The sequence below is a fragment of the Klebsiella sp. CB_Kp196 genome (genome assembly GCF_040061575.1).
In the GTDB taxonomy this organism is placed as follows: domain Bacteria; phylum Pseudomonadota; class Gammaproteobacteria; order Enterobacterales; family Enterobacteriaceae; genus Klebsiella; species Klebsiella michiganensis.
In genome coordinates this window covers 1-56,860 of sequence record NZ_JBEAFH010000033.1, presented here as the reverse complement: position 1 = coordinate 56,860, position 56,860 = coordinate 1, and the positions used below count along the sequence as shown (strand labels likewise).

General features: G+C 54.0%; 55 protein-coding genes and 2 tRNA genes (1 of these 57 cut by a window edge). 21 read left to right on the top strand and 36 right to left on the bottom strand.

Going from position 1 to position 56,860, the window contains the following annotated elements; all coding sequences use genetic code 11:
• From infB to ABLU87_RS07005, 4 genes are all read right to left on the bottom strand, one after another.
• Positions 1–2,237: the 5' portion of a translation initiation factor IF-2 gene (infB, locus tag ABLU87_RS07020; protein WP_025108147.1), read on the bottom strand. The gene continues 454 nt to the left of window position 1, outside the view; the window shows 2,237 of its 2,691 coding nt (coding positions 1–2,237); its start codon is at positions 2,235–2,237; its stop codon lies off the left edge, out of view.
• Between the two features lie 24 nt (positions 2,238–2,261).
• Positions 2,262–3,749 carry a transcription termination factor NusA gene (gene nusA, locus ABLU87_RS07015; protein ID WP_122116733.1) on the bottom strand — a complete coding sequence of 496 codons (1,488 nt, stop codon included), beginning with the start codon at positions 3,747–3,749 and terminating at the stop codon, positions 2,262–2,264.
• A 27-nt stretch (positions 3,750–3,776) separates the two neighbouring features.
• Complete coding sequence (rimP, locus tag ABLU87_RS07010; protein ID WP_004125659.1) at positions 3,777–4,229, bottom strand: ribosome maturation factor RimP; 453 nt, start codon at positions 4,227–4,229, stop codon at positions 3,777–3,779.
• Positions 4,230–4,435: 206 nt separating this feature from the next.
• Positions 4,436–4,512 (bottom strand) — tRNA-Met (locus tag ABLU87_RS07005).
• Positions 4,513–4,820: 308 nt separating this feature from the next.
• Between ABLU87_RS07005 and argG the strand changes: the two genes are divergently transcribed.
• The gene (argG, locus tag ABLU87_RS07000) at positions 4,821–6,164 is read left to right on the top strand and encodes an argininosuccinate synthase (protein WP_004106101.1); all 1,344 of its coding nucleotides are present in this window, start codon (positions 4,821–4,823) and stop codon (positions 6,162–6,164) included.
• Positions 6,165–6,318: 154 nt separating this feature from the next.
• Here argG and ABLU87_RS06995 read toward each other — a convergent pair.
• From ABLU87_RS06995 to rlmE, 6 genes are all read right to left on the bottom strand, one after another.
• A tRNA-Leu gene (locus ABLU87_RS06995) sits at positions 6,319–6,405 on the bottom strand.
• Between the two features lie 14 nt (positions 6,406–6,419).
• Positions 6,420–6,749: a preprotein translocase subunit SecG gene (gene secG / locus ABLU87_RS06990; RefSeq protein WP_004106103.1), complete on the bottom strand. Its 330-nt coding sequence runs from the start codon at positions 6,747–6,749 to the stop codon at positions 6,420–6,422.
• Positions 6,750–6,978: 229 nt separating this feature from the next.
• Positions 6,979–8,316, bottom strand: coding sequence for a phosphoglucosamine mutase (gene glmM, locus ABLU87_RS06985; protein ID WP_014226977.1), 1,338 nt, complete (start codon positions 8,314–8,316; stop codon positions 6,979–6,981).
• The gene (gene folP, locus ABLU87_RS06980; protein WP_014226978.1) at positions 8,309–9,157 is read right to left on the bottom strand and encodes a dihydropteroate synthase; all 849 of its coding nucleotides are present in this window, start codon (positions 9,155–9,157) and stop codon (positions 8,309–8,311) included. Before folP ends, glmM begins: the two co-directional genes overlap by 8 nt.
• Positions 9,158–9,255: 98 nt before the next feature.
• On the bottom strand, positions 9,256–11,190 hold the full coding sequence (gene ftsH, locus ABLU87_RS06975; protein WP_004854549.1) for an ATP-dependent zinc metalloprotease FtsH: 1,935 nt from the start codon (positions 11,188–11,190) through the stop codon (positions 9,256–9,258).
• 99 nt (positions 11,191–11,289) lie between these two features.
• Positions 11,290–11,919: a 23S rRNA (uridine(2552)-2'-O)-methyltransferase RlmE gene (gene rlmE / locus ABLU87_RS06970; protein WP_004106110.1), complete on the bottom strand. Its 630-nt coding sequence runs from the start codon at positions 11,917–11,919 to the stop codon at positions 11,290–11,292.
• A gap of 124 nt (positions 11,920–12,043) precedes the next feature.
• On the opposite strand from rlmE, the gene yhbY reads away from it, so the two are divergent.
• Positions 12,044–12,337 carry a ribosome assembly RNA-binding protein YhbY gene (gene yhbY / locus ABLU87_RS06965; protein ID WP_004139797.1) on the top strand — a complete coding sequence of 98 codons (294 nt, stop codon included), beginning with the start codon at positions 12,044–12,046 and terminating at the stop codon, positions 12,335–12,337.
• A gap of 152 nt (positions 12,338–12,489) precedes the next feature.
• Here yhbY and greA read toward each other — a convergent pair whose 3' ends face one another.
• Positions 12,490–12,966 (bottom strand): transcription elongation factor GreA, encoded by a 477-nt coding sequence (gene greA, locus ABLU87_RS06960; RefSeq protein WP_004854554.1) that lies wholly within the window; start codon positions 12,964–12,966, stop codon positions 12,490–12,492.
• Between the two features lie 234 nt (positions 12,967–13,200).
• Here greA and dacB point away from each other — a divergent pair, with 234 nt between their 5' ends.
• A complete protein-coding gene (gene dacB / locus ABLU87_RS06955; protein WP_122116734.1) occupies positions 13,201–14,634 on the top strand; it encodes a serine-type D-Ala-D-Ala carboxypeptidase in 1,434 nt (477 codons plus the stop codon).
• A 45-nt stretch (positions 14,635–14,679) separates the two neighbouring features.
• Here dacB and cgtA read toward each other — a convergent pair whose 3' ends face one another.
• From cgtA to rplU, 4 genes are all read right to left on the bottom strand, one after another.
• Positions 14,680–15,852, bottom strand: a complete 1,173-nt coding sequence (cgtA, locus tag ABLU87_RS06950) for an Obg family GTPase CgtA (RefSeq protein WP_004125676.1) — start codon at positions 15,850–15,852, stop codon at positions 14,680–14,682.
• A 15-nt stretch (positions 15,853–15,867) separates the two neighbouring features.
• Positions 15,868–16,833 carry a DMT family transporter gene (locus ABLU87_RS06945; protein WP_014226981.1) on the bottom strand — a complete coding sequence of 322 codons (966 nt, stop codon included), beginning with the start codon at positions 16,831–16,833 and terminating at the stop codon, positions 15,868–15,870.
• 95 nt (positions 16,834–16,928) lie between these two features.
• Complete coding sequence (gene rpmA, locus ABLU87_RS06940) at positions 16,929–17,186, bottom strand: 50S ribosomal protein L27 (RefSeq protein ID WP_003861831.1); 258 nt, start codon at positions 17,184–17,186, stop codon at positions 16,929–16,931.
• Between the two features lie 19 nt (positions 17,187–17,205).
• Positions 17,206–17,517 carry a 50S ribosomal protein L21 gene (gene rplU / locus ABLU87_RS06935; protein ID WP_004106123.1) on the bottom strand — a complete coding sequence of 104 codons (312 nt, stop codon included), beginning with the start codon at positions 17,515–17,517 and terminating at the stop codon, positions 17,206–17,208.
• A 260-nt stretch (positions 17,518–17,777) separates the two neighbouring features.
• On the opposite strand from rplU, the gene ispB reads away from it, so the two are divergent.
• Both ispB and sfsB read left to right on the top strand, forming a co-directional pair.
• The gene (gene ispB, locus ABLU87_RS06930) at positions 17,778–18,749 is read left to right on the top strand and encodes an octaprenyl diphosphate synthase (protein ID WP_004854564.1); all 972 of its coding nucleotides are present in this window, start codon (positions 17,778–17,780) and stop codon (positions 18,747–18,749) included.
• 197 nt (positions 18,750–18,946) lie between these two features.
• Positions 18,947–19,219: a DNA-binding transcriptional regulator SfsB gene (gene sfsB / locus ABLU87_RS06925; RefSeq protein ID WP_004854566.1), complete on the top strand. Its 273-nt coding sequence runs from the start codon at positions 18,947–18,949 to the stop codon at positions 19,217–19,219.
• Between the two features lie 55 nt (positions 19,220–19,274).
• On the opposite strand, the gene murA is transcribed toward sfsB, so the two are convergent.
• The 7 genes from murA to mlaF all read right to left on the bottom strand — a co-directional run bounded on the left by murA (position 19,275) and on the right by mlaF (position 24,081).
• The gene (gene murA / locus ABLU87_RS06920; protein ID WP_004854569.1) at positions 19,275–20,534 is read right to left on the bottom strand and encodes a UDP-N-acetylglucosamine 1-carboxyvinyltransferase; all 1,260 of its coding nucleotides are present in this window, start codon (positions 20,532–20,534) and stop codon (positions 19,275–19,277) included.
• Between the two features lie 54 nt (positions 20,535–20,588).
• Entirely contained in the window at positions 20,589–20,843 is a 255-nt protein-coding gene (ibaG, locus tag ABLU87_RS06915; protein ID WP_004106141.1) for a BolA family iron metabolism protein IbaG, read from the bottom strand.
• Positions 20,844–20,978: 135 nt separating this feature from the next.
• A complete protein-coding gene (gene mlaB, locus ABLU87_RS06910) occupies positions 20,979–21,269 on the bottom strand; it encodes a lipid asymmetry maintenance protein MlaB (protein ID WP_014839634.1) in 291 nt (96 codons plus the stop codon).
• Positions 21,269–21,904: a phospholipid-binding protein MlaC gene (gene mlaC / locus ABLU87_RS06905; protein WP_004125682.1), complete on the bottom strand. Its 636-nt coding sequence runs from the start codon at positions 21,902–21,904 to the stop codon at positions 21,269–21,271. Before mlaC ends, mlaB begins: the two co-directional genes overlap by 1 nt.
• Before the next feature lie 18 nt (positions 21,905–21,922).
• Entirely contained in the window at positions 21,923–22,474 is a 552-nt protein-coding gene (gene mlaD / locus ABLU87_RS06900; protein WP_014226983.1) for an outer membrane lipid asymmetry maintenance protein MlaD, read from the bottom strand.
• Positions 22,475–22,478: 4 nt separating this feature from the next.
• Positions 22,479–23,261, bottom strand: a complete 783-nt coding sequence (gene mlaE / locus ABLU87_RS06895; protein ID WP_004125690.1) for a lipid asymmetry maintenance ABC transporter permease subunit MlaE — start codon at positions 23,259–23,261, stop codon at positions 22,479–22,481.
• 7 nt (positions 23,262–23,268) lie between these two features.
• Positions 23,269–24,081, bottom strand: a complete 813-nt coding sequence (mlaF, locus tag ABLU87_RS06890) for a phospholipid ABC transporter ATP-binding protein MlaF (RefSeq protein ID WP_004125691.1) — start codon at positions 24,079–24,081, stop codon at positions 23,269–23,271.
• Between the two features lie 209 nt (positions 24,082–24,290).
• Between mlaF and ABLU87_RS06885 the strand changes: the two genes are divergently transcribed.
• The 11 genes from ABLU87_RS06885 to npr all read left to right on the top strand — a co-directional run bounded on the left by ABLU87_RS06885 (position 24,291) and on the right by npr (position 32,182).
• Complete coding sequence (locus ABLU87_RS06885) at positions 24,291–25,268, top strand: calcium/sodium antiporter (protein ID WP_004854581.1); 978 nt, start codon at positions 24,291–24,293, stop codon at positions 25,266–25,268.
• 14 nt (positions 25,269–25,282) lie between these two features.
• On the top strand, positions 25,283–26,269 hold the full coding sequence (gene kdsD / locus ABLU87_RS06880; RefSeq protein ID WP_004854583.1) for an arabinose-5-phosphate isomerase KdsD: 987 nt from the start codon (positions 25,283–25,285) through the stop codon (positions 26,267–26,269).
• Positions 26,270–26,283: 14 nt separating this feature from the next.
• Complete coding sequence (kdsC, locus tag ABLU87_RS06875) at positions 26,284–26,850, top strand: 3-deoxy-manno-octulosonate-8-phosphatase KdsC (RefSeq protein ID WP_122116736.1); 567 nt, start codon at positions 26,284–26,286, stop codon at positions 26,848–26,850.
• Complete coding sequence (gene lptC / locus ABLU87_RS06870) at positions 26,847–27,422, top strand: LPS export ABC transporter periplasmic protein LptC (RefSeq protein ID WP_004854587.1); 576 nt, start codon at positions 26,847–26,849, stop codon at positions 27,420–27,422. The genes kdsC and lptC overlap by 4 nt, the downstream gene beginning before the upstream one ends.
• Positions 27,391–27,936: a lipopolysaccharide ABC transporter substrate-binding protein LptA gene (gene lptA / locus ABLU87_RS06865; RefSeq protein ID WP_004125703.1), complete on the top strand. Its 546-nt coding sequence runs from the start codon at positions 27,391–27,393 to the stop codon at positions 27,934–27,936. Before lptC ends, lptA begins: the two co-directional genes overlap by 32 nt.
• Positions 27,937–27,942: 6 nt before the next feature.
• Positions 27,943–28,668, top strand: a complete 726-nt coding sequence (gene lptB, locus ABLU87_RS06860; protein ID WP_004125705.1) for an LPS export ABC transporter ATP-binding protein — start codon at positions 27,943–27,945, stop codon at positions 28,666–28,668.
• 47 nt (positions 28,669–28,715) lie between these two features.
• Positions 28,716–30,149: an RNA polymerase factor sigma-54 gene (rpoN, locus tag ABLU87_RS06855; protein WP_122116737.1), complete on the top strand. Its 1,434-nt coding sequence runs from the start codon at positions 28,716–28,718 to the stop codon at positions 30,147–30,149.
• 22 nt (positions 30,150–30,171) lie between these two features.
• Positions 30,172–30,459, top strand: a complete 288-nt coding sequence (gene hpf, locus ABLU87_RS06850; protein ID WP_004106167.1) for a ribosome hibernation promoting factor — start codon at positions 30,172–30,174, stop codon at positions 30,457–30,459.
• 65 nt (positions 30,460–30,524) lie between these two features.
• Positions 30,525–31,013, top strand: coding sequence for a PTS IIA-like nitrogen regulatory protein PtsN (gene ptsN, locus ABLU87_RS06845; RefSeq protein WP_004854593.1), 489 nt, complete (start codon positions 30,525–30,527; stop codon positions 31,011–31,013).
• 45 nt (positions 31,014–31,058) lie between these two features.
• Entirely contained in the window at positions 31,059–31,913 is an 855-nt protein-coding gene (gene rapZ, locus ABLU87_RS06840; RefSeq protein ID WP_004106169.1) for an RNase adapter RapZ, read from the top strand.
• Positions 31,910–32,182 carry a PTS phosphocarrier protein NPr gene (gene npr / locus ABLU87_RS06835; protein WP_004106170.1) on the top strand — a complete coding sequence of 91 codons (273 nt, stop codon included), beginning with the start codon at positions 31,910–31,912 and terminating at the stop codon, positions 32,180–32,182. The genes rapZ and npr overlap by 4 nt, the downstream gene beginning before the upstream one ends.
• Before the next feature lie 52 nt (positions 32,183–32,234).
• Here the strand turns inward: npr and mtgA are convergent, their stop codons facing one another.
• The 4 genes from mtgA to ABLU87_RS06815 all read right to left on the bottom strand — a co-directional run bounded on the left by mtgA (position 32,235) and on the right by ABLU87_RS06815 (position 37,251).
• Positions 32,235–32,960: a monofunctional biosynthetic peptidoglycan transglycosylase gene (gene mtgA, locus ABLU87_RS06830; protein WP_014226984.1), complete on the bottom strand. Its 726-nt coding sequence runs from the start codon at positions 32,958–32,960 to the stop codon at positions 32,235–32,237.
• Positions 32,957–33,610, bottom strand: coding sequence for an isoprenoid biosynthesis glyoxalase ElbB (gene elbB / locus ABLU87_RS06825; RefSeq protein WP_122116738.1), 654 nt, complete (start codon positions 33,608–33,610; stop codon positions 32,957–32,959). Before elbB ends, mtgA begins: the two co-directional genes overlap by 4 nt.
• Before the next feature lie 234 nt (positions 33,611–33,844).
• Positions 33,845–36,184, bottom strand: a complete 2,340-nt coding sequence (gene arcB, locus ABLU87_RS06820; protein WP_025108151.1) for an aerobic respiration two-component sensor histidine kinase ArcB — start codon at positions 36,182–36,184, stop codon at positions 33,845–33,847.
• A 131-nt stretch (positions 36,185–36,315) separates the two neighbouring features.
• The gene (locus tag ABLU87_RS06815; RefSeq protein WP_014226987.1) at positions 36,316–37,251 is read right to left on the bottom strand and encodes a TIGR01212 family radical SAM protein; all 936 of its coding nucleotides are present in this window, start codon (positions 37,249–37,251) and stop codon (positions 36,316–36,318) included.
• Between the two features lie 673 nt (positions 37,252–37,924).
• On the opposite strand from ABLU87_RS06815, the gene gltB reads away from it, so the two are divergent.
• Positions 37,925–42,385, top strand: a complete 4,461-nt coding sequence (gene gltB / locus ABLU87_RS06810; RefSeq protein WP_025108152.1) for a glutamate synthase large subunit — start codon at positions 37,925–37,927, stop codon at positions 42,383–42,385.
• 9 nt (positions 42,386–42,394) lie between these two features.
• Positions 42,395–43,813, top strand: coding sequence for a glutamate synthase subunit GltD (gltD, locus tag ABLU87_RS06805; protein ID WP_004854608.1), 1,419 nt, complete (start codon positions 42,395–42,397; stop codon positions 43,811–43,813).
• Positions 43,814–43,859: 46 nt separating this feature from the next.
• On the opposite strand, the gene ABLU87_RS06800 is transcribed toward gltD, so the two are convergent.
• The 9 genes from ABLU87_RS06800 to zapE form a co-directional block, all read right to left on the bottom strand.
• Positions 43,860–44,420, bottom strand: a complete 561-nt coding sequence (locus ABLU87_RS06800) for a hypothetical protein (protein ID WP_122116739.1) — start codon at positions 44,418–44,420, stop codon at positions 43,860–43,862.
• Complete coding sequence (locus tag ABLU87_RS06795; RefSeq protein WP_064378047.1) at positions 44,411–46,825, bottom strand: fimbrial biogenesis usher protein; 2,415 nt, start codon at positions 46,823–46,825, stop codon at positions 44,411–44,413. Before ABLU87_RS06795 ends, ABLU87_RS06800 begins: the two co-directional genes overlap by 10 nt.
• A 9-nt stretch (positions 46,826–46,834) precedes the next feature.
• Positions 46,835–47,515: a fimbria/pilus chaperone family protein gene (locus ABLU87_RS06790; protein ID WP_048260565.1), complete on the bottom strand. Its 681-nt coding sequence runs from the start codon at positions 47,513–47,515 to the stop codon at positions 46,835–46,837.
• Between the two features lie 136 nt (positions 47,516–47,651).
• Entirely contained in the window at positions 47,652–48,329 is a 678-nt protein-coding gene (locus ABLU87_RS06785) for a DUF1120 domain-containing protein (RefSeq protein WP_064358316.1), read from the bottom strand.
• A 751-nt stretch (positions 48,330–49,080) separates the two neighbouring features.
• Entirely contained in the window at positions 49,081–49,569 is a 489-nt protein-coding gene (gene sspB / locus ABLU87_RS06780) for a ClpXP protease specificity-enhancing factor (protein ID WP_014226996.1), read from the bottom strand.
• Positions 49,570–49,572: 3 nt separating this feature from the next.
• Entirely contained in the window at positions 49,573–50,211 is a 639-nt protein-coding gene (gene sspA / locus ABLU87_RS06775; RefSeq protein ID WP_014226997.1) for a stringent starvation protein SspA, read from the bottom strand.
• Between the two features lie 311 nt (positions 50,212–50,522).
• Complete coding sequence (gene rpsI, locus ABLU87_RS06770) at positions 50,523–50,915, bottom strand: 30S ribosomal protein S9 (protein ID WP_000829815.1); 393 nt, start codon at positions 50,913–50,915, stop codon at positions 50,523–50,525.
• A gap of 15 nt (positions 50,916–50,930) precedes the next feature.
• Complete coding sequence (gene rplM, locus ABLU87_RS06765; RefSeq protein WP_004106200.1) at positions 50,931–51,359, bottom strand: 50S ribosomal protein L13; 429 nt, start codon at positions 51,357–51,359, stop codon at positions 50,931–50,933.
• A 219-nt stretch (positions 51,360–51,578) separates the two neighbouring features.
• Positions 51,579–52,712, bottom strand: a complete 1,134-nt coding sequence (gene zapE, locus ABLU87_RS06760) for a cell division protein ZapE (protein ID WP_122117858.1) — start codon at positions 52,710–52,712, stop codon at positions 51,579–51,581.
• 190 nt (positions 52,713–52,902) lie between these two features.
• Here zapE and zapG point away from each other — a divergent pair, with 190 nt between their 5' ends.
• From zapG to degS, 3 genes are all read left to right on the top strand, one after another.
• Positions 52,903–53,301, top strand: a complete 399-nt coding sequence (zapG, locus tag ABLU87_RS06755) for a Z-ring associated protein ZapG (RefSeq protein WP_004854637.1) — start codon at positions 52,903–52,905, stop codon at positions 53,299–53,301.
• 172 nt (positions 53,302–53,473) lie between these two features.
• The gene (degQ, locus tag ABLU87_RS06750; protein ID WP_014226999.1) at positions 53,474–54,841 is read left to right on the top strand and encodes a serine endoprotease DegQ; all 1,368 of its coding nucleotides are present in this window, start codon (positions 53,474–53,476) and stop codon (positions 54,839–54,841) included.
• A gap of 86 nt (positions 54,842–54,927) precedes the next feature.
• Positions 54,928–55,989, top strand: a complete 1,062-nt coding sequence (gene degS, locus ABLU87_RS06745; RefSeq protein ID WP_009651894.1) for an outer membrane-stress sensor serine endopeptidase DegS — start codon at positions 54,928–54,930, stop codon at positions 55,987–55,989.
• A 27-nt stretch (positions 55,990–56,016) separates the two neighbouring features.
• Here the strand turns inward: degS and ABLU87_RS06740 are convergent, their stop codons facing one another.
• A complete protein-coding gene (locus ABLU87_RS06740) occupies positions 56,017–56,718 on the bottom strand; it encodes a membrane protein associated with oxaloacetate decarboxylase (protein ID WP_047722873.1) in 702 nt (233 codons plus the stop codon).
• Positions 56,719–56,860 lie beyond the last annotated feature (142 nt).

Below are 56,860 nucleotides of genomic sequence, written 5' to 3'. Positions count from 1 at the left end.
TTGGATGCGGCCGCCAGGGTCGCGTCGGTTTCGGTGATACCACCTACGCCGGAACCGATAATCTTCACTTTCACTTCGTCGGTAGACAGTTTCAGCAAGGAGTCGGAGATCGCTTCCACAGAGCCCTGCACGTCCGCTTTGAGGACGATGTTCACTTCGTGAACTTCGCCTTCGGTCATGTTGGCGAACATGTTCTCAAGCTTAGATTTCTGCTGACGAGCCAGTTTAACTTCACGGAATTTACCCTGACGATACAGCGCAACTTCACGTGCTTTTTTCTCGTCACGCACAACGGTCACTTCGTCACCGGCAGCCGGTACACCTGACAGGCCAAGGATTTCCACCGGAATGGACGGACCCGCTTCCAGCACTTCCTGACCCAGTTCATTACGCATCGCACGAACGCGACCGTATTCGAAACCGCACAGGACGATGTCGCCTTTATGCAGCGTACCTTCGCGTACCAGAACGGTGGCAACCGGACCACGACCTTTATCGAGGAAGGATTCGATAACCGCGCCGCTCGCCATACCGTTGCGAACCGCTTTCAGCTCCAGAACTTCAGCCTGCAGCAGGATAGCATTCAGCAGATCGTCAATACCGGTACCGGCTTTAGCGGATACAGGGATGAACTGCGCTTCGCCACCCCACTCTTCCGGCATAACGCCGTACTGAGAGAGCTCGTTTTTAACGCGATCCAGGTCCGCTTCCGGCTTATCGATTTTGTTCACCGCAACCACCAGAGGTACCTGCGCCGCTTTCGCGTGCTGGATAGCTTCGATAGTCTGCGGCATTACGCCGTCGTCTGCCGCCACAACCAGAACCACGATATCCGTCGCCTGCGCACCACGAGCACGCATAGATGTAAACGCGGCGTGACCCGGGGTATCCAGGAAGGTGATCATACCGTTATCGGTTTCGACGTGGTACGCACCGATGTGCTGGGTAATGCCGCCCGCTTCGCCAGAGGCCACTTTCGTTGAACGAATGTAGTCCAGCAGAGAGGTTTTACCGTGGTCAACGTGACCCATGATGGTCACAACCGGTGCGCGCGGTTCAGCCGCAGCGCCGGTGTCACGGTCGCTCATTACCGCTTCTTCCAGCTCGTTTTCACGACGCAGGATAACTTTGTGGCCCATCTCTTCGGCAACCAGCTGTGCGGTTTCCTGGTCGATGACCTGGTTAATCGTCGCCATGGCGCCCAGCTTCATCATCGCTTTGATGACCTGAGAACCTTTGACGGCCATCTTGTTGGCCAGATCGCCAACGGTGATGGTTTCGCCGATGATAACATCACGGTTAACCGCCTGAGCCGGCTTCTGGAAGCCTTGCTGCAGAGCAGAACCTTTACGATGCTTGCCACCTTTACCGCCGCGAACGGCCGCACGGGCTTCTTCACGATCGGCTTTCGATTCAGCGTGTTTGTTGCCTTTCTTAGCCGGACGCGCTGCTTTCGCATTACGTCCACGGCCGCGACCGCCTTCAACTTCACGATCGTTATCGTCTTCAGCCTGACGCGCATGCTGAGAAGTCGTTACGTGATAGTCAGTGGTCTCTTCAGGGGTTTCTGGCGCTTCAGTCCAGTTCTTTTCATTTTCTTGAGCCATACGGCGTGCTTCTTCCGCTACACGGCGCGCTTCTTCTTCAAGTTTGCGGCGTGCTTCTTCTTCCGATTTGCGCTTCAGCTCCGCAGCTTCGTTTTCGCGGCGTTGCTTTTCAGCCTGGGCGGTTTTGGTCATATCGTCGGTTTGTTGATTGCTCACTTTGTCTTTTTCCGCGGCTTCACGTTTCGCTTTATCGGCGAGTTCACGTTTCGCTTGTTCTGCGGCCTCACGTTCAGCTTTTAATTGCGCCTCGCGTTTGGCAGCTTCTTCTGCCTCACGACGGGCTTGCTCTTCCGCTTCACGCTGCGCCTGCTCTTCCGCGGCAAGGCGTTCGGCCTCTTGCGGATCGCGTTTCACAAAGGTGCGTTTCTTGCGGACTTCGATTTGTACCGACTTACTCTTTCCACCGGTACCCGGAATATTTAACGTGCTGCGCGTTTTGCGCTGCAGCGTCAGCTTGTCGGGCGCTGAGCCGTGTTCACGGTTCAGGTGCGTCAACAAGGTTTGCTTCTCTTGCGCGGTCACAGAATCATCAGCCGATTTGCGGATCCCTGCATCAGCAAATTGCTGTATCAGGCGATCCACAGAGGTCTGAATCTCTGAGGCCAGCGCTTTAATGGTCACATCTGTCATGCTGTTCCTTCCTGCTACAGTTTATTACGCTTCGTCGCCGAACCAACAAATATTACGAGCGGCCATGATAAGTTCTCCGGCTTTCTCGTCGGTCAAGCCTTCGATATCAGCCAGATCATCAATGCCCTGCTCGGCGAGATCTTCCAGCGTACAAACACCACGGGCGGCCAGGGTGAATGCCAGAGCGCGATCCAAACCTTCCAGATTCAACAGATCGTCGGCAGGTTTGCTGTCACCCAGGCTCTCTTCTTTGGCCAGCGCCAGCGTGGTCAGCGCGTTTTTCGCCCGCTCACGAAGTGCTTCAACGGTCGCTTCATCCAGACCGTCAATTTCCAGCAGTTCTTTCATTGGCACATAGGCCAGTTCTTCCAGAGTGGCGAAACCTTCTTCAACCAGCAGCGTGGCGAAATCTTCATCAACATCAAGATATTTAGTGAAGGTATCAATCGCTGCATGGGCTTCAGCCTGATGCTTAGCCTGGAGGTCATCAACGGTCATGACGTTGAGTTCCCAGCCGCTCAGCTGAGACGCCAGACGGACGTTCTGACCGTTACGGCCAATGGCCTGCGCCAGGTTGCCCGCTTCTACTGCGATATCCATGGTGTGCTTGTCTTCATCTACCACGATAGATGCGACGTCAGCCGGAGCCATGGCGTTAATCACGAACTGCGCCGGGTTATCGTCCCACAGCACGATATCGATACGCTCGCCGCCCAGTTCAGTCGAGACTGCCTGAACGCGCGCGCCGCGCATACCGACGCAGGCGCCAACCGGATCGATGCGCTTGTCGTTGGTTTTAACCGCGATTTTGGCACGAGAGCCAGGATCGCGAGCCGCCGCTTTAATTTCGAGAACTTCTTCACCGATTTCCGGAACTTCAATGCGGAACAGTTCAACCAGCATTTCCGGCTTGGAGCGAGTCACGAACAGCTGCGCGCCGCGCGCTTCCGGACGAACTGCGTACAGTACGCCGCGGATACGGTCACCCGGACGGAAGTTCTCACGCGGCAGCATATCTTCGCGCAGGATCACGGCTTCAGCGTTGTTGCCCAGATCCAGCGTAATATTGTCGCGGTTCACTTTCTTCACTACGCCCGTGATGATTTCACCTTCGTGCTCACGGAACTGATCGACGACCATTGCGCGTTCGGCTTCACGTACTTTTTGTACGATAACCTGCTTCGCGGTCTGCGTAGTGATACGGTCAAAGGTGACAGACTCAATCTGGTCTTCGACGTAATCGCCAGGATTCATGCTTTCATCTTCGAAACGCGCAGCTTCCAGCGTGATTTCGCGAGTCGGCTGGGTCACTTCTTCAACAACCAGCCAACGACGGAATGTGTCGAAATCACCGCTTTTACGATCGATTTCTACGCGAACGTCGATCTCTTGCTCATATTTTTTCTTGGTAGCCGTTGCTAGCGCACTTTCCAACGCTTCGAAAATTTTCTCACGCGGCAGCGCCTTTTCGTTGGAAACGGCTTCAACAACAGCCAAAATTTCTTTGTTCATCGGGGCCTTTCACCTCAATCCAGACTGTTAAAAGTGGGGAACCAGGTTCGCCTTCTGGATGTTACTCAGCGCGAACACTTCATCTTTGCCTTCGACGGTTACCGTGATCATCTCACCGTCTACCGCTTTGATAAGGCCCTGCCATTTGCGTCGGTTCTGTACCGCCATGCGCAAAACCAGCGAAACTTCTTCGCCGATGAAACGCTCATAGTGCTCGGCGGTAAACATAGGACGATCGAGACCTGGAGAAGAAACTTCCAGGTTATAAGCGACTGTAATCGGGTCTTCTACGTCCATAACAGCACTGACCTGGTGGCTCACATCAGCACAATCATCAACATTGATGCCATCTTCACTATCAATATAGATGCGCAGTGTGGACGTGCGACCGCGAATAAATTCGATGCCGACCAGCTCAAAGCCAAGCGCTTCAACTGGCGCTGTGAGCATCTCTGTTAATTTTTGCTCTAATGTGGACAAACCCACCCCCAAGACATAAAAAAAGGGCGTATAGCCCAGTTATTCTGAAGTCAGATAACAAAAAACCCCGATAAATCGGGGCTTTAGATAACTGAACCCTGAGATCGCAACTGCGATCTGGAACACTTTCCAGAAGAATTCTTTCAAATTCGTCTACGAAGGACCCGGTCCTCACAGTATATTTGAAAAAGTACTTAATGGGAAAGTGGTTGCGGGGGCCGGATTTGAACCGACGACCTTCGGGTTATGAGCCCGACGAGCTACCAGGCTGCTCCACCCCGCGCCTGAAACGTGGCATATTTTACTCGTTTTGAGTAAAAGACGCAAATACTGCTGGGATTTGGTACCGAGAGACGGGACATAAAATCGTAGTGAATTGTATTGATACTTCATATATTTTGTCAACATGAATTTCACATTGCCAGGTTTCGGTTCATGCTGGTATTTCTGGGTTTTTTGGCAAAAAGCGGCTCAGCCTCTTCCTGTCGCCAGCAAAAGATGATTAAATGAAAACTCACAATTAATGCATAAACATGCAATAAAGATTGTTGAGTCAAACTCACCACAGTCTATCTAGCAGGGTTTTATTTTATGACGACGATTCTCAAGCATCTCCCGGTTGGCCAACGTATTGGTATTGCTTTTTCTGGTGGGCTGGATACCAGCGCCGCGCTGCTGTGGATGCGTAAAAAGGGAGCAGTCCCTTATGCATATACCGCCAATCTGGGACAGCCAGACGAAGACGATTACGAGGCCATTCCTCGTCGTGCCAAAGAGTATGGTGCTGAAGGGGCTCGTCTGATCGACTGCCGTAAGCAGCTGGTTGCGGAAGGCATTGCCGCGATCCAGTGCGGCGCATTTCATAACACCACCGGCGGGTTGACCTACTTTAATACTACGCCGCTGGGCCGCGCAGTGACCGGTACCATGCTGGTCGCCGCAATGAAGGAAGACGGTGTTAACATCTGGGGCGACGGGAGTACCTATAAAGGCAACGATATCGAACGTTTCTATCGTTACGGCCTGCTGACCAACGCTGAGCTGAAAATTTACAAACCGTGGCTGGATAGCGACTTTATCGACGAGTTAGGCGGCCGCCAGGAGATGTCAGAGTTTATGATCTCCTGTGGGTTTGACTATAAAATGTCCGTTGAAAAAGCCTACTCAACCGACTCCAATATGCTGGGCGCGACGCACGAAGCTAAAGATCTTGAATTCCTGAACTCCAGCGTCAAGATTGTGAACCCGATTATGGGCGTCAAGTTCTGGGATGAAAGCGTCAAAATCCCTGCGGAAGAAGTCACCGTTCGCTTTGAACAGGGCCATCCTGTTGCGCTGAACGGGCAGACCTTTAGCGATGACGTTGAACTGATGCTGGAGGCTAACCGCATCGGCGGCCGTCATGGTCTGGGTATGAGCGATCAGATCGAAAACCGTATCATCGAAGCGAAGAGCCGCGGCATCTATGAAGCCCCGGGAATGGCGCTGCTGCATATTGCCTATGAGCGTCTGCTGACCGGTATTCATAACGAAGATACCATTGAGCAATACCACGCGCACGGTCGTCAGCTGGGTCGGCTGCTGTATCAAGGGCGCTGGTTCGATTCCCAGGCGCTGATGCTGCGCGACGGCCTGCAGCGCTGGGTAGCAAGCCAAATTACCGGCGAAGTGACGCTTGAACTGCGTCGCGGCAACGACTACTCCATCCTGAATACCGTCTCTGATAATCTGACCTATAAAGCAGAGCGTCTGACGATGGAAAAAGGTGACTCGATGTTCTCCGCTGAGGATCGTATCGGCCAGCTGACAATGCGCAACCTGGATATCACCGATACTCGCGATAAGCTGTTTGGCTACGCGCAGTCTGGACTGCTGACCGCGTCTTCCGCAACTGGCCTGCCGCAGGTGGAAAACCTCGAAAATAAAGCGAAGTAACGCTCCAGAGAAATTCGCAAAGGCCGCTAACGCGGCCTTTTTTATGCAGAAAAATCCCGAACCCAACCGGAGTGACATATCTGCCGCTAATGCTGCTGCTCAACTTTTTGGGGACGAAAAAAAAGACGCTTTTCAGCGTCTTTCTTCAGGAAATTGGTACCGAGGATGGGACTCGAACCCACAAGCCCGTTAGGGCACTACCACCTCAAGGTAGCGTGTCTACCAATTCCACCACCTCGGTACGGATACTGCTTATCAGTGCGGGATGTCGCTGCTCGGCTGCGCCGGCGCGGTCGGCTGAGTTTGCTCAGTTTTCGGCGCGCTCAGGTTATCCCACTCACTTCCTTTATTGGTCTTGTTGCTGTTGATATTGCCCAGCGCCAGACTGATGATGAAGAACAGCGCAGCCAGGATACCAGTCATACGGGTCATGAAGTTACCAGAACCGCTGGATCCAAACAGAGTGCCGGAAGCGCCTGCTCCGAAGGAGGCTCCCATATCAGCGCCTTTACCTTGCTGCAGCATAATCAGACCCACAAGGCCAATTGCCACAATAAGGAAAACAACTAAAAGAGCTTCGTACATAATCAACCTGTTCCTTGCGGATTTGCCGCATACCAAGTGCTTCGACCAATAAAGCGGGACGTTTTAACGTTTCCCACTGAAGCGGGTGTGAATACTAACCAAAGCGAATGACCTTCGCAAGGGCAATTTCAGCGCATTGTATCAAGTGCGGAAAAAAACAGCAAAAAGCGATTTTTTGTCGATTAAAAAGGCGGCAAGCGTCGCCTTTTTAATCACTTAGCAAGAGAGATTAAACGCTTTTTACGGCATCGGCGATACGGTGGGCAAATTCGTGCACCTGCTCTTCGTGCTCACCTTCCACCATAACGCGAATCAGCGGCTCTGTGCCTGATTTACGCAGCAGTACGCGCCCCCGATTACCCAGCGCCGCTTCTACTTCCGCGGTTACTGCTTTTACATGCTCATGTTCCAGCGGGTTGCCGCTACCTTCAGTAAAGCGAACGTTAACCAGAAGCTGCGGGAACATTTTCATTCCGCTGCACAGGTCGTGCAGGCTCATATGGTTACGCACCATCGCCGCCACCACCTGCAGGCTGGCGACAATTCCATCCCCCGTCGTGGTTTTATCCAGTAAGATCACATGACCGGAGTTTTCTGCGCCAATGCGCCAGCCTTTCTCCTGCAGCTTCTCCAGCACATAGCGGTCGCCCACCTTCGCGCGAACGAAAGGAATGCCCAGCTGTTTAAGCGCCAGTTCAAGGCCCATGTTGCTCATGAGAGTCCCGACGGCGCCGCCCCGCAGCTGCCCCTGGCGTAGCCCCTCACGGGCAATGATATAGAGGATCTGGTCACCGTCGACTTTGTTGCCTTCGTGGTCCACCATGATGACCCGATCGCCATCGCCATCGTAGGCAATACCCAGGTCGGCTTTCTCCGCCAGCACGCGCGCCTGCAGAGCACGAACGTCCGTCGCCCCGACCTCTTCATTGATGTTGAGGCCATCAGGCTCACAGCCCATCGCTATAACCTGAGCGCCCAGCTCGCGGAAAACATTCGGCGCAATATGATAAGTCGCCCCGTGAGCGCAATCGACTACCACCTTCAAAGCATTGAGGCTCAGCTCGTTCGGAAAGGTGCCTTTGCAAAACTCGATATAGCGACCGGCGGCGTCGACGATACGACTGGCTTTACCCAGCTCGGCGGAATCCACGCAGGTCAGCTCTTTTTCCATTTCGGCTTCAATGGCTTCTTCTACCTCATCCGGAAGCTTGGTACCTTCGATAGAGAAGAATTTGATGCCGTTGTCATAAAACGGATTATGTGAAGCGGAAATCACAATCCCGGCTTCCGCGCGGAAGGTGCGCGTCAGATAGGCAATTGCCGGCGTTGGCATCGGGCCGGTAAAAGAAGCGGATAATCCCGCGGCGGCCAGTCCAGCCTCCAGCGCGGACTCCAGCATATACCCTGAAATACGGGTATCTTTACCAATAATAATCTTCCGTGAACCGTGGCGTGCCAGCACCTTACCCGCCGCCCAGCCCAGCTTTAATACAAATTCTGGCGTTATTGGCGCATCGCCTACGCGGCCACGAATACCATCCGTACCAAAATATTTGCGGTTACTCATAACGTTTATTTTCCTTAGCGGCCAGGGTAGCTTCCACCACGCGCAGCGCTTCTACCGTTTCTTTGACATCATGGACGCGAATAATCTGCGCGCCCTGCATTGCAGCAATGACTGCGCAAGCCAGGCTGCCATTCAGGCGTTCCGTCGGCCCGACATTCAGCAACTGACCTACCATCGACTTACGCGACATGCCTACCAGCAGCGGAAGACCAAAATGATGGAACTCTCCAAGTCGGGCAAGCAGTTCATAATTATGAGAAAGATTTTTACCGAAACCAAATCCCGGGTCGAGCAACAATTTATCTTTTGCGATACCGGCCCGTTCGCAACGCACAATATGTTCGATAAAAAAGCGCTCAACGTCAGCAAACACGTCCGCGTACTTCGGGGCATCCTGCATTGTCTTCGGCTGACCCTGCATATGCATCAGGCACACCGGTAAGCCCGTTTCAGCCGCCGCCTCCAGCGCTCCCGGTTCGGTCAGCGAGCGGATATCATTGATGATATGCGCGCCAACACGCGCTGACTCGCGGATCACCTCCGGCTTTGAGGTATCAACGGAAATCCAGACTTCAAAGCGCTGGGCAATCGCTTCTACCGTCGGAATGACTCGCGCCAGCTCTTCCTCGACGCTGACATCTGCCGCCCCCGGACGCGTCGATTCCCCACCGATATCAATGATAGTCGCCCCGGCATTGATCATCAGATTGGCATGCTTCACGGCTTCGACCAGCGTGTTGTGGGTCCCGCCATCAGAGAACGAATCCGGGGTAACGTTAAGAATACCCATCACATGTGGGTGAGAGAGATCGAGGGTTGAGCCCTGGGCTACAAGTTTCATCGCTAAATCCCTGAGTCAGAGAAAGATTGAAAAAGAAAAACCCCGGAGCAAACGCTCAGGGGTTTTAGAAAAGTACAACAGCATCAATAACGGCTAACTTATTTGTCGCCCAGCTGTTCTGACATCGTATTACCCGGGTTTGGCGTACGCGGTTCATCGACCGGACGCGGCGCACGAGGCGTGCCATTGTTGTCAGAATTGTTGGACGAGCCCGGTTCTTCCCAGCCAGCTGGCGGGCGAACATCGCGGCGAGCCATCAGGTCATCAATCTGCGGGGCGTCGATGGTCTCATATTTCATGAGCGCGTCTTTCATCGCGTGCAGGATGTCCATATTATCGTTCAGAAGCTGGCGTGCACGATTGTAGTTACGCTCAATCAGTGACTTCACTTCCTGGTCGATGATACGCGCCGTTTCATCGGACATATGCTTCGCTTTCGCAACGCTGCGGCCAAGGAATACTTCACCTTCTTCTTCGGCATACAGCAGCGGGCCGAGTTTGTCAGAGAAGCCCCACTGGGTCACCATGTTACGCGCCAGGTTGGTCGCGACTTTAATGTCGTTCGACGCACCGGTAGAAACATGTTCTACGCCGTAGATAATCTCTTCCGCCAGACGACCGCCGTAAAGGGTAGAAATCTGGCTTTCCAGCTTCTGACGGCTGGCGCTGATCGCGTCGCCTTCAGGCAGGAAGAAGGTGACACCCAGCGCGCGACCGCGCGGAATAATCGTCACTTTGTGCACCGGATCGTGTTCCGGCACCAGGCGACCAATAATTGCGTGACCGGCTTCGTGATACGCGGTGGACTCTTTCTGCGCTTCCGTCATCACCATGGAGCGACGTTCCGCACCCATCATGATTTTGTCTTTCGCTTTCTCGAATTCAACCATCGATACAACGCGCTTGTTGCCACGAGCGGCAAACAGCGCAGCTTCGTTCACCAGGTTTGCCAGGTCAGCACCGGAGAAGCCAGGCGTACCGCGGGCGATAATTGCCGCGTCGATATCCGGCGCCAGCGGTACGCGACGCATATGCACTTTCAGAATCTGTTCGCGACCGCGGACATCCGGCAGACCGACCACAACCTGACGGTCAAAGCGGCCTGGACGCAGCAGCGCAGGGTCAAGAACGTCCGGACGGTTGGTTGCCGCGATAACGATGATACCTTCGTTACCCTCGAAGCCGTCCATCTCTACCAGCATCTGGTTCAGCGTCTGCTCACGTTCATCGTGACCACCGCCCAGGCCAGCACCACGCTGACGGCCGACGGCGTCGATTTCATCGATAAAGATGATGCACGGAGCCGCTTTCTTGGCTTGTTCAAACATGTCGCGCACGCGGGATGCACCCACACCGACGAACATTTCAACGAAGTCAGAACCGGAAATCGTAAAGAACGGTACCTTTGCTTCACCCGCGATGGCTTTTGCCAGCAAGGTTTTACCGGTACCCGGAGGGCCGACCATCAGGACGCCTTTCGGGATTTTACCGCCCAGCTTCTGGAAACGGCTCGGCTCGCGCAGGTATTCAACCAGTTCACCGACTTCTTCTTTCGCTTCGTCACAACCGGCGACGTCGGCAAAAGTGGTTTTGATCTGGTCTTCCGTTAGCATACGCGCCTTGCTCTTACCGAACGACATGGCGCCTTTGCCACCGCCGCCCTGCATCTGGCGCATAAAGAAGATCCAGACGCCGATAAGAAGCAGCATCGGGAACCAGGAGATGAAGATAGAAGCCAGCAGGCTCGGTTCTTCTGGCGGCTCACCTACCACCTTGACGTTTTTAGTCAGAAGGTTATCAAGCAGCTTAGGATCGTTCACCGGGATGTAGGTCGTGTAACGGTTACTATCTTTCTTGGTAACGTTTATCTCACGTCCGTTGATACGCGCTTCGCGAACCTGGTCCTGATTGACCTCCTGCAGGAAGGTAGAATAATCCACCTTGCGGCCATTCGACTCGCTGGGCCCAAAGCTCTGGAATACTGACATCAGCACAACGGCAATGACCAGCCAGAGTATTAGGTTTTTCGCCATGTCACTCAAGGGATTAACCTCATATTACAACTGTGTTAAAAACAGCGTCAGGATACTCTATATCCAGCGTCTTTCAAACTTTCGTTTGAAATCTGCCGGTTATGGTTTACGCCCGGTCGCTACAATATACACTTCACGCGAACGGGCGCGAGAAGAGTCCGGCTTACGAACTTTGACCTTCGTAAACAGGGAGCGAATCTCTCTTAGATACTCATCGAAGCCTTCGCCCTGGAACACCTTCACTACAAAACTACCACCTGGCGCTAATACATCACGAGCCATTCCAAGCGCCAGTTCCACCAGATACATGGCCCGGGGAATATCCACCGCCGGTGTTCCACACATATTTGGCGCCATATCGGACATGACAACTTGTACTTTACTGTCACCTACACGCTCAAGTAACGCTTTCAGGACTAATTCATCACGAAAGTCGCCCTGAAGGAAGTCCACACCAACGATTGGATCCATAGGTAAAAGATCGCAAGCAATGATGCGGCCGCTGTTACCGATCTGCGTAACCGCGTATTGCGACCAGCCACCGGGTGCAGCGCCGAGGTCAACTATCGTCATCCCCGGTTTAAAAATCTTGTCACTTTGCTGTATTTCATCAAGTTTAAACCAGGCACGGGAACGTAACCCCTTTTTCTGTGCCTGCTGAACATATTTATCGCTAAAGTGTTCCTGAAGCCAACGACTTGAGCTGGCAGAACGCTTTTTACCTGTCATTTAACATTCCCATTTCGGGTTCATCGTACTTCGCGACGTAAAAATCGACGCGGTAGTTTGGCGATATATGGGAGATGGCGGTAGAATGAACCGTTTTCAATCCCAACGTAAGCAAAAAAATACGATGAATCTGAGTACTAAACAAAAACAGCACCTGAAAGGTCTGGCACATCCGCTCAAGCCGGTAGTTATGCTTGGCAACAATGGTTTGACCGAAGGGGTACTGGCCGAGATTGAACAAGCGTTAGAGCACCATGAACTTATCAAGGTGAAGATCGCCTCGGAAGATCGCGAAACTAAAACCTTGATCGTGGAAGCTATCGTGCGCGAAACCGGCGCCTGTAATGTACAGGTCATCGGTAAAACGCTGGTTCTGTACCGCCCGACTAAAGAGCGTAAAATCTCGCTGCCACGCTAAGAATATCCTGGTTATCGACACAACTTTGTGTAAATCGAGGGTTTTCTGCGGGTAGACGAGCAAAATGCCATGCTCCGGACGCTGATAAAAGGCCGCTACGCGGCCTTTTTCCTTTCTTTACAATCCATCAACATCGTAGCGTTAAATTCGAATTAAAGGTACTCAACCTTAAGAATTTCGAATTCGACTTCCCCGCCCGGTGTACGGATAACCACCACATCGTCCTGCTCTTTACCGATTAAACCACGTGCAATCGGTGAGTTTACAGAAATCAGATTTTGCTTAAAATCGGCCTCGTCATCGCCAACGATACGATAAGTTTGCTCTTCATCCGTATCGAGATTCAGAACGCTGACCGTCGAACCAAAAATCACCCGGCCATTGTTGGGCATTTTGGTGATATCGATGACCTGCGCGTTCGACAGCTTCGCTTCGATATCCTTAATGCGACCTTCACAGAAGCCCTGCTGTTCACGGGCAGCATGATACTCAGCATTTTCTTTCAGATCGCCGTGCTCGCGGGCCTCAGCGATGGCCGCGATGATTTCAGGACGACGTACGGACTTCAGAAAATCCAGTTCTTCGCGCAGTTTTTCAGCGCCACGTAAGGTCATCGGAATAGCTTGCATTTGTTATACCTCTTTTTCATTCCTTCATGGAGCAGACAACGCCGCTCCGCAGCCGGTCAAGACTTGAGCAGGGCCGGAGCAAAAGAAAACCGACCCGGAAAGTCATCCCCAGGCCAGCAGCAATTTTCAATTTGATACGTATTTTACCCTGAAGTTCACTATGGGTCATCGTTTACTTTACAGGGCGATGCACCGTAGTATGACGGACTGGTTTCAGGTTGTTAGCGCGAGATTATGCGATTTTCCAGATTTATCATCGGATTGACTGCCGGTATAGCGCTTAGCGCTCAGGCGGCGAATATTGACGAGTACATCAATCAGCTTCCTGCGGGCGCAAACCTTGCCTTTATGGCGCAGAAGGTGGGATCCCCGACGCCGGAGATAGACTACCATAGCCAGCAGATGGCGCTCCCCGCCAGCACCCAAAAAGTGATAACCGCGCTTGCTGCGCTGCTGCAGCTGGGTCCGGACTTCCGCTTCACCACGACGCTGGAAACGAAAGGCAGCCTCGATGGCGGCGTCCTGAAAGGCAACCTCATTGCGCGCTTTGGCGGCGATCCTACCCTCAGGCGTCAGGATATTCGTAATATGGTGGCCACGCTGAAGAAAGCAGGCGTCCAGCGAATTGAAGGTAATGTGCTGATCGATACCTCCATCTTCGCCAGCCATGACAAAGCGCCCGGCTGGCCATGGAACGATATGACGCAGTGCTTTAGCGCCCCGCCGGCGGCGGCGATTGTCGATCGGAACTGCTTCTCCATCTCGCTCTATAGCGCGCAAAAGCCGGGCGATCTGGCGTTTATTCGCGTGGCGTCTTACTACCCGGTGACCATGTTCAGCCAGGTGCGCACGCTGCCCCGGGGCTCTTCTGAAGCCCAGTACTGTGAGCTTGACGTGGTTCCCGGCGATCTGAACCGTTACACCCTGACCGGCTGTCTGCCGCAGCGCAGCGAGCCGCTGCCGCTGGCTTTTGCCATTCAGGATGGCGCCAGCTACGCCGGTGCGATTCTGAAAGCTGAGCTGACCGACGCTGACATCACCTGGAGCGGCACGCTGCTGCGCCAGACGCTGGCAAACGATCCGGGTACCGTCCTGGCAAGTACACAATCTGCGCCGCTGCACGATCTGCTGCGTATTATGCTGAAAAAATCGGACAACATGATCGCCGATACGGTATTCCGCACCATTGGGCACGCTCGCTTCAGCGTACCGGGTACCTGGCGAGCCGGTTCCGATGCGGTACGGCAGATCTTACGTCAGCAGGCCGGCGTCGATCTCGGGAATACCATCATTGCCGATGGCTCAGGTCTGTCGCGCCATAACCTCATCGCACCCGCGACGATGATGCAGGTGCTGCAGTACATCGCCCAGCACGATAATGAACTCAACTTTATCTCGATGCTGCCTCTGGCCGGCCATGATGGTTCTCTGCAGTACCGCGCAGGCCTGCATCAGGCAGGTGTCGATGGCAAAGTCTCGGCGAAAACGGGTTCACTGCAGGGGGTGTATAACCTGGCCGGTTTCATCACGACGGCCAGCGGGCAGAAGATGGCGTTCGTGCAATACCTGTCTGGCTACGCCGTGCCTCCGGCCGACCAGCGTAATCGCCGCATTCCACTGGTGCGGTTCGAAAGCCGATTGTACAAAGACCTCTATCAGAACAACTAAAGCAAAAGGGCCGCATCATTGGCGGCCCTTTTCGTTTGTTCAGGATTAACGTTTGTAGATGAATTCGACGCCTTCTTCGTCGTCTTCGTCCCAATCATCATCCCAGTCTTCATCATCTTCCACTTCAGCTTCTTCAAGCTGCTGGCGGTGATAGTCGTCCCACATAAACTCGACTTTTTCGGCAGGCTTCGCTTCTTCCGCATGCACAATCGGGTTTTCGATGATAAAGGTCATCACGTCCCAGCACAGGTCTTTTACGCCCTGCTGGCTGGCCGCCGAAATCAGGTAGAACTTATCTTCCCAGCCCAGCGCCTGCGCGATAGCTTTCGCTTTCGCTTCCGCCTCTGCTTTGTCCATCAGGTCAATCTTGTTAAAGACCAGCCAGCGCGGCTTAGAAGCCAGTTTCTCACTGTATTTTTCCAGCTCACCGATAATAATCCGCGCGTTCTCCACCGGATCGGAACCATCAATCGGCTCGATATCGATGAGATGCAGCAGCACGCGGCAGCGCTCCAGGTGCTTCAGGAAGCGAATACCGAGACCCGCGCCTTCAGCGGCGCCTTCAATCAGCCCCGGGATATCCGCCACCACGAAGCTCTTCTCGTTGTCCATACGCACCACGCCGAGGCTCGGCACCAGCGTAGTAAACGGATAGTCAGCGACTTTAGGCTTCGCGGCGGAAACGGCACGAATAAAGGTCGATTTACCCGCATTCGGCATTCCCAGCATGCCGACGTCCGCCAGCAGCATCAGCTCCAGCTGCAGATCGCGCTTATCGCCCGGCGTCCCCATCGTCTTTTGACGTGGAGTACGGTTAACGGACGATTTGAAACGGGTGTTACCCAGACCGTGCCAGCCGCCTTTGGCGACCATCAGGCGCTGACCGTGCTTGGTCATATCACCCATCGTCTCGCCGGTGCCCTGATCGATGACGCGAGTCCCTACCGGTACCTTCACCGTTACGTCTTTACCGCGTTTACCGGTACAGTCACGGCTCTGACCGTTCTGCCCGCGCTCAGCGCGGAAAGACTTCTCAAAACGGTAGTCGATCAGGGTGTTGAGGTTTTCGTCCGCCTCAAGCCAGACGTCGCCGCCGTCACCGCCGTCACCGCCGTCCGGGCCGCCTCTCGGGATATATTTTTCGCGGCGGAAGCTAACGCAACCATTGCCGCCATCGCCTGCTACGACCAGGATCGTTGCTTCATCAACAAACTTCATTTTACTCTCCGTAAATCATTCGCCTGAGCGGGGGAGCGGCACAACCGCTTCTCGCTTACGCCATCGTCCCCAAAGACGATGACCGACGGCGGAATACATCGCGCCCGCAACCACGACAAACGCACCGAGATAACCCATCAGGTTCAACAGCGGTCTGGCGAAAACGTCGGGCCAGGCCAGTGATAATAAATCTGAAAACAGCAGCGTAAACAGCGGCGTTAAGGTAATCAACGCGCTCACCTGCGCCGCCTGCCAGCGCGCCATTGCTTCCGCCAGAGCGCCGTAGCCGACCAGGGTATTGAGCCCGCAAAAAACCAGACAGGCCAGCTGCCAGTCGCTTAATGCCAGCACCTGCGAAGGCTTCGCTAATGGCAATAGCGATATCGTACATAAAGTGTACAGCAAAAAAAGGATTTGCTGTGATGCCAGACGGCGCAATAACACCTTTTGCGCGACGCCGTAGCACACCCACACCGTCGCCGCACCTACGCCGAAAATTACCCCCCACGTGTAGTCCGTCAGGCGGGTAAAAATCTCGATCAGGCTGGTGTTAAAAAACATCACCAGACCGCTCACCAGCATTAGCGCTCCCACAACCTGAGTGCCGCGCATTTTCTCTTTAAGGACAAAAACGCTGGCCACCATCATGCCGACCGGAGACAGCTGGCCAATCACCTGGGAAGCGGTGGGGCTGAGATATTGCAAGGAAGAACTAAACAGAATGAAGTTACCGAACAAACCCGCTGTCGCAATGACCAGCAGTACCAACCACCGCGGCTTGCGAAAAATCCGCAGCGGGGGCAGTTTTCTTTTCATGGCGAGGATAGCGCCAAGACCAAAACTTGCCATCAAAAAGCGGTAAAACACCACCGTCGGCGGTTCCATCACTTCAAGAACCTGCTTCATTGCTATCGGCAGGGCACCCCAGCACATCGCCGTGGTGAGCGCTAAAATAATGCCGATGCCGGCCTGCTGCTTCATGCCCGTTTTCCCTGCAGAAAATTTTCCGGGGTTTCAATGTAAAAAGCCCCGCAACACGTTGCGGGGCTTTAATCCGTTACCGGACCACGAAAAACTTACTCAGCAACGATGCTGATGTATTTACGGTTGTTCGGGCCTTTAACTTCGAATTTCACTTTACCGTCTGCTTTAGCAAACAGAGTGTGGTCACGACCGCAACCTACGTTAGTGCCAGCGTGGAATTTGGTACCACGTTGACGAACGATGATGCTACCCGCCAGAACGGATTCGCCACCGAAACGCTTAACGCCCAGGCGTTTAGCTTCTGAATCGCGACCGTTACGAGTTGAGCCGCCAGCCTTTTTATGTGCCATTTAAATCTCTCCTCAGGTCTTAGGCGCTGATGCCAGTAATTTTCACATCAGTGAACCACTGACGATGGCCCTGCTGCTTACGGTAGTGTTTACGACGACGAAACTTAACGATTTTAACTTTCTCGCCACGACCGTGTGCAACAACTTCAGCTTTGATTACGCCGCCCTCAACGAAAGGAACGCCGATTTTAATTTCTTCACCGTTTGCGATCATCAGCACTTCTGCGAACTCAACAGCTTCGCCAGTTGCGATGTCCAGCTTTTCCAGGCGAATGGTTTGACCTTCGCTTACTCGGTGTTGTTTACCACCACTTTGGAAAACCGCGTACATATAAAACTCCGCTTCCGCGCACCTCTTCGTATGATTCAGAGTGCGCTATAAATATTCACAATAGGGCGCGAATATTACGCAAAACGCGAGCCTTTGACAAGAGCGATCAGCGATCAACGCAGAAAAAAAACACAACTTTCACTCCAGCGTTTAACTACGGCAATTTTTCAGTACAATCATAGATTCTTTTAATTCTATCTTAATCCTTCTGTGATCCCATTCGGATACGCGGTAACAGGACATTTGGCCCGGCTTTTGCGATGAATTTAGAAAAAATCAATGAGTTAACCGCGCAGGATATGGCGGGCGTCAATGCGACAATTCTTGAGCAACTCGACTCTGATGTTCAGCTTATCAATCAGTTAGGCTATTACATTGTTAGCGGAGGCGGTAAACGCATTCGCCCGATGATTGCCGTACTGGCCGCGCGTGCCGTTGGATATCAGGGAAACGCTCACGTCGCCATTGCCGCGCTGATCGAATTTATCCATACCGCCACCCTGCTGCATGATGATGTCGTCGATGAGTCTGATATGCGCCGGGGAAAAGCCACCGCAAACGCCGCTTTTGGCAATGCGGCTAGCGTGCTGGTCGGTGATTTTATCTACACCCGCGCCTTTCAGATGATGACCAGCCTTGGGTCATTGAGAGTGCTGGAAGTGATGTCGGAAGCCGTTAACGTCATTGCCGAAGGGGAAGTCCTGCAGCTGATGAACGTTAACGACCCGGATATCACTGAAGAAAACTACATGCGGGTCATTTACAGCAAGACCGCACGTTTGTTTGAAGCCGCAGCCCAGTGCTCCGGCATTCTGGCCGACTGCAGCGCGGAACAAGAGAAAGCGTTACAGGATTACGGACGCTATCTGGGTACCGCTTTCCAGCTGATCGACGATCTGCTTGATTACAGTTCAGACGGTGAGCGTCTGGGTAAAAACGTCGGTGACGATCTGAATGAAGGCAAACCCACCCTTCCGCTGCTGCATGCTATGCAACACGGCAACGCAGAGCAGTCCGCCATGATCCGTGGGGCGATTGAGCAGGGTAATGGCCGTCATCTTCTCGACGCCGTACTGGAAACGATGGCAACCTGCGGCTCGCTGGAATGGACCCAAAAACGCGCGGAGGAAGAGGCTGATAAAGCGATTGCCGCGCTTCAGGTCCTTCCCGATTCTCCGTGGCGTGAAGCGCTAATCGGTCTTGCCCACATCGCTGTGCAACGCGATCACTAACCCCTCCTCTTGCTTTCCCGCGCAAACCGCGGGAAAGTTCCAGTAAGCGTCAAAAAACCAAGAACCAGCCGTATCCCTTGATATATTCCTAATATCAAACCCATTAAAAGAACTTGTTAGAACATTACTGGAACCCACGGTATAGTCATTTTGTCGTCCATTAAGGACGCCAGGCATGTTTATTACCAGGAGAATTTATGGATAAGTTCATCGACTGGCATCCGGCGGATATTATTGCCGGATTACGCAAAAAAGGGACGTCGCTGGCAGCTGAATCGCGGCGTAATGGTTTAAGTTCTTCAACGCTCGCCAATGCGCTGACCCGGCCCTGGCCCAAGGGCGAGCTGATTATTGCTAACGCGCTGGAAACCGATCCGTGGGTAATATGGCCATCGCGCTATCACGATCCCCATACCCATCAGTTTATCGACAGAACGCAAATGATGCGCCCAAGGAAGAACAACAAGTAAAGCGAGGTTGCAGACAACAGCCCCCGGACAAACGTCAGAGGGCTGCTGCTACGGCTTATTCGCCTTTGACGCGTTCGATATTCGCACCAAGCGCCTGAAGCTTGTCTTCGATACGTTCGTAGCCGCGGTCAATGTGGTAAATACGATCGACAATCGTCGTACCTTCCGCAATACAGCCCGCCAGTACCAGGCTGGCTGACGCACGCAGATCCGTCGCCATCACCTGGGCGCCAGAAAGCTGCTTCACGCCGTGGCAAATCGCCGTATTGCTCTCGATTTCCGCATGCGCGCCCATACGGATCAGTTCCGGGATATGCATGAAACGGTTTTCGAAGATCGTCTCGGTGATCACGCCGGTGCCCTCGGCAACCAGATTCAGCAAGGTGAACTGAGCCTGCATGTCGGTCGGGAAGCCTGGATGTGGGGCAGTACGCACGTTGACGGCCTTCGGACGATTGCCGTGCATGTCCAGGCTAATCCAGTCTTCGCCCGTTTCGATATCCGCACCGGCGTCGCGTAGCTTAGCCAGAACCGCATCAAGGGTATCCGGCTGGGCATTGCGGCACAGGATCTTACCGCCAGAAATCGCCGCCGCCACCAGGAACGTCCCGGTTTCAATACGATCCGGCAGAACGCGGTAGACGCCGCCGCCGAGGCGCGCTACGCCTTCGATGGTGATGCGATCGGTACCCTGACCTTTGATCTTCGCACCCAGCGTGTTGAGAAAGTTCGCGGTATCGACAATTTCCGGCTCGCGCGCGGCGTTTTCGATAACGGTCGTACCTTCCGCCAGCGTCGCAGCGCTCATGATGGTCACGGTAGCGCCAACGCTGACCTTATCCATCACAATATGCGCGCCTTTCAGACGTCCATTAACCGACGCCTTGACATAACCTTCTTCCAGCTTGATTTCCGCACCCAGCTGCTCAAGGCCGGTAATGTGTAAATCAACGGGGCGCGCGCCGATGGCGCAGCCCCCGGGAAGAGAAACCTGCCCCTGGCCAAAACGCGCCACCAGCGGTCCCAGCGCCCAAATAGACGCGCGCATGGTTTTGACGAGGTCATACGGAGCACAGAAAACGTCGACCGGGCCGGCATCGATCCATACGGAGCCGTTGCGCTTAACGTTCGCGCCCAGCTGGCTCAGCAGTTTCATGGTGGTATCGATGTCTTTCAGCTTCGGTACGTTTTGGATCTCAATCGGCTCTTCGGCTAATAGCGCGGCAAAGAGGATTGGCAGGGCGGCGTTTTTCGCGCCGGAAATGGTGACCTCGCCCTGAAGACGAGTTGGCCCCTGAACACGGAATTTATCCATTGATTCTGTTCTCTGTTAAGAATTCACATACGCTGCGGGGAACATCCCCACAGCTTATAAGCCATTAAGTTTGCGGTCTCGCGCCCACTCCTGCGGAGTAAACGCTTTAATCGACAGAGCATGGATGCGGTTATCGGCAATATATTCCATCAGCGGGGCATAGATAGCCTGTTGCTTCTTGACCCGACTCATGCCGTCGAACATCTCACCCACAGCAATAACCTGAAAGTGGCTGCCATCGCCAGAGACGTGGACTTCCTGAAGGGAGAGTGCGTTCATCAGCACGGTCTGAATTTCATGATTTTCCATGGGCTACATTTATCTGATAGTGAAAACAGCCCAACATCTTAGAGGAAAGTGGCGCCGTCTTAAACAAGCAAAAAGCCCCATCGAAAAGTTTGATGGGGCTTTCAGAATAGCTTCAGCACTAAGGCACTGAAAAAGTTATGGGATCATATCAGCAGGAAGGTTATACAACCTGACCAGGGTTTGCAGATTTTCACTCTTCCCGGTCAACTTCGCTTCCCCGCCCTGCCGACGAACCAGTGCGATAAAATGCACTAATAGCGCCAGCCCGGCGGTGTCCACGCGGGTCACGGCGCTCAGGTCGATGGCAGACACGCCATCCGTCGCCTGCGCGCGCGCTTCCCACAGCGGGACCAAAAGATCCTGGTCCAGCTCTCCGCGCAGCGCCAGCGTCTCACCATCGCGCGCCCAGCTCAGCTGCCCGGTCATTATTTTTTCTGTTCCAGCGTAATCGGCTGCGCTGAGCTTGCCTTCAGCTGCGCCGTCAGACCATCAACGCCTTTAGTACGCAGCAGATCGCTCCACTCGTTTTGTTTAGTGGTGATCATGCTCACCCCTTCCGCAATCATGTCGTACGCCTGCCAGTTACCGGTCTGGGTATTTTTACGCCACTGGAAATCCAGGCGCACCGGCGGACGACCATTCGGATCAAGGATGGTGACGCGGATAGGAACAATGGTCGCGCTGCCCAAAGGCTGCTCAGGGGCAATCTGATAGGTCTGACCGTGATACATCGCCAGCGCCTGGCCATAGGCCTGCTTCAGATATTCGCGGAAGGCGGCAAAATAGGCTTCACGCTGCGCCGGGGTCGCTTCTTTGTAATAACGACCTAACACCAGCGCGCCGGCGTATTTCACCTGAACATAGGGCAGCAGTTCCTGATCGACGATATCGCGCAGGTAGTTCGGGTTGGCCTGAATCTTCGGCTGCTCGTTCTTGAGGCGATCGAAGGTTTTCTGCGCCGCTTCGTCCATCAGCTTGTACGGATTGGACTGATCCGCGGCGGTGGCCGCAGTCAAGGGGGCAATCACCAGCATGGCGACCATTAGTAAGCGTTTAAACATATCTTAACTCTCCTGAAATTAGTGCGTCGTGCCGGCTGGCGGCGTAGCGTCAGTATGACTCTCTCCAGCAGCCTGTTCATCGCCAGAATTCTTATTGTCGCTACCTTTACTGTTATAAAGGAACTGGCCTATCAAATCTTCCAGCACCATTGCGGATTTGGTGTCCTGAATGGTACCGCCATCTTTAAGGATAGTGGTTCCCAGCTCAGGATCTTCAAACCCGATATTCATCGCCAGGTACTGTTCGCCCAGCAGACCGGAAGTTCGGATCGCCAGCGAGCTGGTATCCGGAATATGGTTGTAGCGCTCATCAATATCGAGCGCGACGCGAGGCAGGTAGGTCTTAGGATCGAGCGTAATATCCGCCACGCGTCCAACGACAACGCCGCCAATCCGCACCGGAGAGCGCGCTTTGAGACCGCCGATATTGTCAAAAGTGGCATAGAGCCGATAAGTCGGTTCGGTACGTAAAGAGGTTACGTTTGCCGCCTTCAGGCAGACAAACAGCGCGGCCAGCAGCGCAACCAGTAAAAACACCCCTACCCAGATTTCATTTTTTCTCGTTTGCATGAACTCAATTCCCAAACATCAGCGCAGTCAGCACAAAATCCAGCCCCAGAACCGCCAGCGACGCATGCACCACGGTACGCGTCGTCGCCCGGCTAATCCCGGCGGAAGTGGGGATAGCGTCATAACCGTTAAATAACGCGATCCATGTTACCGTAATGGCGAAAACCAGGCTCTTAATCAGGCAGTTAACCAGATCCATCCGCCAGTCAACGGCGTTTTGCATCGCGCTCCAGAAGAATCCGCCATCGATGCCCTTCCAGCTGACACCGACCAGCGAGCCGCCCCAAACGCCGACCGCCACAAAAATAATCGTTAACAACGGCAGTGAAATCACCCCCGCCCAGAAACGCGGAGAGATCACGCGGCGAAGCGGGTCGACCGCCATCATCTCCATACTGGAGAGCTGCTCCGTTGCGCGCATCAGGCCAATTTCAGCAGTCAGCGCCGAGCCGGCACGCCCGGCAAACAGCAGCGCGGCGACCACCGGTCCCAGCTCACGCAGCAGCGACAGCGCCACCAGCATGCCCAGACTGGTTTCGGCGCTATAGGTGGTCAACACCAGATAGCCCTGCAGACCCAGCACCATACCGATAAACAGCCCCGATACAATGATGATCAGCATCGATAGCACGCCAACGTTGTACAGCTGACGCACCAGCAGCGGCGCATGCTTGCGAAACTCAGGCTTGCCCACAACCGCGTTGAAGAGCATTAATCCAGCACGCCCGAACGTCGCGATAGTTTTTATACCGCGATGCCCAAGCGCGGCTAGCGCATTTAACAACATGAGTCGCTTAACTCCCTTTGCCCAATAAATCATGATGATAATCACCCGCCGGATAGCGGAACGGCACCGGGCCGTCGGCGATACCATCAATGAACTGACGAACCCGAGGATCGGCATTTTCACGCAGCGACTGCGCGCTCCCATGCGCTACGACCTTTTTGTCCGCCACGATATATGCAAAGTCCGCGATGCTGAGCACCTCCGGCACATCATGCGAAACCACGATACAGGTGACACCCAGGGTGCTATTGAGTTCAGAAATCAGCTTCACCAGCACCCCCATCGTAATGGGGTCCTGCCCGACAAAGGGCTCATCGAACATGATTAAATCAGGTTCGAGCGCAATCGCCCTCGCCAGGGCGGCACGGCGCGCCATGCCGCCGGAAAGCTCAGAAGGCATCAGCTTCGCGGCTCCGCGTAGCCCAACGGCTTCCAGCTTCATCATCACCGTGGTGTGCAGCAGCGCTTCCGGCAAACGCGTATGCTCGCGCAGCGGATAAGCGACGTTATCGAACACATTCAGATCGGTGAACAGCGCGCCGGACTGAAACAGCATGCTCATGCGCTTGCGGACGGTATACAGGCGCGAACGCGACATCTGCGGTACGTTTTCACCATCAAACAGGATCTCGCCTTTATCGGGCGGGATCTGACCGCCGATGAGACGTAACAGGGTGGTTTTGCCGATCCCTGATGGCCCCATTATCGCGGTGATCTTGCCGCGGGGTACCGATAGCGAGATATCATCGAAGATCACGCGATCGCCCCTCGAGAAGCGAATACCGCGCACTTCGACTAGATTCGCCGAACTCTGGCTCATAAAATCATCCTTACTAGACACCCGTCGGGCTAAGCATGGCGCTTTCTTTCACCACAAACCCAACATTTTTACAGAATCTTACCCGCCCGGGTTAGCGAAAGCTGGCATTTGTTTTACTTTTGGCACACATAAAGTCAAAATTAAGAATTCGTTACGCTGCCTACGGACGGCCAGCGAGGCGACGATTATACCTGAAGAAAGGACTTTAGATGCTCTTAGCGACGGCTCTGTTAATTATTGGTTTATTGCTGGTTGTCTACAGCGCCGATCGTCTGGTCTACGCCGCTTCAATACTCTGCCGTATGCTGGGGATCCCTCCCCTGATTATTGGCATGACGGTAGTCAGCATCGGTACCAGTTTGCCGGAAGTGATTGTTTCCGCCGCCGCTTCCCTGCATGGGCAAACCGATCTGGCGATCGGCACCGCTCTCGGATCGAATATCACCAATATCCTGCTGATCCTCGGCCTCACCGCGCTGTTTCAACCTTTTACCGTGCATTCTGATATCCTGCGCCGCGAATTGCCGTTAATGTTGCTGGTTAGTTTACTGGCAGGATTTGTGCTGTACGACGGCCAGCTTACGCGGATAGACGGCCTTTTTTTGCTGGCGCTGGCCATTCTGTGGCTGCTGTTTACCCTTAAAATTGCCCGCCTTGCGGAACGCCAGGGTAACGACAGCCTGACCCGTGAACAGCTGGCGGAGCTGCCGCGAGAAGGCTCGCTTCCCGTCGCGCTGCTCTGGTTGGGCGTCGCGATGATTGTGATGCCGATGGCTACGCGGATGGTGGTCGATAACGCCACGGTGCTGGCAAACTTTTTTGCTATCAGCGAACTGACCGTCGGCTTAACGGTCGTCGCTATCGGCACCAGCCTGCCCGAGCTGGCCACGGCCATCGCCGGAGCGCGAAAAGGCGAAAATGACATCGCTATCGGCAATATCATTGGCGCTAATATTCTTAATATTGTACTGGTCCTCGGGCTCCCCGCGCTGATTGCGCCAGGCACCTTTGCCGCCGAGGCCTTTACCCGCGATTATGGCGTCATGCTGCTGGTCAGCCTGATCTTCGCCGCGCTGTGCTGGCGCCGTAAGCAGCAGCCCGGTCGCCTTGCCGGTGCCCTGCTGCTGGGTGGTTTTGTGCTTTGGTTAGCGATGCTGTACTGGACAGCGCCGCTCTTCGTTGAATGATTCGGGATAACATTATGTCGCAAATAGATTTGCCAGCGGATTTTGACTTTCAACGGGCAGGCCGCGAGGTTCTGGACATTGAACGTGAAGGTCTGGCCCAGCTCGATCAATACATTAATGAAGATTTTACCCGTGCCTGTGAGACCATTTTCCGCTGTACCGGTAAAGTTGTGGTGATGGGAATGGGGAAATCCGGCCATATCGGGCGAAAAATGGCAGCCACTTTCGCCAGTACCGGAACGTCATCTTTCTTCGTTCATCCCGGTGAGGCCGCGCACGGCGATTTAGGCATGGTAACTCCATGCGACGTGGTGATCGCGCTATCCAACTCGGGCGAGTCAAATGAAATCCTCGCCCTGATTCCGGTGCTTAAGCGCCAGCAGGTGGCGCTGATTTGTATCACCAGCCGACCGGAAAGCAGCATGGCGCGCGCGGCGGATATTCATCTGTGCGTGAAGGTGCCCAAAGAGGCCTGCCCGTTAGGGCTGGCCCCCACGTCAAGCACCACCGCCGCGCTGGTCATGGGCGATGCCCTTGCCGTAGCGCTGCTGGAAGCCCGCGGTTTTACCGCTGAAGATTTTGCGCTATCGCACCCTGGCGGCGCTCTGGGCCGTAAGCTACTGCTGCGGGTCAATGATATCATGCACACCGGCGATGAAATTCCGCACGTTGGCCTGGAGGCCACGCTCCGCGATGCGTTGCTGGAAATCACGCGCAAAAATTTAGGCATGACCGCCATTTGCGATGATGAAATGAATATCATCGGCATCTTCACCGATGGCGATCTGCGCCGCGTATTTGATACCGGCATTGATATGCGTAACGCCAGTATTGCCGAAGTGATGACGCGAGGCGGAATCCGCATCCGTCCCGGCACGCTGGCCGTTGATGCGCTGAACCTGATGCAGTCCCGTCATATCACCTGCGTGCTGGTTGCTGATGGCGACCGTCTGGTAGGTGTGATACATATGCACGATCTCCTGCGCGCGGGCGTAGTGTAAGTAAGGAAAAAATAATGAATAATGCTGATGCCCTGATAGCGACCTGCTACGGGCCGGTAAGCCAGGACTTTCTTGACCGGGCGGCGAAGATCCGTTTATTGATACTTGATGTAGACGGCGTTTTGTCCGACGGTCTTATCTATATGGGTAACAACGGCGAAGAGCTGAAGGCGTTTAACGTGCGCGACGGCTACGGTATCCGCTGCGCCCTGACTTCAGATATTGAAGTGGCGATAATTACCGGGCGAAACGCTAAACTGGTGGAAGATCGCTGCCAAACGCTGGGCATTAAGCATCTCTACCAGGGGCAGTCGGATAAGCTGCTGGCGTTTCGTGAACTACTCAATAAACTGGCCGTTAGCGCGGATGAAGTCGCCTACATTGGCGACGATCTGATCGACTGGCCGGTGATGGCTGAAGTAGGTTTAAGCATAGCGGTAGCCGATGCGCATCCGCTGCTGCTCCCGCGCGCGGATTACGTTACTCGTATCAACGGGGGTCGCGGAGCGGTACGCGAAGTGTGCGATTTGCTACTATTGGCGCAGGGCAAGCTGGATGAGGCCAAAGGGCAATCTATATGAGTAAAACCAGACGTTGGGTTATCATTTTACTGTCGCTGGTCGCGCTGATCCTGATCGGCCTGAACCTGGCGAGTACGGACGATACCACCCAGCAAGCGATCAATCCTGACGATCCAACGTATACCAGCGAGCATACTGATACCGTCGTGTATAGCCCCGAAGGGGCGCTTAACTACCGGCTCATCGCGGAACACGTGGAGTATTTTTCCGAACAGCAGCTCTCGTGGTTCACAAAACCGGTGATGACCACCTTTGATACCAATAAAGTACCAACCTGGTCTATCAAAGCGGATAAAGCTAAGTTGACGAATGACCGCATGCTGTATCTTTACGGGCACGTTGAGGTAAATGCGCTGACGGCGGATTCTCAACTGCGCAAAATTACGACGGATAACGCCCAGATAAACCTGGTGACGCAGGATGTTACCTCCGATGACATGGTGACGTTGTACGGAACAACATTTAATTCCAGCGGCCTGAAAATGCGCGGGAACCTGCGCAGTAAAAATGCCGAGCTGATTGAAAAGGTTAGAACCTCATATGAAATTCAGAACAAACAAACTCAGCCTTAAGATTGCGCTCGCCAGCGCCTTACTGGCCGCCAGCCTGTCGGCACAGGCAAAGACAGGTGATACCGATCAGCCGATTCACATTGAATCCGATCAGCAGTCGCTGGATATGCAGGGTAACGTCGTCACCTTTACGGGGAATGTTGTCGTCACTCAGGGAACGATCAAAATCAACGCCGACAAAGTTGTTGTGACCCGTCCGGGTGGAGAGAAAGGCAAAGAGGTTATTGATGGCTACGGTAACCCGGCCACCTTCTACCAGATGCAGGACAACGGTAAGCCGGTAAAAGGCCGCGCGTCGAAAATGCATTATGAACTGCAAAACGACTTTGTCGTCCTGACCGGCAATGCGCATCTGGAACAGATCGATAGCAATATCCAGGGCGACAAAATCACTTACCTGGTGAAAGAGCAAAAAATGCAGGCCTTCAGCAATAAAGGCGGGCGCGTGACCACGGTTCTGGTTCCTTCGCAGCTGCAGGACAAGGGTAGCGATCAGTCAAAGAAGGGTAAGTAATTCGTTATGGCAACATTAACTGCAAAGAATCTTGCTAAAGCCTATAAAGGCCGCCGCGTTGTAGAAGACGTCAGCCTGACCGTGAATTCGGGCGAGATTGTTGGTCTGCTCGGTCCGAACGGTGCGGGTAAAACCACCACGTTCTATATGGTCGTTGGTATCGTACCGCGCGACGCCGGCAACATTATCATCGATGATGAAGATATCAGCCTGCTGCCCCTGCACGCGCGCGCGCGTCGCGGAATCGGCTATTTGCCGCAGGAGGCCTCCATATTCCGCCGCCTGAGCGTTTACGATAACCTGATGGCGGTACTGCAGATTCGCGACGACCTGAGCAACGAGCAGCGTGAAGACCGGGCGAAAGAGCTGATGGAGGAGTTTCACATTGAGCATCTGCGCGATAGCCTCGGCCAGGCGCTCTCCGGTGGTGAACGCCGCCGCGTCGAGATCGCCCGCGCGCTGGCCGCTAACCCGAAATTTATCCTGCTGGATGAACCCTTCGCCGGCGTGGACCCCATCTCCGTCATCGATATCAAACGCATTATTGAACACCTGCGCGACAGCGGTCTTGGCGTCCTGATAACCGACCATAACGTCCGGGAAACGCTGGCCGTGTGTGAGCGTGCTTATATCGTCAGCCAGGGCCACCTGATAGCTCACGGTACGCCACAGCAAATCCTTGAAGACGAGCAGGTTAAGCGCGTGTATCTTGGGGAAGACTTCAGACTCTGATAGGGTAGAGGTTACAGACGTTTTAGCCGGAGATATTGGCCCTGAATATGAAGCAAGGTTTGCAATTAAGGCTAAGCCAACAGCTTGCCATGACGCCACAACTGCAGCAGGCGATTCGTCTACTGCAGCTGTCCACGTTAGAACTCCAGCAAGAACTCCAGCAGGCGCTGGACAGCAACCCGTTGCTGGAGCAAACCGATCTTCACGATGAGGTAGAAACCAAAGAGGCCGAAGATCGTGAGTCTCTGGATACCGTCGATGCCCTTGAGCAGAAAGACATGCCCGAAGAGCTGCCGCTTGATGCCAGCTGGGATGAGATTTACACCGCCGGAACGCCGTCAGGCAACGGCGTTGATTATCAGGATGATGAACTGCCCGTCTACCAGGGCGAGACCACGCAAAGCCTGCAGGATTATCTGATGTGGCAGGTTGAACTGACGCCCTTCACCGATACCGATCGCGCCATCGCGACCTCTATCGTCGATGCCGTTGATGATACTGGCTACCTGACCGTTCCTGTCGAAGACATCGTGGAAAGTATTGGCGATGATGAAATCGGGCTTGAAGAAGTAGAAGCGGTTCTCAAGCGCATACAGCGCTTCGATCCCGTCGGCGTGGCGGCAAAAGATTTACGCGATTGCCTGCTGGTTCAGCTTTCACAGTTTGCCAAAGAGACGCCGTGGATTGATGAAGCTCGCCTGATCATCAGCGATCACCTTGATCTGCTTGCCAATCACGACTTCCGTAGCCTGATGCGCGTGACCCGCCTCAAAGAAGACGTGCTAAAGGAAGCGGTAAATCTGATCCAATCGCTGGATCCGCGCCCGGGCCAGTCGATCCAGACTGGCGAGCCAGAATACGTCATTCCTGACGTTCTGGTGCGTAAAGTGAACGATCGTTGGATCGTTGAGCTCAATTCAGATAGCCTTCCGCGCCTGAAGATCAACCAGCACTATGCCGCCATGGGTAACAGTACGCGCAATGACGCTGACGGCCAGTTTATCCGCAGCAACCTGCAGGAAGCGCGCTGGCTTATCAAGAGCCTGGAGAGCCGCAACGACACCCTTCTGCGCGTCAGCCGCTGCATTGTCGAACAGCAGCAGGCTTTTTTTGAACAAGGTGAAGAGTTTATGAAACCGATGGTGCTGGCGGACATCGCTCAGGCCGTCGAAATGCATGAATCCACCATTTCACGCGTTACTACGCAAAAATACCTGCACAGTCCGCGCGGTATTTTTGAGCTGAAGTATTTCTTCTCCAGCCATGTGAACACCGAAGGCGGCGGCGAAGCATCGTCGACGGCCATTCGTGCGCTGGTGAAGAAATTAATCGCCGCGGAAAACCCCGCGAAACCATTGAGTGACAGTAAGCTCACCACCCTGCTATCCGATCAGGGTATTATGGTGGCGCGGCGAACCGTTGCTAAGTACCGAGAGTCTTTATCCATTCCGCCGTCAAATCAGCGTAAGCAGCTGGTTTGACCCAACCGATAAGGAAGACACTATGCAGCTCAACATTACAGGACACAACGTTGAAATAACCCCCGCGATGCGCGATTTCGTTACCGCGAAGTTCAGCAAACTGGAGCAGTTTTTCGACAGGATCAACCAGGTCTATATTGTGTTAAAAGTGGAGAAGGTGACGCAAATAGCGGACGCCAATCTGCATGTCAACGGTGGTGAAATCCATGCCAGTGCGGAAGGGCAGGATATGTATGCTGCGATCGATGGTCTTATCGATAAGCTGGCAAGACAGCTAACAAAACATAAAGATAAACTGAAACAACACTAATTGTCCGGGCAATAGCCTACGCCAACCGCCCGCAGGCGGTTGGCCAGGAGAGCTCAGGTGAAATTATGATAAATAACGATTCGGCTCTACAACTGAGCAATGTCCTTAACCAGGAATGTACCCGTAGCCAGGTTCACTGCCAGAGCAAAAAACGCGCGCTGGAAATCATCAGCGAGCTGGCGGCAAAGCAGTTAGGCTTACCGCCCCAGATCGTCTTCGAGGCGATCCTCACCCGTGAGAAAATGGGCAGTACCGGGATTGGCAACGGTATTGCGATCCCACACGGTAAACTCGAAGAGGATACGCTGCGGGCCGTGGGCGTTTTTGTTCAGTTGGAAACCCCAATTGCCTTCGATGCTATCGACAATCAACCCGTCGATCTGCTGTTTGCCCTTCTTGTCCCGGCCGATCAAACTAAAACGCATCTGCATACGCTCTCGCTGGTGGCGAAACGTCTGGCAGATAAAACTATTTGCCGCCGCCTGCGCGCTGCGCAAAGTGATGAAGAGCTGTATGAAATCATTACTGAAGCGGGAAGTAATAATGAGGCGTAACGGAAGTCGCACCTTACTCTTTTTCGTACTGAGGAGAAACGGTACATGGTACTGATGATCGTCAGCGGCCGTTCAGGGTCGGGGAAATCCGTCGCCCTGCGAGCGCTGGAAGATATGGGTTTTTACTGCGTCGATAACCTGCCGGTTGTGCTGTTGCCCGAGCTGGCGCGCTCGCTCGCCGACAGAAACATCTCGGCAGCCGTCAGCATTGACGTGCGTAACATGCCCGAGTCGCCGGAAATCTTCGAGCAGGCGATGAAAAATCTGCCCGCAGAATTTTCACCTCAGCTGCTGTTCCTGGATGCCGATCGTAACACCCTGATTCGCCGCTACAGCGACACGCGTCGTTTACATCCTCTGTCCAGTAAAAACCTGTCGCTGGAAAGCGCCATCGATGAAGAGAGCGACCTGCTGGAGCCTCTGCGTTCCCGCGCCGACCTGATCGTCGATACCTCAGAAATGTCGGTGCATGAGCTGGCAGAAATGCTGCGCACGCGTTTATTAGGCAAACGCGAGCGCGAACTGACGATGGTGTTTGAATCCTTTGGCTTTAAGCACGGTATACCTATCGATGCCGACTACGTTTTTGACGTGCGCTTTCTGCCGAACCCGCACTGGGATCCGAAGCTTCGTCCCATGACCGGCCTCGATAAGCCCGTCGCCGCCTTCCTCGACCGGCACACGGAAGTTCACAATTTTATCTACCAGACCCGCAGCTATCTTGAGCTATGGTTACCTATGCTGGAGACCAATAACCGCAGCTATTTGACGGTGGCCATTGGTTGTACCGGTGGTAAACACCGTTCGGTTTACATCGCCGAACAGCTGGCTGACTACTTCCGCTCGCGCGGTAAGAACGTGCAGTCTCGTCATCGGACGCTGGAAAAACGCAAATCATGACCGTTAAGCAAACCGTTGAAATCACCAATAAGCTGGGCATGCACGCTCGCCCGGCGATGAAGCTGTTTGAATTAATGCAGAACTATGATGCCGAGGTGCTGCTGCGTAATGATGAAGGTACCGAAGCGGAAGCAAATAGCGTGATTGCGCTGCTGATGCTCGATTCAGCTAAAGGGCGTCAGATCGAGATTGAAGCCAACGGCCCACAGGAAGTGGAGGCGCTGGCAGCGGTTATCGCGCTGTTCAACGCCGGGTTTGATGAGGATTAGCTTTCATTCCCCCGGCGGCAGCGTGCCTTCCGGGTTACCGGTTGTGAAATCATCAATGCAGCTTATTCGCCTGCATAAACCCTTCCCCACCTAACTGCCTCATCTGGCGCAGGATCCACGCCTGACGGCTGCGAACATAACCCGATGGCGCATCGGCGCGGAAGCGTATTGGGTTAGGCAGCACCGCAGCGAGCAGCGCGGCTTCGGAAGCCGTCAGTTTACTAGCCGGTTTGTGAAAATAGCGCTGCGACGCGGCTTCAACGCCAAACGTCCCCTCACCAAATTCAGCAATATTGAGATAGACCGTGAGGATCCGCTTTTTACTCCATACCGTCTCAATGCCGACGGTCAGTCCCGCCTCCAGCCCTTTTCTCAGCCAGCTGCGGCCGTCCCACAGAAACAGGTTTTTTGCCGTCTGTTGCGACAGGGTTGAGGCGCCGCGAATGCGGTTCTCATTGCGTTCATTATGCGCCAGCGCCTTCTCAATGGCCGTGACGTCAAATCCCCAGTGTTCCGGGAATTTCTGATCTTCTGCGGCAATAACCGCCAGCCCCATCCACGGCGAAATTTCATCCATGTCCACCCAGTCGGAATGGGCGAGGTAATGAAAATCCCCTGAAAGCCAGGCGCCGACCTGCCGCTCCAGCATCACCGCCGAAAAAGGAACAGGTACGAAGCTAAACAGGGCAATCCCGCCGCCCCATAGCACCGCACAAGCCAACAGCAGCCTCAGCACAAAGCGCTTAATCAACCGCAACGGCGAAAAGCGAAATGTCATGCCGTCAGAACCAATACGCGAGAGACCAGTTTTTCAATGCCGCTCGCCGCTTCGGCGATGTTCTGCGCCAGCATATACGCGGGGGTCGTCACCACTTTGTTGTCTTCATCCACCACAATATCGTCGACCGGGCAAGGCACGTGTTCAGCCCCCATCTCCTCAACCGCGTCGGCAGTATCAAGATCGGTACCAATGGTCACGCGTAGCGGTATAGCAAATATTTTCGGCAACAGTGCCGGAGCGATACAGATAAAGCCCAACGGTTTACCCGCCTGATGCATCGCCAGCGCCAGCGCCTTGAGATCGCGATCGACTTCACATTCGCTCCCCTGTGAAGCAAAGCTGCTGAGGTTCTTTGCTGCACCAAAACCGCCGGGGACGATCAGCGCATCCAGCGCATCCGCTCGGGCATTGGCCAAAGGCTGAATCTCTCCGCGTGCGATACGCGCCGCTTCCACGAGCACATTACGGCTTTCCGCCTGCGCTTCGCCGGTCAGGTGATTGATAACATCGGTTTGCACTTTATCTGGCGCATAGCAGATGGCGTGAGCGCCGCTGCGGGCTATTGCCAGCAGGGTAATGACGGCTTCATGAATTTCACTTCCGTCATAAACGCCGCAGCCGCTCAGCACCACACCAATTTTCTTCATCACATCAGCCCCTTAGTACAAGTTTATGAAAGCAGTCAAAAATTTTGAATTACTCGCTATGCTTCACATATTTTACTGTTTCATGTAACAAACTATTTAAGGTTTGCTATCTTAATGAGCGAGTAAGCCAAATCCTCAGGTTGCGCCGTGTAAAAAAATCACTCAAATGATTCTGGCGTAACGACCAGTTCCCTGGTGTTGGCGCAGTATTCGCGCACCCCGGTTTATCCGGGGTCATTTTTTATCTGCCGCCGCGACCCACGCTTTCAGCACCGCGACATCGTTTTGCCACTCTGATTTCATCTCTTCAACCCATTCACCCACGTTATCCGACCACGCAGGTAAATCCGGCGTTTGAATCTGCTGCCCTAACTGCTGGATATGGCGCAAACCGATTGAGCCCGCAGCCCCTTTAATCTTATGACCCTCATCGACAATGCCTTTCTGGTCGCGAGCGGTTAAATTGGATTCCAGGACCGCCAGGTAGCCCGGCATCATTCTTTCAAAAACGGCCAGACCGTCATTAATCAGCTTCGGCCCTACCAGTTCGATATACTGCTCAAGCATCGGAATATCCAGTACAGAAGCCGATTTACTGCTATCTACAGATGGCATTGCATTCTCCTCTTCTTCCGGCGCATCCCAGAATTTTTTGATAATCGCGGTTAATGCCGGAACCGATAATGGCTTACTAAGAACATCATCCATTCCCGCATCCAGATACTCTTTCTTGTTCTTCAGCACGTTAGCGGTAAGCGCCACCAGCGGCGGGAGCTCATCGGCGGCAAAGCGTTGTTTCAGCTGACGAGAAATATCGAGTCCAGTCATATCCGGCAGCTGAATATCAAGCAGAACCAGATCGTACTCGCCGGGTACAAACATCTCCAGCGCAGCCTTGCCGGTCATCGCCACATCCACGCTGTTGCCCAGCTTCTCCAGTACCGAGCGCGCCACGATAACGTTGAGCTCAATATCTTCCACTAGCAGCACGTTCAGCGCAGGTAATGGCATTTCATCTTCCGCCAGCGTGTCCTCGACCTCTTCAGCCACGGCCGGAGCGTGTACGGTAAGCGTAAAAGTCGCGCCTTTACCCGGGAGGCTGGTAACGCAAATATCACCGCCCATATTCCGCGCCAGGCGCCGCGATACGGCGAGGCCGATGCCGGTACCCGTCGCTGGCTTGCCGCCCTGGCTATCTTTCACCTGGTAATACATAGCGAAAATTTTATCCTGTTCCGCTTCAGGGATACCAATCCCTGAATCTTCTACTTCAAAGTGCAGGATGTCTCCTTCGTCATAGCGCACGCGGACGTTCACATTCCCGCCTTGCGGAGTAAATTTCACGGCATTACTAATAAGATTCCACAAGATTTGGCGCAAACGCGTTCCGTCGGTGATCACTTTATGCGGCAGCGGAAGCGTGGGGTCCAGCACAAAATGCAGGCCTTTCTGCTGCGCCTGCAGGCCGGAGAGGTTTTCCAGGTCGGCCAGGAAGCCGGTAAAGTCCACCGGCTGGTTATCCAGCTGAATTTTACGCCGCTCCATCTTATCCATCTCAATAATATCATTGAAGATATTACCCAGCGTTACCGCTGAGACGTGGATGGTTTTCAGATATCTTTCCTGTTCATCGGTAAGATCGGTATCCAGAAGGATTCGGCTAAGGCCTACGATGCCGTTAAGCGGCGTACGCAGCTCGTGGCTGATCGTTGAGATAAAGGTGGTCTTATCACGGCTGGCCCGCTCCAGCGCGTCCTGATAGCGCTTACGCTCCGTAATATCGCGGCCAAACCCCATCAGGCCGCGCCGCTTACCGACGCGGTCATAATAAGGCACTTTGCGGATTTCAAAGCAGGCCTTGCGCCCGTCCGGATAATCCAGCCACTGCTCGTAGGTGAGCGATACGTTATGGCGGAAGACTTTCTCATCCGTCTCCAGCACCTTCTCCGCCACCTCTTCGCTGTAAACATCCTGCGGCTTAAGATGAATAAGCTGCTTTTCACTTTTACCGGTCAACAGTTCCATGGCTCGGTTACAGCCAGAAAACTCTTTATCTTCATTACGATAGAAAACCAGGTCCGGAGAGGCATCCAGGAAGGAGCGCAAGAAGGAGGATTGCTGTTCCAGCTGAATTTGCGCCTCTTCACGCTCTTTCATCTCAATTTTCAGCTGCTCAAGCGTCGTTTCACGTTCCGCTTCCGCCTTTTCACGTTCGCCGATTTCCTGATTAAGCTGGGCGATGTTGTCCTTAAGCTGCACATTCAGCTTGAGATCGCGTTCGCGCATCTCCTCCAGTTTCTCCACCAGCCTCGAGAGGCGCTGCCGGGACTCTTCCAGCTGCTCAACCACCACCGACAGGAAATAGACCGCCCACGGGGTAATCAGCAAGCCAAAGAAGATGGAGCGGATCACATCAATACTTTCCACCTGGCCGTGCAGCACCATCGTCACGGCCATCTGCACAACGATCGCCAGCACCACCAGCGCAAAGGCCAGCAGCATTGAAAAGCGCACCAGACCCAGCTTCATCATCAGGTCAACATAATACTGCGCCAGCATACGGATTTGCTTCATAAGGGATTCCTTCGCGACAACTTCGCACAATAATACTCAATTCTGAGCAAGACGCTGTAAGTTGTGCCAAAAATGCGGGAAGGATTGTAGTTACGCGCCTGACGGTGGAGAGCCGTCAGCCGGAAAAGACGTTATTCGGCAGCAGCCGGAGAGATCCAGCAACGCCCGATGGCTGACCCCTGCACGCCGTATTCATTGAGATATTTATCCAGCTCAACCATCCCGGTCCAACGGTTCTCACACCACAGCGGCGCCAGCAACGTCGGGCGTCGGGCGCTGGCGGAGATACGGTGATAAATCACGTCTGGCGGAGTATGGCGAATCATCTCTCCTGCAGTGACCGTATACGCTTCCAGCGCAATACCGTTTAACCTGCCGGCCTGCCACGCCCTGGCCATGATACTGCCCTTCACAATATGAAGTGGATGCAGCTTAATGCCGTCTACGCCGGTCTCTACCACCTGCGCTAAGGTCTCCAGACATTCGCGCTGCCCTTCGCCCGGCAGGCCCACGATAAGGTGGCTACACACTTTGAGGCCGCGCTCGCGTGCCAGACGGGTGGTTCGCTGATAGCAGGCAAAATCGTGGCCGCGATTGATTCGGTGCAGCGTTTTATCATGCGCGGTCTGTAAACCCAGCTCGAGCCAGACTTCATACCCCTGCTCCCGATATTCAGTCAGCAGATCCAGTACCGCGCCGGGGACGCAGTCCGGGCGAGTCCCTACGCATAGCCCGACAATATTCGCCTGGCTGACCGCCTGCTGATACATAGCGCGCAGCACCTGCACCTCGGCAAAAGTGCTGGTATAAGCCTGGAAATAGGCCAGATAGCGCTTTGCACGATTCACCCGCTGCGCCTGATGGGCCAGCTGTTCCGCAATCGAGCGGTGCTGCTGCTCTTCATCGGCAAAAGAGGCCACATTACAGAACGTACAGCCGCCGCGACCAATAGTGCCATCGCGATTTGGGCAGCTAAATCCACCATGCAGCGTCAGTTTATGAACCTTTTCACCATAGCGGCGCATAAGATCCCCACCAAACATATTGACTAATTTTTGTAACTGCATAATCTGATAGACCGGCCTTAAGAAAGGGGCCAAGCCTGCCATTTTTAGCTACCGACGGCGATGACCTGGATCAATCGTCAACGCGGCTGCCTATCTCATTGCATAAACACTCAAGATAACTGCAATTTAATTCATCCGTATGGTAATGAGTTTTCCTTATATATAGCCGCTGATTTGCCATTATCTTTACCAGGGCATAAAACAGTATCAGTCACCGCAAATCAAACAAAAACCAGTTTAAAAAACTGCAATGAAAAAACAATTCAGCACAGAAGGATAATGTCTCGCCGTCGATATAGTGAGACAGATCACACTCAATTATGACGACCGGTACGTTTCCCTGGCATTTAAAATGCCATTATTTTCTTAAAAATCATTAAATTAGGTGTTGTATAGCACATTTTTGTATAAATAAGATTGCCATTTGACGTATGTGTGGATTCCCGATAAGTTGGGAATCCGCTGGAAGCTTTCTGGATGAGTGCTCTGCTCATCATATTTATGCAGTAATTGAGATTCCCTCTTAACAGCAAGTCCTCAAACTTGTGTACCGATGCGAAAAGGATTTAAAGAGGGCGAATGCGAGGTGTAAACCCCGTCGCCATGCTCTTTCTGTGCCCGTGCGCAATCGGTATCGGAGGGTGTCCCGTAGAGCCTGGGGAGGTTCACTGATATGTTGTACGATAAATCCCTTGAGAGGGATAACTGTGGTTTCGGCCTGATCGCCCACATAGAAGGCGAACCTAGCCACAAGGTAGTGCGAACCGCTATACACGCACTGGCCCGAATGCAGCACCGCGGCGCGATTCTTGCCGATGGAAAAACCGGCGACGGTTGTGGCTTGCTGCTACAAAAACCCGATCGTTTCTTCCGAATTGTTGCGGAAGAGCGCGGCTGGCGTTTAGCCAAAAATTATGCCGTTGGGATGCTGTTCCTTAATAAGGATCCTGAACTGGCCAAAGCGGCGCGCCGCATCGTCGAAGAAGAACTTCAACGCGAAACGCTGTCTATCGTCGGCTGGCGCGATGTGCCGACCAATGAAGGCGTTCTCGGTGAAATCGCCCTCTCCTCGCTGCCTCGTATTGAACAAATCTTTGTGAACGCCCCGGCTGGCTGGCGTCCGCGCGATATGGAACGCCGTTTATTCATCGCGCGTCGCCGTATCGAAAAGCGTCTGCAGGAAGATAAAGATTTCTACGTTTGCAGCCTGTCGAACCTGGTCAACATTTATAAAGGTCTGTGTATGCCGGCGGATCTGCCGCGCTTCTACCTGGACCTCGCGGACCTGCGCCTGGAGTCGGCAATCTGCCTGTTCCACCAGCGCTTTTCCACCAACACCGTGCCGCGCTGGCCGCTGGCGCAGCCGTTCCGCTATCTGGCGCACAACGGCGAGATCAACACCATCACCGGTAACCGCCAGTGGGCCCGCGCCCGTACCTATAAGTTCCAGACGCCGCTGATCCCGGATCTCCACGACGCCGCGCCGTTCGTCAATGAAACCGGCTCTGACTCCAGTTCGATGGATAACATGCTGGAGCTGCTGCTGGCGGGCGGGATGGACATTATCCGCGCTATGCGCCTGCTGGTTCCGCCAGCCTGGCAGAACAACCCGGATATGGATCCTGAGCTGCGTTCGTTCTTTGACTTTAACTCCATGCATATGGAACCGTGGGACGGCCCGGCGGGCATCGTGATGTCCGATGGTCGTTTCGCCGCCTGTAACCTCGACCGTAACGGCCTGCGTCCGGCGCGCTATGTGATCACGAAAGACAAGCTCATCACCTGCGCCTCCGAAGTCGGTATCTGGGATTACCAGCCGGATGAAGTGGTTGAAAAAGGCCGCGTCGGCCCGGGCGAGCTGATGGTTATCGATACCCGCGAGGGGCGTATTCTGCACTCCGCGGAAACCGACAACGATCTGAAAAGCCGTCACCCGTATAAAGAGTGGATGGCGAAAAACGTCCGTCGTCTGGTGCCGTTCGAAGAGCTGCCGGATGAAGAAGTCGGTAGCCGCCAGCTGGATGATGATACCCTCGCCAGCTACCAGAAACAGTTCAACTACAGCGCCGAAGAGCTGGACTCCGTCCTGCGCGTACTGGGTGAAAACGGCCAGGAAGCGGTCGGCTCAATGGGCGACGATACCCCATTTGCCGTGCTCTCCAGCCAGCCGCGTATCATTTACGATTACTTCCGCCAGCAGTTCGCGCAGGTGACCAACCCGCCGATCGACCCGCTGCGCGAAGCGCACGTCATGTCGCTGGCCACCAGCATCGGCCGTGAAATGAACGTCTTCTGCGAAGCGGAAGGCCAGGCGCACCGCCTGAGTTTCAAGTCGCCGATTCTGCTGTACTCCGATTTTAAACAGCTGACCACCATGGAAGAGGAGCACTATCGCGCCGACGTCCTGGATATCACTTTTGATGCCACCGAAACCACGCTGGCTGAAACCGTGAAGGCGCTGTGCGATAAAGCCGAACAAATGGTGCGCAGCGGTACCGTTCTGCTGGTGCTCTCTGACCGCAACATCGCCAAAAACCGTCTGCCGGTACCGGCTCCGATGGCGGTAGGCGCGATCCAGACCCGACTGGTCGATAAAAGCCTGCGCTGCGATGCCAACATTATTGTCGAAACCGCCAGCGCCCGCGATCCGCACCACTTTGCCGTGCTGCTCGGCTTCGGCGCGACGGCTATCTACCCGTATCTCGCCTATGAAACCCTGGCGAAGCTGGTGGATAACAAAGCCATCGACAAAGCGTACCGCGCGGTGATGCTGAACTATCGTAACGGCATCAACAAAGGTCTGTATAAGATCATGTCGAAGATGGGGATTTCGACCATTGCCTCATATCGCTGCTCGAAGCTATTTGAGGCGGTCGGTCTGCATCGCGAAGTGTCCGACCTGTGCTTCCAGGGCGTCGTCAGCCGTATCGGCGGCGCGGGCTTCGAGGATTTCCAGCAGGATCTGCTGAACCTGTCGAAACGTGCCTGGCTGGCGCGTAAACCGCTGGATCAGGGCGGCCTGCTGAAATACGTCCACGGCGGCGAATATCACGCCTATAACCCTGACGTGGTGCGCACGCTGCAACAAGCGGTACAAAGCGGCGAATACAGCGATTACCAGCAGTACGCGAAGCTGGTTAACGAGCGCCCGGCGGCAACGCTGCGCGATCTGCTGTGCGTAACGCCGGACGGAACCACGGTGAACCTGGACGACGTTGAGCCGGCCAGCGAACTGTTCAAACGCTTCGATACCGCGGCGATGTCTATAGGCGCGCTGAGCCCGGAAGCGCACGAAGCGCTGGCGGAAGCAATGAACAGCATCGGCGGTAACTCCAACTCCGGCGAAGGCGGCGAAGATCCGGCGCGCTACGGCACCAATAAAGTCTCGCGCATCAAGCAGGTCGCCTCCGGCCGCTTCGGCGTGACCCCGGCTTACCTGGTTAATGCTGACGTTATTCAGATTAAAGTCGCTCAGGGCGCGAAGCCCGGCGAAGGTGGCCAGCTGCCGGGTGATAAAGTCACCCCCTATATCGCCAAGCTGCGCTATTCCGTACCCGGCGTAACGCTGATCTCCCCGCCGCCGCACCACGATATTTACTCTATCGAGGATCTGGCTCAGCTGATTTTCGACCTGAAGCAGGTAAATCCGAAAGCGATGATCTCCGTGAAGCTGGTTTCTGAACCGGGCGTCGGGACTATCGCCACCGGCGTAGCCAAAGCCTATGCGGATTTGATCACCATTGCCGGCTACGACGGCGGCACCGGCGCCAGCCCGCTCTCTTCCGTGAAGTATGCGGGTTGTCCGTGGGAACTGGGACTGGTGGAAACCCAGCAGGCGCTGGTTGCCAACGGGCTGCGCCACAAAATTCGTCTGCAGGTGGACGGCGGTCTGAAAACCGGCCTTGATATCATCAAAGCGGCCATCCTCGGGGCTGAGAGCTTCGGCTTCGGTACCGGCCCGATGGTCGCGCTGGGCTGTAAATATCTGCGTATTTGCCACCTGAACAACTGCGCAACCGGCGTAGCGACTCAGGATGACAAACTGCGTAAGAACCACTATCACGGTCTGCCGTTTAAGGTCACCAACTACTTTGAATTCATCGCCCGCGAAACGCGCGAGCTGATGGCGCAGCTGGGCGTGAAGCGTCTGGTGGATCTGATTGGCCGTACCGACCTGCTGAAAGAGCTGGACGGTTTTACCGCCAAACAGCAGAAGCTGGATCTGAGCAAGCTGCTGGAAACCGCGGAGCCGCATCCCGGCAAAGCGCTGTACTGCACAGAGAACAATCCGCCGTTCGACAATGGCGTACTCAATGCTCAGCTGTTGCAGCAGGCAAAACCGTACGTTGACAGCAAGCAGAGCAAAACTTTCTGGTTCGATATCCGCAACACCGACCGCTCCGTTGGCGCATCGCTGTCCGGCTATATCGCCCAGACACACGGTGACCAAGGCCTGGCAGCCGATCCGATTATCGCCCACTTTAGCGGTACCGCGGGTCAGAGCTTCGGCGTGTGGAATGCCGGCGGCGTTGAGCTGCATCTGACCGGCGACGCGAACGACTATGTGGGTAAAGGGATGGCCGGCGGCCTGCTCGCCATTCGTCCTCCGGTAGGCTCGGCCTTCCGTAGCCATGAGGCCAGCATCATCGGCAACACCTGTCTGTACGGTGCGACCGGCGGTCGTCTGTATGCTGCGGGTCGTGCAGGCGAGCGTTTCGCGGTACGTAACTCCGGTGCGATCACCGTCGTCGAAGGCATTGGCGACAATGGCTGTGAATACATGACCGGCGGTATCGTCTGCGTGCTGGGCAAAACCGGCGTCAACTTTGGCGCAGGCATGACCGGCGGCTTTGGTTACGTTCTGGATGAAGACGGCGACTTCCGCAAACGCGTGAACCCTGAGCTGGTAGAAGTGCTGGACGTTGACTCTCTGGCCATCCATGAAGAGCACCTGCGCGGTTTAATTACCGAGCACGTGCAGCTTACCGGTTCGCAGCGCGGTGAAGAGATTCTGGCCAACTGGCCGGCCTTCTCAGCGAAGTTTGCGCTGGTTAAACCGAAGTCCAGCGATGTTAAAGCACTGTTGGGTCACCGTAGTCGTTCCGCAGCTGAGCTGCGGGTGCAGGCGCAGTAAGGGGTTAAGATGAGTCAGAATGTCTATCAATTTATCGACTTACAGCGAGTTGATCCGCCAAAGAAAGCGCTGAAGATCCGTAAAATTGAATTTGTGGAAATTTACGAGCCGTTTTCAGAAGGCCAGGCTAAAGCGCAGGCAGACCGCTGTCTGTCCTGCGGCAACCCGTACTGCGAATGGAAGTGCCCGGTTCATAACTACATCCCGAACTGGCTGAAGCTGGCCAACGAAGGGCGTATTTTTGAAGCGGCGGAGCTGTCGCATCAGACTAATACCCTACCGGAAGTGTGCGGGCGCGTTTGCCCGCAGGACCGCCTGTGCGAAGGTTCCTGCACGCTGAACGATGAGTTCGGCGCGGTAACCATCGGTAATATTGAGCGCTATATCAACGATAAAGCGTTCGAAATGGGCTGGCGTCCTGACCTTAGCGGCGTAAAACAAACCGGTAAAACCGTCGCCATCATCGGCGCGGGCCCGGCGGGCCTGGCGTGCGCCGACGTATTGACCCGTAACGGCGTGAAGGCGGTGGTCTTCGATCGCCATCCGGAGATCGGCGGCCTGCTGACCTTTGGTATTCCGGCCTTTAAGCTGGAGAAAGAGGTGATGACCCGTCGTCGCGAGATCTTTACCGGTATGGGCATCGAGTTCAAACTGAATATCGAAGTGGGCCGCGATGTACAGCTCGACGATCTGCTGAAAGATTACGATGCGGTGTTCCTCGGCGTCGGAACCTATCAGTCTATGCGCGGCGGGCTGGAAAACGAAGACGCCAGCGGGGTCTTTGATGCGCTGCCGTTCCTCATCGCCAATACCAAGCAGATCATGGGCTTTGGTGAAACGGCGGATGAACCGTACGTTAGCATGGAAGGCAAGCGCGTCGTGGTTCTCGGCGGTGGCGACACCGCAATGGACTGCGTGCGTACCTCGATCCGCCAGAACGCCACCCACGTCATCTGCGCCTATCGCCGTGATGAGGAGAACATGCCGGGATCGAAGCGCGAAGTGAAAAACGCGCGTGAAGAAGGCGTGGAATTCCAGTTCAACGTTCAACCGCTGGGCATTGAAGTGAATGCCAACGGTAAAGTCTGCGGCGTGAAGATGGCGCGTACGGAGATGGGCCAGCCGGATGCGAAAGGCCGCCGCCGCGCGGAAATCGTGGCCGGTTCTGAGCATGTGGTGCCCGCCGATGCCGTGGTGATGGCGTTTGGTTTCCGCCCACACAGCATGGAATGGCTGGCGAAGCACAGCGTCGAGCTCGATTCTCAGGGCCGCGTGATTGCGCCGGAAGGTAGCGACAACGCCTTCCAGACCAGCAACCCGAAAATCTTCGCCGGTGGCGATATCGTTCGCGGCTCTGACCTGGTGGTCACCGCGATTGCCGAAGGCCGTAAGGCGGCTGACGGCATCCTGAACTACCTGGAAGTGTAAAAAACAAAACGCCGGATGAGAAAATCGTCCGGCGTTTAGCTAAGTGCTATTTGATGAGCAGTCGCCAGGCGATATCCGCTTCAATTGTTGTGTTATCGGTATTTCCACTGAACATACTCTCGTTGAGCACGGGGAACAGCATCACGCGAAAACTCATCTGCTTCCCTTGCGGCACGACATTATTTTCTACGGCGATCACCGCCTCATTGTTACGCACATACAGAGGAGATGTTGTCCCGCTCTCCGGCGTAAAGTTCAGCTGGTCCGCTGTTTTTCCAGCGCTGTAGGACTTGCCATCAACGGTAATATTTTCAACCTTAAGCCCAACACCACCGCGAGCGCCAAACAAAAAGCGACCTTTCTCGCCAGCAGCACCCTGAACCAGCACCGCCATCTGATGCATTTCAGAACAGGAAACATTCACATTCACTTCCCACTCAGACAGTTTGTGCCAATTCTGGGTAGTAGAAACAATGTCATCACGGCGTATCTGGTTATAATCAATTTTTGTCCGGGAGAGCGTAATCTGGCACTCTTCGGCACGAACGGTGCCTGACAGCAGCATTCCCGCAGATAACAGCATCCCTATCCACTGATTCATCGACATACGCCGTCCACCTCTTCGTAAAATGCGTCTTCATCCCTCTTGTCGCTTAAGATGTAATCAATCTTGCACAGTCGGTTATTATCGTCGTCCATGACATACAGTGCCGAAACCTGCTCAGCCTCATTAAGGAAAACATGCCCGTCATCCACGCTGGTGACAATATAATTGCCTTTCTCATCAACGATGGATAATCCCTTATCCAGCGCCCTGTTATCCGCACGCTTAACGCGGATCATCACCCGACGGTTATTCAGGACTTTAAAACCGACTTCGCTCACCGAAGCATGCGCAGCTGCCACATACTTTGTTCCATTTGCCAGCGTCATACTCGCAGGCAGCTTGTTCGCGTCAATTTCAATGCGCGAATTACGCCACTCATTCAGCCCAGGGATAACAGCCTGCCCCCAATAATCGGTCCAGACCGTCCCCTGCGGAGTACTGATTTCAACGCCAGCTTTCGATTCACTCAGTTTTGCAATGGCAAACGTATTCCGAATGGTATAAGGCGTGAAGGTGACGCCGCTTTTATGCGCCGCAACCCCACCTGAGAGCGTGGCATTATAATTACGGTGGCGGGAACCCACGCGCCCGCCGCCAATGCCTAATCGAGTGTAATGTAAGTTAGTGCTCAGGTTGCCGTTAACGCTATTCTCACTCTCTCCCCTGTCCCGATCGACGGAGATATAGTAGTAAGAATCCTGTGACAGTGCGCCAGAGTTCTGTACGCCGTAGCTGTTACGGTTGCCTTGTTTACGCATATAGCTACTGACGCGCTGCGAACCGCCAAACGGAATGCTCAGGTTAACGTAGAGCAGATCATCATCCTGGCGCCCGTCTTTGTTCCCCATCGCTCTCTGCCAGTTAACAGAAACGGTGGCTCGATCGAAGCTCCTGCCCCATGAAAGCAACAGGTAGCGGGAATCATTACCCGCCCCTCTGCTTTGGTTGTAGTTAAAACCAGCGCTAAATGTCCCCCCAGGCGGCGTAAACCAGGCCAAACTGGTGGAATACGTATTGCTATAGGGTTGAAAATCATCGTTCAGCGCGTCCGTCAGTTCACGATAGCCGGGGGTAAAATGTGCCGCGCTCGCTGACGCACTTAAAGATTCTGCCAGCTTAAGTGAACTCTGTAGCTCAGTTTTCACACCGCTGTTTTTCTCGCCGAATTTTTCCTGGCTTGCGGCCACGCTGGTGGAGGCACTCCAGTTATCGGTCAACAGATATTCAGTATGGACGCCGCCGCCAAGGTAATTTTTCGTTGCCGCACCAGAAGCCAGCAGATTCAGCCGAGGCAATATACGCCAACCGTCAGAGAGGTTAAGCACCCAGGGATTTTCATAATCCCCTTTAATATCGCGTATCTGACCAAAAGAGGCGGCCAGGCCCTGCGGCCGGGAAAGCTTCCGCGCCATGACGGATGCGGCTGGAACAATAAAGCGATTGCTTGAACCATCGGATTCAATAACCGTCACCTCCAGTTCCACATTACTGCTCGCTATCGGTACATCATCGAGCGTGAACGGTCCGGCCGGAACCAGCGTGCTGTAGATAAGTCGTCCGCTCTGACGTACCTCCACGCGGGCCTGAGCATTATGCGCCATTCCTGCAACGCTGACGCCGCTTCCGCTGCCCTGCAAAGCACGGGTAGGCATCAGCTGTACGCCAACGATCGGGGCTCCGCTCAGGACATATGAGCTGGCATTGATCTCCCCGACCTGCGCAGTCATCTTCAACGCGTCAAAAACGTGCTCGGCAAAGGTGTAAACACTTTCAGCATTCTTATCGCCATTATCGTCGGTAAGGATATAGCGGCTACGCAACGACCAGTCGCTGATGTTTATGCCCCCTTCCAGACTGGCCTGAGAATAGAGATTGGTATCGCTGCCGCCATATTCGCTGCGGGTACTGAACAGGTCATAGTTGAGCAATCCAGCTATTCCGCCGTGCTGAAAGTTTTTGATATCACCATTCATCCCGTTCAGCGCCTCCGGCGGGAGATACAGTTCGACCATTTCCTGGCCTGGCAGGGCTTTCACTACCGCCTGCGCGTAGTCATTGACGATGTCATGGCACTCTTCATTCTTTTTCAGGGGGACCGGCATTAATCCGGAAAACTCAATAAAATCACGATCAACGCACAGCGTACCATCCTCGCCAAAACGCGCCGCGACGGTTCCTTTATCCTTACCGTTAATCTTCACCTGCACGGAATGCGTACCGGGGAGAAAGCGCGGAGCTCGCGCAAAATAACGGTTGAGATTGACATTCAATCCGCGTGACTGAATCATCTCGGTATCAAACGTTATCTCTTTGGCTTGTACATCAACGGAACAGAGCGCAGCCAGCGGCAAGATTCCACACAATGACGCACAGGAGCGAGAAGTAAGACGGCGTTTTTTAAACATAGACGCTTCTTATTTTGCATTCAGGTCCGAAATAAAACTAGGCACTTCAATACCATAGCGGCTAGCAGGATAGAATTGAACTTTATTATCACCATTAATATTTTTTGAAACGGTGATATTTAACGTTTCTCCTGGCAAGATGTAACTTTTACTAATATGCCCCTTCGTACCAGAGGGAAGAAAAACTATCTCGGGAGCCAGACGAACGACATATTTATCAGGATTGACGACTTTTGCAGTATTTCCTGAGCCTGACCACTGCAGATACTTCCACGCATCAGTCACAACGGGAAGGCCCGCGGGGCGAATCAGCACGGGTAAATCCTGACGAATATTGAAGCCGATTTTAATTCTTTTATTTTCACTTTTTGGCGGAATGCCTTCAAACGTCACGCGTTTAAAATGCTCGACGTCCAATGGTTTATTATTCTGCAGAATAAAACGGATTTGTTGCGTTTGCCCGGGTTCTACGCGAACCACGGGTTGCGTAGGTATCAGCTTTAAATCCTTACTTTCATCAGGCAAATCAACAACCGTTGTATACAATAATGCGGGGTGCGCATCCGTATTTTTCACGTTCATTGTGCCACTGTGAGTCGCCTCATCAATGACTAATAAACTTGTTTCCGGCACCATTCCTTCAGAAAAAACAGAGAGTGAGACAAAAGAGAAAATAGAACAAATAATAATTCTGGCAGATGAATAATTAAAAAAACGCAAAACAAACCCCTTGGATAATTCACACCCCGTGTTAACCACGACAATAAAAATGGGAGCAGCCCAAAATAGTCGCTCCCATTTTATTAATAGCCTATGGTATCAATAATTACAGATAACGCAGGCTGATAGTCAGCTCGCCATCCAGCGCAGTGTCATCAGTAATAGCCAGCGTGCTGGTGTTTTGAATAGCCAGAGACGTTACCAGTGGGAAAGTCGCGGTTTTGAATGCAATCGGTGTTTCAGAACCGAAGGCCGCAACAGAAAAGTCGCGGAAAGAGCCTGCGGTGATACCGCCGGAGCCCTTGGCCCACTTAACACCTGTATCATAATAATCAGCGCTAATAGTGGTCACACCTTCGCCGTCAGCGGTTACGCTATCCACTTTTACGAACATGCCATAGGAACCAATATTGACGTTACCCGCCTTGCCCACGCCGTAAGTCACGCGCTCATCATCCAGGGAGTTACCAAGAGCAGTAGCATTTTCAACGGTTAATTTAGCATTAGAACTGCTACGCTCATCAATCAAATTCCAGGATAATTTGGTTGCGGCAGTACAGTTAATGGTCAGGTTGATATTTTTCTGCCCCAGCTGATTAACAGCTGTGGAAGATAATTCACCGAGATTAATCGTGCCATAGTCTACCACGCCGCCATTATCCAGAGTGGGTGTGCATGCTGCGTTTGTTAAAGTACCCTTTACTTTTAATACAGCAGTGGGATTAGCAGCAATAGCCGAAGTCGCGCTCATTGCCAGAATGGCAGCCAGAAGTGTTTTTTTCATAAGTCAATCCTTAACGTATAATATATTTACATATCTAATAAACGCATTTTAAAAGAAAGAGCGCGTCTTAAATACGAAACGGATAATACGTTAAAGGGTACAATAAAATACACTTAGAAAAATTAACTTTAAATGTAGAAGAACTTAATCAATAGTTAATTCTTATGATTACTTTTTTGCAACTCACGAAAACAAAAAAAACAATAATGAATCGTAGCAAAAAACCCAACGATTTTGCGCCTTAACATGGATATTCATTGACTTTAATTATAAAACCGCCATAAACGATAAAAATAATATTGATATATTTTATCATCATAGCGGCAATAAAACACCATTATTCCGAACAGTCATTTATAAGGAAAATAAGTTAATATCAAACGCTCGCATATTAGTTATATGAATTCAATAAATTCACATAAATTTCCCGCGCTATATTATAATTTCAACCGCACCCTGATTTATTACAGACTCATCAAGCTATTTCGCTCATCGGCAACCCAGCTTAATAGCTTAACTAAAGACGTACCAGATAGCGGATATACAGTTAAAAGGGGGTGGAAAGGGAATACAATCAACCCAGGAGCCCTACACGGAGTGTAGTAGAAATATGAGGTTTATTAGCGGAGTTTGAAATCAACGCCACGTCCCCGCATCGGAGAGTATGAAATAGAGAATTAAAGAGGGATGCTTTACGGCAATCACGGTGAATGGCAGAAAGTAAAACAGGCCCCGAAGGGCCTGATAAACATTATTTAACGACGCGCAGCGCCGGACGGCCGCCGCGAGGAGGCGGCGTATCGTCGGGATCGTCGTCGTGATTATCCGGCTTATCGCCATCGATCACCGACATGACCGTTTCGCTGTCAGGCAGCTCTTCGTCATCGTTCAGGCTAGTGACATCTTCATCATAAGCCGCTTCTGGTTCGAACATGGTTCCCGCACCATTCTCGCGCGCGTAAACCGCCAGCACGGCCGCCATCGGCACGGAGACATTGCGCGGCACGCCGCCAAAGCGCGCGTTAAAACGCACTTCGTCGTTGGCCAACTCGAGGTTACCGACAGCACGTGGGGCAATATTGAGAACAATTTGCCCATCGCGAGCGTACTCCATCGGGACCATTACGCCCGGCAGAGTGACGTCAACGACCAGATGCGGAGTCAGCTGGTTATCCAGCAGCCACTCATAGAACGCTCGTAACAGGTACGGGCGACGCGGCGTCAGCTGTGATACATCCATCATTTAGCCCCGACCGAGACGCATTTCACGTTCGGCTTCAGTTAAAGAAGCGAGGAAAGAGTCACGCTCAAACACGCGAGTCATATAGCCTTTAAGCTCTTTCGCGCCAGCACCGACCAGCTCTACGCCGAGAACCGGCAGACGCCACAGCAGCGGTGCCAGATAGCAGTCTACCAGGCTGAACTCATCGCTCAGGAAGTAGGGCTTCTGGGTGAATACTGGCGCAATCGCCTGCAGTTCTTCACGCAGCTGCTTACGCGCAGTATCAGCCTGCGCAGCGGTACCGGTCTGAATGGTATTCATCAACGAATACCAGTCCTTTTCGATACGGTGCATGTACAGACGGCTTTCCCCACGCGCCACCGGATAAACCGGCATTAGCGGCGGATGCGGGAAACGCTCATCCAGGTATTCCATAATGATGCGAGATTCCCACAGAGTGAGCTCACGATCCACAAGCGTCGGTACGCTTTGATTCGGGTTGAGGTCAATCAGATCCTGAGGCGGGTTGTCCTTCTCCACGTGCTCTATCTCAAAACTAACACCTTTTTCGGCCAGCACGATGCGGACCTGATGGCTATAGATGTCAGTAGGACCAGAAAACAGCGTCATTACCGAACGTTTGTTGGCAGCGACAGCCATGAAAACCTCCAGGTATATTCAGAATTTTTGTACTGCTGCCGACCACGCATGGCCAGCCAGATGTAAAAACCCCATTTGCGTGACTTCATTTCGTTCGTCATCCAAACAAAAAATGAACAATCACCTGCATTTGGGCAGAAAATTGGATGATAGTTTACCAGATTTTGAAGACGTTGTGGTGAGGGGATTCTGGAAATGCTGAAAAAGTGGTAATAATGGGGCGTTTGTAGAGGGAAAATGGCAAATTTATCCATAAAAAAACCCGCCGAAGCGGGTTTTTTCGCAAATTGTTCTGCGTGAGCAGAAAACAATTAACGTTTGGAGAACTGCGGACGACGACGTGCTTTACGCAGGCCGACTTTCTTACGTTCAACCTGACGAGCATCACGAGTAACGAAGCCAGCTTTACGCAGTTCGCCACGCAGGGACTCATCGTACTCCATCAGAGCGCGGGTGATACCGTGACGGATCGCACCAGCCTGACCAGAGATACCACCACCTTTAACGGTGATGTACAGATCTAATTTCTCAACCATGTCGACCAGTTCCAGCGGCTGACGAACTACCATGCGGGCAGTTTCACGACCGAAGTACTGTTCCAGAGAACGCTGGTTGATAACGATTTTACCGTTGCCCGGTTTGATGAAAACGCGAGCTGCGGAACTTTTGCGGCGACCGGTGCCGTAGTATTGATTTTCAGCCATTGCCTATAATCCCGATTAGATGTCAAGAACTTGCGGTTGCTGTGCCGCGTGGTTGTGCTCGTTACCCGCGTAAACTTTCAGCTTACGGTACATAGCACGACCCAGCGGGCCTTTTGGCAGCATGCCTTTAACCGCGATTTCAATCACACGCTCAGGACGGCGGGCAATCATCTCTTCAAAGGTCGCTTCTTTGATACCACCGATGTGGCCGGTGTGGTGGTAGTACATTTTGTCTTCGCGCTTGTTGCCGGTTACAGCAACTTTTTCTGCGTTCAGAACGATGATGTAATCACCGGTATCAACGTGCGGAGTGTATTCCGCTTTATGCTTGCCGCGCAGGCGCAGAGCCAGTTCGGAAGCCAGACGGCCCAGAGTTTTACCGGTCGCGTCAACAACATACCAGTCGCGTTTTACGGTTTCTGGTTTAGCTGTAAAAGTTTTCATTAAAAGCTTACCCAAATAAATAAGTTACACGTTGGTGAACACCCAAACGTTTAGTCAGTTGAGGTTCACACGACATTGTCCAGCAAACCTACCCCTTCGAATAGCCTATGCCGGCACATAGAAAGTTTTGGGAAAAAAACCTTCTCGTAACGTGGGGTCGCAAGATTATAGAGAAGTCGGGGTCAAAGATCGACCCCTTTATGTGATTTGTCCCCGGTTTTACCCCGCCAGGTGTTCCCGCTTCAGATACTCCTCGCTCTGCATCTCCTGCAGGCGCGATAAACAGCGCTGGAACTCGAATTTTAATCTCTCGCCCTGATAGATCTCATACAGCGGTACCGCCGCGCTGACCACCAGCTTGACGTGGCGCTCATAGAACTCATCGACCAGGGCGATAAAGCGCCGCGCCTCGCTCTCCATCAGCCCGGTCATCACCGGCACATCAAAGAGCATCACGGTATGAAACAGACGCGAGAGCGCAATATAGTCGTGCTGGCTACGCGCATCCACGCACAGCGTGGCGAAGGAAGCCGCCAGCGTCTGGTTCTCAACGCCCAGCGTCGGCAGCGGGCGATGGTTGATCTCCAGCGTTGGCATCTGCTCGCGCTTCGCCCCCGCTAGCGCCAGCCACAGTTTATCCATCTGCTGCTGCGTCTCAGCGTTCAGCGGCGACAGCCACAAATGCGCCTGGGTTAGCGTGCGCAGGCGGTAATCAATACCGGCGTCGACGTTCATCACATCGCAATGCTGTTTAATGGCGTCGATGGCGGGCAGGAAACGAGCGCGCTGAAGGCCGTTGCGGTACAGCTCGTCAGGCGGAATATTCGACGTCGCCACTAGGGTTATGCCGCGGGCAAACAGCGCTTTCATCAGGCCGCCCAGCAGCATTGCATCGGTAATATCAGAAACGAAAAACTCATCGAAGCAGAGCACATCGGTTTCAGCTTTAAAGCGATCCGCGACGATTTCCAGCGGATCGCTGTGCCCCTGCAGCGTCGTTAACTCTTCATGAACCCGCAGCATAAAGCGATGAAAGTGCAGACGTTGTTTACGTTCTCCCGGCAGACTTTGATAGAACAGATCCATCAACCAGGTTTTTCCTCTGCCGACGCCGCCCCACATGTAGAGGCCGCGAACGGCAGCCGTTTCGGCAACGGGTTCGCGCTTGCCCAGCAGTTTGCCGAATTTGGCCCGCAGACCGCCGCCGGTTTGCGGCGCGACCGAAGGTTTATTCTGCAGTTCTTGATAAATCGTATCGAGGCGGCTGACCGCTTCTCGCTGGACGTCGTCAGGTTGATGGCTCCCCTCCTTGAGAGAGGAAAGGTAACGCGATGTTGGGGACAGGCTTTGCATGATCTAATTGTTATTCCTTGAAAACCGTAATGCCGTAGCTCACGATTGACGAAAAAAAGGCCGCTCTACACTACGTGATGATACGCCAGGATTCCACTTCTGTGGAATTAGCGGTTATAGTGGCACTATCGGGCGCAGGCGGAGAGCCTCACAGCCACCCTACGGAACCACAAAACAACGGGAGATGTTCATGACCTGGGAATACGCGCTAATTGGGCTAGTTGTCGGCATCATTATCGGCGCCGTCGCGATGCGTTTTGGCAATCGCAAATTACGCCAACAGCAGGCGCTGCAGTTCGAACTGGAAAAGAATAAAGCAGAGCTGGAAGAGTACCGCGAAGAGCTGGTGAGCCATTTTGCCCGGAGCGCAGAGCTGCTGGATAACATGGCGCATGATTACCGCCAGCTGTATCAGCATATGGCGAAAAGCTCCAACAACCTGCTGCCGGACAGCATGGCGGACGCCAACCCGTTCCGTAATCGTCTGGAAGAGTCCGAAGCGGGCAACGATCAGGCCCCGGTCCAGATGCCGCGCGACTACTCTGAAGGCGCATCCGGTCTGCTGCGCGGCGGCGTAAAGCGCGACTAAACCGGCAACGACAGTAAAAATATTTTCCGGGCGCACCCTCTGCGCCCGTTTCCACCTTCCATCCCAGCTACAATTTAACGATTGCCCACGTTGTTACCGGGTCGAAAATTCAATAACATCGGGCCATTCGGGACGTTTCCCATACACCTTAGGTTACGAGAGCCAGCAACTAATGAATAAACCGACTTTGCTGTTGAGTGCGTTAGCGTTAAGCATTGGGTTGTCGTTGTCCGCCTTACCTCCGGCAGCAGCGTCTTTACCGACACAGGTTCCCGGCCAGGGCGCGTTGCCAAGCCTCGCGCCGATGCTGGAGAAAGTGTTGCCGGCGGTGGTGAGCGTACAGGTTGAGGGTACCGCGTCACCCGCGCAAAATATGCCGGAAGAGCTGAAGAAGTACTTTGGCGACAACGCGCCGCAAGAGCAGGCGCAGCCTTTTGAAGGCCTGGGCTCAGGGGTCATTATTGACGCTGCAAAAGGCTACGTGCTGACCAATAATCACGTCATTAATCAGGCCCAGAAAATCAGCGTCCAGCTCAACGACGGGCGTGAGTTCGATGCCAAACTGGTCGGCAGCGACGAGCAGAGCGATATCGCCCTGCTGCAGCTGCAAAAACCCAGCAACCTGACGCAAATCGCGATCGCCGACTCCGATAAACTGCGGGTGGGCGACTTCGCCGTCGCCGTCGGTAACCCGTTTGGCCTGGGCCAGACCGCCACTTCAGGGATTATTTCAGCCCTTGGCCGCAGCGGCCTGAACCTTGAGGGGCTGGAGAACTTTATCCAGACTGATGCCTCAATCAACCGCGGCAACTCCGGCGGCGCGCTGCTGAACCTCAACGGCGAGCTGATTGGTATCAATACCGCTATTCTGGCCCCGGGCGGCGGCAGCGTCGGCATTGGCTTCGCGATCCCCAGCAATATGGCGAAAATCCTCTCCCAGCAGCTTATTCAGTTTGGTGAAATCAAACGCGGCCTGCTGGGTATTAAAGGTATGGAAATGAGCGCGGATATCGCCAAAGCGATGAACCTTGACGTCCAGCGCGGCGCGTTCGTCAGCGAGGTGCTGCCAAACTCCGGATCGGCCAAAGCGGGAATTAAATCTGGTGACGTTATCGTCAGCCTCAACGGTAAACCGCTCAACAGCTTCGCCGAACTGCGTTCACGCATCGCCACGACCGAGCCGGGCACCAAAGTGAAGCTAGGACTCCTGCGCGAAGGAAAACCCGTTGAAGTGGAAGTCACTCTGGACAAGAGCACCTCTTCTTCCGCCAGCGCCGAGCTTATCGCACCGGCCCTGCAGGGCGCATCGTTAAGCGACGGTCAGATGAAAGACGGAACCAAAGGCATCGTCATTGATAATGTCGATAAAGGCAGCCCGGCCGCGCAGGCGGGCCTGCATAAAGACGATATCATTATTGGCCTCAACCGCGAGCGCGTGCGCTCCATTGCCGAACTGCGCAAAGTGCTCGAAAGCAAACCGACGGTGATTGCGCTGAACGTCATTCGCGGCAGCGAAAGCATCTATCTGCTGCTGCGTTAACTCGCCTTCCGGGCATCGCGTGCAGTGCGATGTCCGGACAAGACGTGTTATGCTGCGCCTGTCTATCCATCAACGATATCTGCATCATGCCTGGAAAGTTTTTACGTTCGATACTTATCGGTTTGATTGTCGGCGGCCTGCTGCTGGCCGTTATGCCTTCGCTGCGCCAGTGGCAGCTTTCGCCGACCACGCAGTACGATAGCGCGGATGAATCCCCCGCCAGCTATAATTCCGCCGTTCGCCGCGCCGCCCCAGCGGTCGTGAACGTCTATAACCGCGCCCTCAACAGCACCAGCCATAACCAGCTAACGCTCGGTTCCGGCGTGATCATGGATCAGCGCGGCTATATCCTGACCAATAAGCACGTTATCAACGATGCCGACCAGATTATTGTTGCTCTGCAGGATGGACGGGTCTTTGAAGCACTGCTGGTCGGCTCCGATACCCTCACCGATCTGGCGGTATTAAAAATCAACGCCAGCGGCGGCCTGCCGGTCATTCCGATTAATCCGAAACGCGTGCCGCATATCGGTGACGTCGTGCTGGCGATTGGCAACCCGTACAACCTCGGGCAAACCATTACCCAGGGCATTATCAGCGCCACCGGCCGTATCGGCCTGAACCCCACCGGGCGCCAGAACTTCCTGCAGACCGACGCGTCGATCAACCACGGTAACTCAGGCGGCGCGCTGGTGAACTCGCTGGGCGAGCTTATGGGTATCAACACCCTGTCATTTGATAAAAGCAACGACGGCGAAACGCCGGAGGGCATCGGCTTTGCGATCCCCTTCCAGCTGGCAACCAAGATTATGGATAAGCTGATCCGCGATGGCCGCGTGATTCGCGGCTATATAGGGATCAGCGGCCGCGAAATTGCGCCGATGCATGCGCAGGGCGGCGGCGGTATCGATCAGCTGCAGGGGATTGTGGTGAATGATGTTGCGCCGGAAGGCCCGGCCGCCCAGGCGGGTATCCGCGCCAACGACGTGATTATTTCCGTTAACGACAAGCCCGCCGTTTCCGCCCTCGAAACCATGGATCAGGTCGCAGAGATTCGTCCGGGTTCGGAAATTCCGGTGGTGATTATGCGCGACGATAAAAAAATCACGCTGCATATCGCCGTACAGGAATATCCGGCAACCAATTAACAGGCTCCCCCGCCGGGGGAGCACCTTTCAATCAGCAAATAGCGGCCCGGCCGGGAATGTCGCCAGAAACCCGGTTATGGCCAGCAGCGACCGCAGGTCAGGCCACGCAAACTGGCGCTCCCGCAGCTCGTCATCCAGCGTCATGAGCGCAAACTCGCCTTTATCCCCCAGAACGCCGCCCTGCCAGAGCAACCGTTGAGCCTGCTGCCGGGCCCAGGGGGAATCGCTCTTCCAGGCCAGCAGGTGCAGCAGCGCCTGCTGCAGACAGATGCCAGAAGGATGCTTATCCCGCAGCAGCCGCCGGTAAACCGGCAGCGATATGCTGCGTACGGTATAAAAACCGCTGCGGGTTTCGGCATCAGCATCCGCCACGCTGGCGCAATACTGACCGGCCAGATCGCATAGACGATTGTGCGTCAGCGGCTGGCCCAGGGCGTTCAGGCGACCCGCTGCGGCACACAGCAGCCCACTTCTTTGCATCCACGGCGTGGAGTCCCGAAATACCGCATCAGGTAGCGCCGGTTCTGTTTCAGCTGCTTTATTTTGCGTACCCGCCTCATAGCAATGGACAAAAAAATCATAGCCTCCGCGGGCAACTGATGGTTGCGCTAACAGGTTAAGCGCGGGCTGCAGTTGTTCAACTTCATCTACTGATGCCAGCATGTAATCGATAATGACATCTTTTGTCGATGCCCTGCTTTCGGGGCGTAATGTTATGGTTTCATTCATCAAAGCCTCCTTATAGGAAATCTCCCGGTGGCGCTGCGCTGACCGGTCTACGGGTCCGTGCAGTCTGGTAGCCCGGACAAGGCGCGTTAAGCGCCGCCTCCGGGATAATCCCCGGGTCGCGGCTGACGCCTTACCCGGGCTA

What these genes read in the sequence shown, in the direction of transcription:
- nusA (WP_122116733.1), bottom strand. Translation starts at nt 3,749, where the DNA reads ATGAACAAAGAAATTTTGGCTGTTGTTGAAGCCGTTTCCAACGAAAAG.
- argG (WP_004106101.1), top strand. Translation starts at nt 4,821, where the DNA reads ATGACGACGATTCTCAAGCATCTCCCGGTTGGCCAACGTATTGGTATT.
- secG (WP_004106103.1), bottom strand. Translation starts at nt 6,749, where the DNA reads ATGTACGAAGCTCTTTTAGTTGTTTTCCTTATTGTGGCAATTGGCCTT.
- glmM (WP_014226977.1), bottom strand. Translation starts at nt 8,316, where the DNA reads ATGAGTAACCGCAAATATTTTGGTACGGATGGTATTCGTGGCCGCGTA.
- folP (WP_014226978.1), bottom strand. Translation starts at nt 9,157, where the DNA reads ATGAAACTTGTAGCCCAGGGCTCAACCCTCGATCTCTCTCACCCACAT.
- ftsH (WP_004854549.1), bottom strand. Translation starts at nt 11,190, where the DNA reads ATGGCGAAAAACCTAATACTCTGGCTGGTCATTGCCGTTGTGCTGATG.
- rlmE (WP_004106110.1), bottom strand. Translation starts at nt 11,919, where the DNA reads ATGACAGGTAAAAAGCGTTCTGCCAGCTCAAGTCGTTGGCTTCAGGAA.
- yhbY (WP_004139797.1), top strand. Translation starts at nt 12,044, where the DNA reads ATGAATCTGAGTACTAAACAAAAACAGCACCTGAAAGGTCTGGCACAT.
- greA (WP_004854554.1), bottom strand. Translation starts at nt 12,966, where the DNA reads ATGCAAGCTATTCCGATGACCTTACGTGGCGCTGAAAAACTGCGCGAA.
- dacB (WP_122116734.1), top strand. Translation starts at nt 13,201, where the DNA reads ATGCGATTTTCCAGATTTATCATCGGATTGACTGCCGGTATAGCGCTT.
- cgtA (WP_004125676.1), bottom strand. Translation starts at nt 15,852, where the DNA reads ATGAAGTTTGTTGATGAAGCAACGATCCTGGTCGTAGCAGGCGATGGC.
- ABLU87_RS06945 (WP_014226981.1), bottom strand. Translation starts at nt 16,833, where the DNA reads ATGAAGCAGCAGGCCGGCATCGGCATTATTTTAGCGCTCACCACGGCG.
- rpmA (WP_003861831.1), bottom strand. Translation starts at nt 17,186, where the DNA reads ATGGCACATAAAAAGGCTGGCGGCTCAACTCGTAACGGTCGCGATTCA.
- rplU (WP_004106123.1), bottom strand. Translation starts at nt 17,517, where the DNA reads ATGTACGCGGTTTTCCAAAGTGGTGGTAAACAACACCGAGTAAGCGAA.
- ispB (WP_004854564.1), top strand. Translation starts at nt 17,778, where the DNA reads ATGAATTTAGAAAAAATCAATGAGTTAACCGCGCAGGATATGGCGGGC.
- sfsB (WP_004854566.1), top strand. Translation starts at nt 18,947, where the DNA reads ATGGATAAGTTCATCGACTGGCATCCGGCGGATATTATTGCCGGATTA.
- murA (WP_004854569.1), bottom strand. Translation starts at nt 20,534, where the DNA reads ATGGATAAATTCCGTGTTCAGGGGCCAACTCGTCTTCAGGGCGAGGTC.
- ibaG (WP_004106141.1), bottom strand. Translation starts at nt 20,843, where the DNA reads ATGGAAAATCATGAAATTCAGACCGTGCTGATGAACGCACTCTCCCTT.
- mlaB (WP_014839634.1), bottom strand. Translation starts at nt 21,269, where the DNA reads ATGACCGGGCAGCTGAGCTGGGCGCGCGATGGTGAGACGCTGGCGCTG.
- mlaC (WP_004125682.1), bottom strand. Translation starts at nt 21,904, where the DNA reads ATGTTTAAACGCTTACTAATGGTCGCCATGCTGGTGATTGCCCCCTTG.
- mlaD (WP_014226983.1), bottom strand. Translation starts at nt 22,474, where the DNA reads ATGCAAACGAGAAAAAATGAAATCTGGGTAGGGGTGTTTTTACTGGTT.
- mlaE (WP_004125690.1), bottom strand. Translation starts at nt 23,261, where the DNA reads ATGTTGTTAAATGCGCTAGCCGCGCTTGGGCATCGCGGTATAAAAACT.
- mlaF (WP_004125691.1), bottom strand. Translation starts at nt 24,081, where the DNA reads ATGAGCCAGAGTTCGGCGAATCTAGTCGAAGTGCGCGGTATTCGCTTC.
- ABLU87_RS06885 (WP_004854581.1), top strand. Translation starts at nt 24,291, where the DNA reads ATGCTCTTAGCGACGGCTCTGTTAATTATTGGTTTATTGCTGGTTGTC.
- kdsD (WP_004854583.1), top strand. Translation starts at nt 25,283, where the DNA reads ATGTCGCAAATAGATTTGCCAGCGGATTTTGACTTTCAACGGGCAGGC.
- kdsC (WP_122116736.1), top strand. Translation starts at nt 26,284, where the DNA reads ATGAATAATGCTGATGCCCTGATAGCGACCTGCTACGGGCCGGTAAGC.
- lptC (WP_004854587.1), top strand. Translation starts at nt 26,847, where the DNA reads ATGAGTAAAACCAGACGTTGGGTTATCATTTTACTGTCGCTGGTCGCG.
- lptA (WP_004125703.1), top strand. Translation starts at nt 27,391, where the DNA reads ATGAAATTCAGAACAAACAAACTCAGCCTTAAGATTGCGCTCGCCAGC.
- lptB (WP_004125705.1), top strand. Translation starts at nt 27,943, where the DNA reads ATGGCAACATTAACTGCAAAGAATCTTGCTAAAGCCTATAAAGGCCGC.
- rpoN (WP_122116737.1), top strand. Translation starts at nt 28,716, where the DNA reads ATGAAGCAAGGTTTGCAATTAAGGCTAAGCCAACAGCTTGCCATGACG.
- hpf (WP_004106167.1), top strand. Translation starts at nt 30,172, where the DNA reads ATGCAGCTCAACATTACAGGACACAACGTTGAAATAACCCCCGCGATG.
- ptsN (WP_004854593.1), top strand. Translation starts at nt 30,525, where the DNA reads ATGATAAATAACGATTCGGCTCTACAACTGAGCAATGTCCTTAACCAG.
- rapZ (WP_004106169.1), top strand. Translation starts at nt 31,059, where the DNA reads ATGGTACTGATGATCGTCAGCGGCCGTTCAGGGTCGGGGAAATCCGTC.
- npr (WP_004106170.1), top strand. Translation starts at nt 31,910, where the DNA reads ATGACCGTTAAGCAAACCGTTGAAATCACCAATAAGCTGGGCATGCAC.
- mtgA (WP_014226984.1), bottom strand. Translation starts at nt 32,960, where the DNA reads ATGACATTTCGCTTTTCGCCGTTGCGGTTGATTAAGCGCTTTGTGCTG.
- elbB (WP_122116738.1), bottom strand. Translation starts at nt 33,610, where the DNA reads ATGAAGAAAATTGGTGTGGTGCTGAGCGGCTGCGGCGTTTATGACGGA.
- arcB (WP_025108151.1), bottom strand. Translation starts at nt 36,184, where the DNA reads ATGAAGCAAATCCGTATGCTGGCGCAGTATTATGTTGACCTGATGATG.
- ABLU87_RS06815 (WP_014226987.1), bottom strand. Translation starts at nt 37,251, where the DNA reads ATGCAGTTACAAAAATTAGTCAATATGTTTGGTGGGGATCTTATGCGC.
- gltB (WP_025108152.1), top strand. Translation starts at nt 37,925, where the DNA reads ATGTTGTACGATAAATCCCTTGAGAGGGATAACTGTGGTTTCGGCCTG.
- gltD (WP_004854608.1), top strand. Translation starts at nt 42,395, where the DNA reads ATGAGTCAGAATGTCTATCAATTTATCGACTTACAGCGAGTTGATCCG.
- ABLU87_RS06800 (WP_122116739.1), bottom strand. Translation starts at nt 44,420, where the DNA reads ATGTCGATGAATCAGTGGATAGGGATGCTGTTATCTGCGGGAATGCTG.
- ABLU87_RS06795 (WP_064378047.1), bottom strand. Translation starts at nt 46,825, where the DNA reads ATGTTTAAAAAACGCCGTCTTACTTCTCGCTCCTGTGCGTCATTGTGT.
- ABLU87_RS06785 (WP_064358316.1), bottom strand. Translation starts at nt 48,329, where the DNA reads ATGAAAAAAACACTTCTGGCTGCCATTCTGGCAATGAGCGCGACTTCG.
- sspB (WP_014226996.1), bottom strand. Translation starts at nt 49,569, where the DNA reads ATGGATGTATCACAGCTGACGCCGCGTCGCCCGTACCTGTTACGAGCG.
- sspA (WP_014226997.1), bottom strand. Translation starts at nt 50,211, where the DNA reads ATGGCTGTCGCTGCCAACAAACGTTCGGTAATGACGCTGTTTTCTGGT.
- rpsI (WP_000829815.1), bottom strand. Translation starts at nt 50,915, where the DNA reads ATGGCTGAAAATCAATACTACGGCACCGGTCGCCGCAAAAGTTCCGCA.
- rplM (WP_004106200.1), bottom strand. Translation starts at nt 51,359, where the DNA reads ATGAAAACTTTTACAGCTAAACCAGAAACCGTAAAACGCGACTGGTAT.
- zapE (WP_122117858.1), bottom strand. Translation starts at nt 52,712, where the DNA reads ATGCAAAGCCTGTCCCCAACATCGCGTTACCTTTCCTCTCTCAAGGAG.
- zapG (WP_004854637.1), top strand. Translation starts at nt 52,903, where the DNA reads ATGACCTGGGAATACGCGCTAATTGGGCTAGTTGTCGGCATCATTATC.
- degQ (WP_014226999.1), top strand. Translation starts at nt 53,474, where the DNA reads ATGAATAAACCGACTTTGCTGTTGAGTGCGTTAGCGTTAAGCATTGGG.
- degS (WP_009651894.1), top strand. Translation starts at nt 54,928, where the DNA reads ATGCCTGGAAAGTTTTTACGTTCGATACTTATCGGTTTGATTGTCGGC.
- ABLU87_RS06740 (WP_047722873.1), bottom strand. Translation starts at nt 56,718, where the DNA reads ATGAATGAAACCATAACATTACGCCCCGAAAGCAGGGCATCGACAAAA.